55 protein-coding genes and 4 tRNA genes (2 of these 59 running past the window's edge) are annotated in these 55,859 nt (G+C 65.4%); 17 read left to right on the forward strand and 42 right to left on the reverse strand.

Annotated elements, in window-relative coordinates:
- The 7 genes from G467_RS0107405 to rsmD form a co-directional block, all read right to left on the reverse strand.
- Positions 1-280 carry the beginning of an MBL fold metallo-hydrolase gene (locus tag G467_RS0107405; RefSeq protein ID WP_022969102.1) on the reverse strand. It extends 596 nt beyond the left edge of the window, so only the first 280 of its 876 coding nucleotides appear in the window; it begins with the start codon at positions 278-280; the stop codon falls past the left edge of the window.
- A 9-nt stretch (positions 281-289) separates the two neighbouring features.
- Complete coding sequence (locus tag G467_RS0107410) at positions 290-883, reverse strand: hypothetical protein (protein WP_022969103.1); 594 nt, start codon at positions 881-883, stop codon at positions 290-292.
- 51 nt (positions 884-934) lie between these two features.
- Positions 935-2,635: a gamma-glutamyltransferase gene (gene ggt, locus G467_RS0107415; protein WP_022969104.1), complete on the reverse strand. Its 1,701-nt coding sequence runs from the start codon at positions 2,633-2,635 to the stop codon at positions 935-937.
- Entirely contained in the window at positions 2,632-2,886 is a 255-nt protein-coding gene (locus G467_RS0107420) for a YfhL family 4Fe-4S dicluster ferredoxin (protein ID WP_022969105.1), read from the reverse strand. The genes ggt and G467_RS0107420 overlap by 4 nt, the downstream gene beginning before the upstream one ends.
- Before the next feature lie 108 nt (positions 2,887-2,994).
- A complete protein-coding gene (locus tag G467_RS0107425) occupies positions 2,995-3,513 on the reverse strand; it encodes a hypothetical protein (protein WP_022969106.1) in 519 nt (172 codons plus the stop codon).
- 23 nt (positions 3,514-3,536) lie between these two features.
- Entirely contained in the window at positions 3,537-4,034 is a 498-nt protein-coding gene (coaD, locus tag G467_RS0107430) for a pantetheine-phosphate adenylyltransferase (protein WP_022969107.1), read from the reverse strand.
- Between the two features lie 25 nt (positions 4,035-4,059).
- On the reverse strand, positions 4,060-4,647 hold the full coding sequence (rsmD, locus tag G467_RS0107435) for a 16S rRNA (guanine(966)-N(2))-methyltransferase RsmD (protein ID WP_026802466.1): 588 nt from the start codon (positions 4,645-4,647) through the stop codon (positions 4,060-4,062).
- 36 nt (positions 4,648-4,683) lie between these two features.
- Here rsmD and ftsY point away from each other — a divergent pair, with 36 nt between their 5' ends.
- The 6 genes from ftsY (at position 4,684) to G467_RS0107465 (ending at position 9,238) form a co-directional block, all read left to right on the forward strand.
- Complete coding sequence (gene ftsY / locus G467_RS15875; RefSeq protein ID WP_425386824.1) at positions 4,684-5,796, forward strand: signal recognition particle-docking protein FtsY; 1,113 nt, start codon at positions 4,684-4,686, stop codon at positions 5,794-5,796.
- Complete coding sequence (locus G467_RS18310) at positions 5,796-6,938, forward strand: AsmA family protein (protein WP_022969110.1); 1,143 nt, start codon at positions 5,796-5,798, stop codon at positions 6,936-6,938. Before ftsY ends, G467_RS18310 begins: the two co-directional genes overlap by 1 nt.
- A gap of 2 nt (positions 6,939-6,940) precedes the next feature.
- Complete coding sequence (mutY, locus tag G467_RS0107450; protein ID WP_022969111.1) at positions 6,941-7,990, forward strand: A/G-specific adenine glycosylase; 1,050 nt, start codon at positions 6,941-6,943, stop codon at positions 7,988-7,990.
- Positions 7,991-8,012: 22 nt separating this feature from the next.
- Entirely contained in the window at positions 8,013-8,285 is a 273-nt protein-coding gene (locus G467_RS0107455; RefSeq protein ID WP_022969112.1) for an oxidative damage protection protein, read from the forward strand.
- 71 nt (positions 8,286-8,356) lie between these two features.
- Positions 8,357-8,824, forward strand: coding sequence for a hypothetical protein (locus tag G467_RS0107460; RefSeq protein ID WP_022969113.1), 468 nt, complete (start codon positions 8,357-8,359; stop codon positions 8,822-8,824).
- A gap of 33 nt (positions 8,825-8,857) precedes the next feature.
- Positions 8,858-9,238, forward strand: coding sequence for a hypothetical protein (locus tag G467_RS0107465; RefSeq protein ID WP_022969114.1), 381 nt, complete (start codon positions 8,858-8,860; stop codon positions 9,236-9,238).
- 66 nt (positions 9,239-9,304) lie between these two features.
- On the opposite strand, the gene G467_RS0107470 is transcribed toward G467_RS0107465, so the two are convergent.
- The 3 genes from G467_RS0107470 to G467_RS15880 all read right to left on the reverse strand — a co-directional run bounded on the left by G467_RS0107470 (position 9,305) and on the right by G467_RS15880 (position 12,825).
- A tRNA-Phe gene (locus G467_RS0107470) sits at positions 9,305-9,380 on the reverse strand.
- A gap of 209 nt (positions 9,381-9,589) precedes the next feature.
- Positions 9,590-10,423 (reverse strand): ribonuclease H-like domain-containing protein, encoded by an 834-nt coding sequence (locus tag G467_RS0107475; protein WP_022969115.1) that lies wholly within the window; start codon positions 10,421-10,423, stop codon positions 9,590-9,592.
- Positions 10,420-12,825, reverse strand: coding sequence for a DEAD/DEAH box helicase (locus tag G467_RS15880; RefSeq protein WP_022969116.1), 2,406 nt, complete (start codon positions 12,823-12,825; stop codon positions 10,420-10,422). Before G467_RS15880 ends, G467_RS0107475 begins: the two co-directional genes overlap by 4 nt.
- A gap of 135 nt (positions 12,826-12,960) precedes the next feature.
- Here G467_RS15880 and G467_RS0107485 point away from each other — a divergent pair, with 135 nt between their 5' ends.
- On the forward strand, positions 12,961-13,428 hold the full coding sequence (locus G467_RS0107485; RefSeq protein WP_022969117.1) for an LEA type 2 family protein: 468 nt from the start codon (positions 12,961-12,963) through the stop codon (positions 13,426-13,428).
- A gap of 46 nt (positions 13,429-13,474) precedes the next feature.
- Positions 13,475-15,265 (forward strand): acyl-CoA dehydrogenase C-terminal domain-containing protein, encoded by a 1,791-nt coding sequence (locus tag G467_RS0107490; protein WP_022969118.1) that lies wholly within the window; start codon positions 13,475-13,477, stop codon positions 15,263-15,265.
- Between the two features lie 70 nt (positions 15,266-15,335).
- Here the strand turns inward: G467_RS0107490 and G467_RS0107495 are convergent.
- The 12 genes from G467_RS0107495 to uvrB form a co-directional block, all read right to left on the reverse strand.
- A tRNA-Pro gene (locus G467_RS0107495) sits at positions 15,336-15,412 on the reverse strand.
- A 62-nt stretch (positions 15,413-15,474) separates the two neighbouring features.
- Positions 15,475-15,831, reverse strand: a complete 357-nt coding sequence (locus G467_RS0107500; protein ID WP_022969119.1) for a MerR family transcriptional regulator — start codon at positions 15,829-15,831, stop codon at positions 15,475-15,477.
- Complete coding sequence (locus tag G467_RS0107505) at positions 15,812-16,111, reverse strand: integration host factor subunit alpha (RefSeq protein ID WP_022969120.1); 300 nt, start codon at positions 16,109-16,111, stop codon at positions 15,812-15,814. The genes G467_RS0107500 and G467_RS0107505 overlap by 20 nt, the downstream gene beginning before the upstream one ends.
- Positions 16,112-16,144: 33 nt before the next feature.
- A complete protein-coding gene (pheT, locus tag G467_RS0107510) occupies positions 16,145-18,520 on the reverse strand; it encodes a phenylalanine--tRNA ligase subunit beta (RefSeq protein WP_022969121.1) in 2,376 nt (791 codons plus the stop codon).
- A gap of 44 nt (positions 18,521-18,564) precedes the next feature.
- Positions 18,565-19,575: a phenylalanine--tRNA ligase subunit alpha gene (gene pheS, locus G467_RS0107515; protein ID WP_022969122.1), complete on the reverse strand. Its 1,011-nt coding sequence runs from the start codon at positions 19,573-19,575 to the stop codon at positions 18,565-18,567.
- A gap of 149 nt (positions 19,576-19,724) precedes the next feature.
- Complete coding sequence (rplT, locus tag G467_RS0107520) at positions 19,725-20,084, reverse strand: 50S ribosomal protein L20 (RefSeq protein ID WP_022969123.1); 360 nt, start codon at positions 20,082-20,084, stop codon at positions 19,725-19,727.
- Positions 20,085-20,097: 13 nt separating this feature from the next.
- Positions 20,098-20,301: a 50S ribosomal protein L35 gene (rpmI, locus tag G467_RS0107525; protein WP_022969124.1), complete on the reverse strand. Its 204-nt coding sequence runs from the start codon at positions 20,299-20,301 to the stop codon at positions 20,098-20,100.
- Between the two features lie 477 nt (positions 20,302-20,778).
- Positions 20,779-21,306 (reverse strand): translation initiation factor IF-3, encoded by a 528-nt coding sequence (gene infC / locus G467_RS0107530; protein ID WP_081644604.1) that lies wholly within the window; start codon positions 21,304-21,306, stop codon positions 20,779-20,781.
- Between the two features lie 37 nt (positions 21,307-21,343).
- On the reverse strand, positions 21,344-23,251 hold the full coding sequence (thrS, locus tag G467_RS0107535; RefSeq protein WP_022969126.1) for a threonine--tRNA ligase: 1,908 nt from the start codon (positions 23,249-23,251) through the stop codon (positions 21,344-21,346).
- 318 nt (positions 23,252-23,569) lie between these two features.
- Positions 23,570-23,644: transfer RNA gene (locus G467_RS0107540), tRNA-Val, on the reverse strand.
- Positions 23,645-23,713: 69 nt separating this feature from the next.
- Positions 23,714-26,371 carry a serine/threonine-protein kinase gene (locus G467_RS17425; protein ID WP_022969127.1) on the reverse strand — a complete coding sequence of 886 codons (2,658 nt, stop codon included), beginning with the start codon at positions 26,369-26,371 and terminating at the stop codon, positions 23,714-23,716.
- Between the two features lie 78 nt (positions 26,372-26,449).
- On the reverse strand, positions 26,450-28,474 hold the full coding sequence (gene uvrB, locus G467_RS0107550; protein ID WP_022969128.1) for an excinuclease ABC subunit UvrB: 2,025 nt from the start codon (positions 28,472-28,474) through the stop codon (positions 26,450-26,452).
- Positions 28,475-28,615: 141 nt separating this feature from the next.
- Between uvrB and G467_RS0107555 the strand changes: the two genes are divergently transcribed.
- A complete protein-coding gene (locus G467_RS0107555) occupies positions 28,616-29,143 on the forward strand; it encodes a GspH/FimT family pseudopilin (protein WP_022969129.1) in 528 nt (175 codons plus the stop codon).
- A gap of 81 nt (positions 29,144-29,224) precedes the next feature.
- Positions 29,225-29,301 (forward strand) — tRNA-Asn (locus G467_RS0107560).
- Between the two features lie 154 nt (positions 29,302-29,455).
- Here the strand turns inward: G467_RS0107560 and G467_RS0107565 are convergent.
- The 11 genes from G467_RS0107565 to grxD all read right to left on the reverse strand — a co-directional run bounded on the left by G467_RS0107565 (position 29,456) and on the right by grxD (position 43,402).
- A complete protein-coding gene (locus tag G467_RS0107565) occupies positions 29,456-29,887 on the reverse strand; it encodes a type IV pilin protein (protein WP_022969130.1) in 432 nt (143 codons plus the stop codon).
- Positions 29,888-29,942: 55 nt separating this feature from the next.
- Complete coding sequence (locus tag G467_RS15895) at positions 29,943-33,767, reverse strand: pilus assembly protein (protein ID WP_022969131.1); 3,825 nt, start codon at positions 33,765-33,767, stop codon at positions 29,943-29,945.
- A gap of 10 nt (positions 33,768-33,777) precedes the next feature.
- A complete protein-coding gene (locus tag G467_RS17430) occupies positions 33,778-34,251 on the reverse strand; it encodes a pilus assembly PilX family protein (RefSeq protein WP_022969132.1) in 474 nt (157 codons plus the stop codon).
- Positions 34,252-34,285: 34 nt separating this feature from the next.
- On the reverse strand, positions 34,286-35,524 hold the full coding sequence (locus tag G467_RS0107580) for a PilW family protein (RefSeq protein WP_022969133.1): 1,239 nt from the start codon (positions 35,522-35,524) through the stop codon (positions 34,286-34,288).
- A gap of 8 nt (positions 35,525-35,532) precedes the next feature.
- Positions 35,533-36,060 (reverse strand): type IV pilus modification protein PilV, encoded by a 528-nt coding sequence (gene pilV, locus G467_RS17435; RefSeq protein ID WP_022969134.1) that lies wholly within the window; start codon positions 36,058-36,060, stop codon positions 35,533-35,535.
- On the reverse strand, positions 36,057-36,602 hold the full coding sequence (locus tag G467_RS15910; RefSeq protein ID WP_022969135.1) for a GspH/FimT family pseudopilin: 546 nt from the start codon (positions 36,600-36,602) through the stop codon (positions 36,057-36,059). Before G467_RS15910 ends, pilV begins: the two co-directional genes overlap by 4 nt.
- 119 nt (positions 36,603-36,721) lie before the next feature.
- Complete coding sequence (gene ppnN / locus G467_RS0107595) at positions 36,722-38,104, reverse strand: nucleotide 5'-monophosphate nucleosidase PpnN (protein ID WP_026802470.1); 1,383 nt, start codon at positions 38,102-38,104, stop codon at positions 36,722-36,724.
- 163 nt (positions 38,105-38,267) lie between these two features.
- A complete protein-coding gene (locus tag G467_RS0107600) occupies positions 38,268-41,534 on the reverse strand; it encodes a TonB-dependent receptor (RefSeq protein ID WP_022969137.1) in 3,267 nt (1,088 codons plus the stop codon).
- Positions 41,535-41,727: 193 nt separating this feature from the next.
- Entirely contained in the window at positions 41,728-42,330 is a 603-nt protein-coding gene (locus G467_RS0107605) for a YhgN family NAAT transporter (protein WP_026802471.1), read from the reverse strand.
- Positions 42,330-43,076, reverse strand: coding sequence for an SDR family NAD(P)-dependent oxidoreductase (locus tag G467_RS0107610; RefSeq protein WP_022969139.1), 747 nt, complete (start codon positions 43,074-43,076; stop codon positions 42,330-42,332). Before G467_RS0107610 ends, G467_RS0107605 begins: the two co-directional genes overlap by 1 nt.
- Positions 43,073-43,402, reverse strand: coding sequence for a Grx4 family monothiol glutaredoxin (grxD, locus tag G467_RS0107615; RefSeq protein ID WP_022969140.1), 330 nt, complete (start codon positions 43,400-43,402; stop codon positions 43,073-43,075). Before grxD ends, G467_RS0107610 begins: the two co-directional genes overlap by 4 nt.
- 91 nt (positions 43,403-43,493) lie before the next feature.
- Between grxD and G467_RS0107620 the strand changes: the two genes are divergently transcribed.
- A complete protein-coding gene (locus G467_RS0107620) occupies positions 43,494-44,072 on the forward strand; it encodes a superoxide dismutase (protein ID WP_022969141.1) in 579 nt (192 codons plus the stop codon).
- A gap of 73 nt (positions 44,073-44,145) precedes the next feature.
- Here G467_RS0107620 and G467_RS0107625 read toward each other — a convergent pair whose 3' ends face one another.
- Together G467_RS0107625 and purE are read right to left on the reverse strand one after the other, a co-directional pair.
- Positions 44,146-45,288, reverse strand: a complete 1,143-nt coding sequence (locus G467_RS0107625) for a 5-(carboxyamino)imidazole ribonucleotide synthase (protein ID WP_022969142.1) — start codon at positions 45,286-45,288, stop codon at positions 44,146-44,148.
- Complete coding sequence (purE, locus tag G467_RS0107630; RefSeq protein ID WP_022969143.1) at positions 45,285-45,794, reverse strand: 5-(carboxyamino)imidazole ribonucleotide mutase; 510 nt, start codon at positions 45,792-45,794, stop codon at positions 45,285-45,287. The genes G467_RS0107625 and purE overlap by 4 nt, the downstream gene beginning before the upstream one ends.
- A gap of 116 nt (positions 45,795-45,910) precedes the next feature.
- On the opposite strand from purE, the gene G467_RS0107635 reads away from it, so the two are divergent.
- Both G467_RS0107635 and nadC read left to right on the forward strand, forming a co-directional pair.
- Positions 45,911-46,177: a Trm112 family protein gene (locus tag G467_RS0107635; RefSeq protein WP_022969144.1), complete on the forward strand. Its 267-nt coding sequence runs from the start codon at positions 45,911-45,913 to the stop codon at positions 46,175-46,177.
- Positions 46,174-47,034 (forward strand): carboxylating nicotinate-nucleotide diphosphorylase, encoded by an 861-nt coding sequence (gene nadC, locus G467_RS0107640; protein WP_022969145.1) that lies wholly within the window; start codon positions 46,174-46,176, stop codon positions 47,032-47,034. The genes G467_RS0107635 and nadC overlap by 4 nt, the downstream gene beginning before the upstream one ends.
- Positions 47,035-47,100: 66 nt before the next feature.
- Here the strand turns inward: nadC and G467_RS17440 are convergent, their stop codons facing one another.
- Positions 47,101-47,904, reverse strand: a complete 804-nt coding sequence (locus tag G467_RS17440) for an FHA domain-containing protein (protein ID WP_022969146.1) — start codon at positions 47,902-47,904, stop codon at positions 47,101-47,103.
- A gap of 140 nt (positions 47,905-48,044) precedes the next feature.
- Here G467_RS17440 and G467_RS15920 point away from each other — a divergent pair, with 140 nt between their 5' ends.
- Complete coding sequence (locus G467_RS15920) at positions 48,045-48,353, forward strand: DUF3301 domain-containing protein (protein WP_162140744.1); 309 nt, start codon at positions 48,045-48,047, stop codon at positions 48,351-48,353.
- Positions 48,354-48,381: 28 nt separating this feature from the next.
- On the opposite strand, the gene G467_RS0107655 is transcribed toward G467_RS15920, so the two are convergent.
- The 6 genes from G467_RS0107655 to G467_RS0107680 form a co-directional block, all read right to left on the reverse strand.
- Positions 48,382-48,783, reverse strand: coding sequence for a ClpXP protease specificity-enhancing factor (locus G467_RS0107655; RefSeq protein WP_026802473.1), 402 nt, complete (start codon positions 48,781-48,783; stop codon positions 48,382-48,384).
- Positions 48,784-48,797: 14 nt separating this feature from the next.
- On the reverse strand, positions 48,798-49,433 hold the full coding sequence (locus G467_RS0107660) for a glutathione S-transferase N-terminal domain-containing protein (protein ID WP_022969149.1): 636 nt from the start codon (positions 49,431-49,433) through the stop codon (positions 48,798-48,800).
- A 152-nt stretch (positions 49,434-49,585) separates the two neighbouring features.
- On the reverse strand, positions 49,586-50,368 hold the full coding sequence (locus G467_RS0107665; protein ID WP_026802474.1) for a cytochrome c1: 783 nt from the start codon (positions 50,366-50,368) through the stop codon (positions 49,586-49,588).
- Positions 50,361-51,605 carry a cytochrome b gene (locus G467_RS0107670; protein ID WP_022969151.1) on the reverse strand — a complete coding sequence of 415 codons (1,245 nt, stop codon included), beginning with the start codon at positions 51,603-51,605 and terminating at the stop codon, positions 50,361-50,363. The genes G467_RS0107665 and G467_RS0107670 overlap by 8 nt, the downstream gene beginning before the upstream one ends.
- Positions 51,605-52,210: a ubiquinol-cytochrome c reductase iron-sulfur subunit gene (petA, locus tag G467_RS0107675; protein WP_022969152.1), complete on the reverse strand. Its 606-nt coding sequence runs from the start codon at positions 52,208-52,210 to the stop codon at positions 51,605-51,607. Before petA ends, G467_RS0107670 begins: the two co-directional genes overlap by 1 nt.
- Before the next feature lie 107 nt (positions 52,211-52,317).
- Positions 52,318-53,190, reverse strand: a complete 873-nt coding sequence (locus G467_RS0107680) for a transglycosylase SLT domain-containing protein (protein ID WP_022969153.1) — start codon at positions 53,188-53,190, stop codon at positions 52,318-52,320.
- Between the two features lie 119 nt (positions 53,191-53,309).
- Between G467_RS0107680 and miaB the strand changes: the two genes are divergently transcribed.
- The 3 genes in view from miaB to G467_RS0107695 are tightly spaced (at most 28 nt apart) and all read left to right on the forward strand, a layout consistent with a single transcriptional unit that may run on beyond the window.
- A complete protein-coding gene (gene miaB / locus G467_RS0107685; RefSeq protein ID WP_022969154.1) occupies positions 53,310-54,725 on the forward strand; it encodes a tRNA (N6-isopentenyl adenosine(37)-C2)-methylthiotransferase MiaB in 1,416 nt (471 codons plus the stop codon).
- Between the two features lie 28 nt (positions 54,726-54,753).
- A complete protein-coding gene (locus G467_RS0107690) occupies positions 54,754-55,104 on the forward strand; it encodes a hypothetical protein (protein WP_022969155.1) in 351 nt (116 codons plus the stop codon).
- Positions 55,101-55,859 carry the 5' portion of a PhoH family protein gene (locus tag G467_RS0107695; protein ID WP_022969156.1) on the forward strand. Its footprint extends 222 nt past the window's final position, so 759 of the gene's 981 nt are visible here — the first part of the coding sequence; the start codon lies at positions 55,101-55,103; its stop codon lies off the right edge, out of view. The genes G467_RS0107690 and G467_RS0107695 overlap by 4 nt, the downstream gene beginning before the upstream one ends.

Genomic DNA, 55,859 nt, shown 5'->3' on the forward strand with positions numbered 1-55,859 from the left:
GCCGGAAACCGGCCTTCGCCAGACTGTCGAGCAGGACGTGCTCGGCTTCGACGACACCGAAGCGCTCGCGCATTTTCGGATCGAAGAACGCGCCGATGCCGGTTTCGAACAGCACGCGCTTGCCGGCCAGTCCGTCGGCGAGCAGGGCGCGGCAGGCCAGCGGAATGCGGTTCTCGGCATCGGGCTGGATCCATTTTTCCCACATGGCCTTGGGCACGTTGCCGAACATCGCGCCGCCATCGAGTTTCTGGGAATTGCCCAGCAGTGACCAGAGTTTCATGCCGCGATTCTACCTCTGGCCGCCTTCGGCCGGCGTTACGGAGAAGTACAGGACGAAATCCGCGCCGTCGGGCTTGTCGGACTTGACCTCGATCGACAGCGTCGACACGCCCTGCACCAGGCGGCCCTGGCCAATGACATCGGGCACGTCTTCGCCCGGCAGCCAGCCGCGTTTCCAACCACGGATCGCCACGACGACCGGCGCAGTGGCCGGCAATTCGAACTTGCCGGCGGCATGCGCGGCGTCGGCCGGCACGGCGAGATTGTCACCCTCGCGATCGGTCAGCGACTTGAACGGCACCGAGAACAGCGGATCACCGGCGGCATTGACCTCGAACGTCCAGTCCGTGCTGCCCATCGAGCCGTCGTTCTGCGTGCGCACGCGATCGAGGTGCAGCACGACCTGCACGGGCGATTTCGCCACTTCCACCGGCGGTTTGGCCGTGGCGGTGGCGACGCGCACAGGCACCGCCGGCGCTTCCTCGCGATTGCCGTTGCGTACGTTCACGTACACCGTCGTCAGCGCCGCGATCAAGGCCGCGGAGCCGGCGAGAATGCCAGGCACGTGCGACAACGGGGACTTCTTTTCGCCTTCTGCGGACATCGTGCGGTTCCTGTCGACTTTCTCGGTTCGGGTTCGGCTCGTTGCTTGCGGTCAGTGCGAGCGCACGACTTCCGCGGCGCCAACCGGATTGCGTGGATCGGTGCCACCGCGCAGCGTATTCGTGCGACGGTCCCAATCCACGATCTGCATGTTGCCCCAGGTCCGGGTCGCCTGGGTGACGTCATGCCCCATCGACTTCAATGCGGCCACGGTCGCGGGAGACAAGGCATTGGGTTCGGCATAGATCGTGTCGGGCAGATACTGGTGATGGAAACGCGGCAAGGCGGCCGCCTGCTGCGGGTCCAGGCCCTGCTCGATACCGAGCATGCCCAGCAGCACCATGGTGATGATGCGGCTGCCGCCAGGCGTGCCCAGCACGGCCACGCGATCCTTGCCGGTCATGAAGGTCGGCGTCATCGAGCTGAGCATGCGCTTGCCCGGTTTGACCGAGTTCGCGTCGAAACCCATCACGCCGAACGCATTCGGCGTACCGGGCTTGAGCGCGAAATCGTCCATCTCGTCGTTGAGCAGCACGCCGGTGCCCTGCGCGACCATGCCCGAGCCGTACAGCAGATTGACCGTCTGCGTGGCAGCGACGTAGTTGCCGTCGCGATCGATGATCGAAAAATGCGTCGTGTGATCGCCTTCCAGCGGCGTCGGCTGACCGGGCAGCATCGCGCTCGGCGTCGCGCGCTCGGGCAGGATCGCCGCGCGCAGGCCGGCGGCATAGTCGTCGCTGGTGAGTTGTGCGATCGGCATCTTCACGAAATCCGGATCGCCCAGGTAGATCGTGCGGTCGCGGTACGCGCGGCGCATCGCCTCGGTGAGGATATGGATGCGGTGCGGCTCGTCGAGCTTGGCCAGATCCCAGCCTTCGAGCATCTGCAGGATTTCCGCGAGCGCCACGCCGCCCGACGAGGGCGGCGGCGCCGTGACCACGTCCCAGTCGCGATACTTGAAGCGGATCGGCATGCGCTCCTTGACCCGATAGCCGGCCAAATCGCTCGTGGTCCAGTCACCGCCGTACTTGTTGACGTCGGCAACGATGCGCTGCGCCGTCTCGCCACCATAAAAGCCGTCGAAGCCGCGCGCCGCGAGGCGTTCGAGCGTGCGCGCGAGGTCGGGCTGCAGGAGAATCTCTCCCGCTTCCGGCGCATCGCCATCGGCGAGATACACCGCGCGCGTGCCGTCGAATCGTTCCATGACTTCGCGCCGTTCGCCGTAGGCGTCGACCAGGCGCGGATAGACCTCGAACCCATTGCGCGCCAGGCGGATCGCCGGCGCCAGCGAGACCGACAGCGGCAGCCGGCCGTATTTCTGCGCCAGATGCACCAGGCCCGCGGGCAGACCAGGGATACCGGCCGACATCGGACCGTTCTGGGCCTTGTCCTCGTCCAGATCGCCGTTCGCGGCCAGGTATTTCGCCGGCGTCGCCGAAGCCGGCGCGGTTTCGCGCGCATCGACCATCACGTCGCGGCCGGTGCGGGCGTCGTGCAGCAGGAAGAAACCGCCGCCGCCCAGGCCCGAGCTCACCGGCTCGACCACCGACAAGGTCGCGGACACCGCGATCGCCGCATCGAAGGCGTTGCCGCCCTTGGCAAGAATTTCGTGTCCCGCGGCCGTCGCCAGACGATGACCGGACGCGATGGCGGCGCCCGGCGGTTTCTGCGCGGCGGGGGTTTCCTTCGCGGCCAGCGGCAGCAGCCACAAGCACAGCGCCAGGGCGATCCAGGGATTGCGCGCACGCTTCATGCCGTCTCCTGCTTGAGCTTGAGAAGTTTCGCCAGCAACTGCGATTCGGTTTCCGGGTGCGCCGGATCCTTGTCGATGCATTCGACCGGACAGACCACGACGCATTGCGGTTCGTCGAAATGCCCGACGCATTCGGTGCAGCGCGACGGATGAATCACGTAGATGGTCTCGCCCTGCGTGATGGCCTGATTGGGACAGGCCGGCTCGCAGACGTCGCAATTGACGCAGAGCTCGTTGATGCGCAGTGCCATCGGCTTGGGGCAACCAGAACTCAGGTCATGCCGGAAGCGCACGCCGTCCGCCTGCCCTCAGGCAGCACGAACGGCGGGAGCTTGCCGGAATGACGGATTCGACGGGCCTTATTTGGCTTCGACGAAGACGTACTTGCCACCGGCCGCTTCCACAACGGTCTGGACGCGACCGCTGTCGATCGGCTTGCCGATGAACAGGACTTTCGATCCCTTGACCGCATCGGGTTCGGCACCGGTGAACGCAGCGACGATCAGATCGGCCATCTTGGTGCTGTCGGGCGAACCGAACGCGAGCATGTTGCCGGGCGTGACCGTGCGAGCGATCGCCGTCTGCACAAGATCAAACTGGCGGTCGTACTGGCTCTTGTTGTCCGGATCGGCCGGATCGGGCGTGGTGCTGTTGGCCGGCAGGTAATAACCGATGGTGCGATCGGTGACACCTTCCTGGTTCTGGCCCGCGACCTGGCCCAGATACGTCTTCCAGGCATTGTCGTCGGTGCCCGACGGCGCGGTCAGCACGACCGGCGCTTTGGCTTCTTTCTTGGTTTCGTCGGACTGCTCGCCCGAGCAAGCCGACACGAGCAGGGTGAGCGAAAGCAGGAACAGGGCAATCAATGAGCGTGACATGGCGCTACCTCTTCTGTGGACCTTCAAGAATGCTTCCAGCGAGCCGCCAGCGCTGCGGCGACCGCCGGATGCACGAACCCCGAAACATCCCCGCCCAGGCGAGCGATTTCGCGCACCAGGGTCGAGGAAATAAAACTGTGCTGCTCGGCCGGCGTCAGGAACAGGGTCTCGACGTCGGGGATCAGATGGCGATTCATGCTCGCGAGCTGGAATTCGTATTCGAAGTCCGACACAGCGCGCAGCCCACGCATGACCACGCCGGCACCGACCTCGTGCACGAAATCGGCGAGCAGGCCGTGGAAACCGCGCACTTCGACATTCGGCAGATCGGCCAAGGCGATGCGGGCGAGGTGGCAGCGGTCTTCGAGCGGCAGAGCCGGACTTTTGCCCGGGCTCTCGGCGACGCCGATGATGATTTTCTCGAACAGCGTGGACGCACGGCTGGCCAGGTCGACGTGGCCATTGGTGATCGGGTCGAAGGTGCCGGGATATACGGCGATCCTGTAGCGCGACGCTGTCATGCCGGGAAAATCCTGCCCCTGGAGTTCAGGAACCTAGTGTAGCAGCGGCTTGGCGGTTTTCCGTGGCGTACAGCGCATAGTGGACGTCCCGGGTCCGGCCCTCGCGCAGCAGCTGCCAATGGCTCGGCAACTGGACATCGGCCGCCGGCGGTCGCTCGACGTAGACCTGGGCCGATTCGGCCAGCCACGGCGTCAGCGCCCGGGCGGCGGTGTCCCACAGCCCGGCATCGAAGGGCGGATCGAGGAAGACCAGGTCGAAACGCGCGCTCGCCGGCGTCGCCAGCCAGGCCAGGGCGTCGGCCGTTTCGATGCGCAGGTCCTCGCAATGGAGTCGTTTCGCACTCGCACGCAACGCGTCGGCGAGTACGGGATCGCGCTCGACCATCACCACCTCGCCCGCGCCGCGCGAGGCCGCTTCGAAGCCCAGCGCGCCGGTGCCGGCGAACAGGTCGAGCACCCGGCGGCCGGCGATGCGCTGTTGCAGCCAGTTGAACAGGGTTTCGCGCACGCGATCGCCGGTCGGGCGCAGGCCCGGGCGGTCGGGCACGGGCAGTTTCGAGCCGCGCAGCGTGCCGGCAATGATGCGCACCTGGCCGGGAGGGCGCTTGTTCATCGGGAAGCCTCGGGGGCGGGTGATAACATCGGCGCATTGTCCTTCATCCCCCCGACGATGTTCGAATTCCTCAAGAAAAAGACCGCCGCCCCCGATCCGGCTGCCGCCAAACCCGAGGCGCCGGCCCGGTCTGGCTTCAGCCCCGAGGACCTGGCCCGCGCTTTCACCGCGAGCCAGGAAGAGAAAGCCGCGCGCGCCGAAGCCGAAAAGGCCCAGGCCCGCGAGGCGATGAAGGAAACTTTGGCGACGAGCCTGCTCGCGCGCAGCCTCGGCGGACTGTTCTCGCGCCATCCCAAGCTCGACGAAGACCTGCTCGACGACATCGAGACCGCGCTGATCAGCGCCGATGTCGGCGTGCCCGCGACGACCGACCTGCTGGGCAAACTGCGCAAGCGCATGAACGCGCGCGAATTCGCCGATGCGCGCGCCCTGCTCATCGCCCTGCGTATCGAGCTACTGGCGATGCTCGCGCCGGTCGCCAAGCCGCTGGTCATCGACGGCACGCACAAGCCGTTCACCATCCTCACGGTCGGCGTCAACGGCGTGGGCAAGACCACGACGATCGGCAAGCTCGCTCGTCGCTTCCAGGAAGACGGACACAGCCTGATGCTCGCCGCGGGCGACACCTTCCGTGCCGCGGCCGTCGAACAGCTGAAGATCTGGGGCGAACGCAACAACGTCGTGGTCATCGCGCAGGGACAGAACGCCGATGCCGCGTCGGTCGCGTTCGATGCCGTGCAGGCGGCGACCTCGCGCGGCTTCGACATCCTCATCGCCGACACCGCCGGACGCCTGCACACGCAGGCCGGACTGATGGCCGAACTCGGCAAGATCCGCCGCGTCATCGCCAAGGTCGACGAAAGCGCGCCGCATGAAGTGCTCATGGTCATCGATGGCACCACGGGCCAGAACGCGCTCAACCAGTTGCGCGCGTTCCATCAGGCCGTCACGGTCACCGGCCTGGTGGTCACCAAGCTCGACGGCACGGCCAAGGGCGGCGTGGTGTTCGCGCTCGCGCGCGAGTTCGCGATTCCGATCCGCTACATCGGCCTGGGCGAGAAACCCGAGGACCTGCGCATCTTCGACCGCGAGGCCTTCGTCGATGCCTTGCTGCCCGACTCCCTGCTGCCGGAAGCCCGGACCGCCTGATGGCGCTCGGCACGCGCGGCCGCCGCTGGCTGAAAATTCTTGCGGTCTTCGGCCTGGTGCTGGCGATCGGTGCGTGGTGGGTCGACCGCCAGCTGGAACCGCACCGGCTCACCGAACTGGTGCTGCGCAAGGCGGGTGAATCGCTCAAGCTCGAACTGAGCTATTCCGGCGACCCGGACTACGCACTCAAACCCGAGCCGCGCCTGCTGATTCCGAATTTCGTGGTGCGCGATCCGGTCGACGGCAAGGTGCTGCTGACGGCGAAACGTATCGAAGTCTCCCTGCCCTGGGACACGCTGACCGGCGGCGCGCCGGTGATCACCCGCATCGAACTCGACAAACCCGTGCTCGATCTGCCCGGCCTGCTGCGCTGGCAGGCGACACGACCGAAAACGCCGTTCGAATTGCCGACGCTGACCAAGGGCCTGCACGTGCGCGACGGCACGATCCGGCACGACGCGTTCACGCTGACGAAACTCGAACTCGATCTGCCGCATCTGCAAACCGGTGAGGCGGCGGAAGCCTCCGTCGCCGGACATCTGGTCGCGGGTACGACGGCGGTGGACCTGAAACTCTTCCTGACTGCGGCGACGCCGGGCCTGGCTTCGGATTTCACGCTCAGCGGCAGCGGATCGCTGGAACAGCAGCCCAAGCCTTTGCCGTTCAAGCTGCACCTGGCCGGTCACTATCTTTCCGATGACACGGCGTTTTCGGTGACCGCGACGAAGCTCGATTTCGAAGGCGCCTCGCCGCTGCCGAATCTGCAAGGCAAGGCCGATTTCGCTCTCGGCGAGAAGATGAAGTTCAACTTCGACGGCCTGCTGCGCGACTGGCCGGAAGACTGGCCTGCCCTGCCCCAGCCGATCGCAAACGACACGAAAAATCTGCCGCTTCGGCTGTCGTACCTGGGCGATACCGGTCTCGGCGACCCGCTTTCGCTCGATATCGTCCAGGGCGAAACGAAGATGCATGCGAGCCTGCGCATCGAAGAAATGCAGCAATGGGTCGCCAAGCCCGATGGCGCGCTGCTGCCGCCGCTCAATGCGACGATCAGTACGCCCACGCTGGAATTCGACGGCATCGAGCTCGAGGGCGTCGAGATCGAAATCCGCGACAGCGCGCCGCCTGCCGCGCAGCCCTGATCGTGGCCGAAACCGATTCCTTCGCCGAACGACTGCTGCGCTGGTTCGACACCAGTGGCCGGCACGACCTGCCCTGGCAGCATCCGCGTTCGCCGTACAACGTGTGGTTGTCGGAAATCATGCTGCAGCAGACGCAGGTGCAGACGGTCATTCCGTATTTCGAGCGCTTCGTGCGCGAACTGCCGACCTTGCGTGATCTTGCCGCCGCCGATCTCGATCGCGTGCTCGCGCTCTGGGCGGGACTGGGCTACTACGCCCGCGCGCGCAACCTGCACAAGGCCGCGCGTGTCTGCGTGGAGTTGCACGATGGCGAGCTACCCGCGGATTTCGAGGCGCTGTCGGCCCTGCCTGGCATCGGTCGCAGTACGGCCGGCGCGATCCTGGCGCAGGCGCACGGCCTGCGTTACGCGATTCTCGATGGCAACGTGAAGCGCAGTCTGTGCCGCTTCCATGGCGTCGATGGCTGGCCGGGTTCGTCGGCGGTCGAGAAAAAACTGTGGGAGCTTGCGGAAGAACATCTGCCGCAGACACGGCTGGCCGACTACTCGCAGGCGATCATGGATTTCGGTGCGACCCTGTGCACGCGCAGCGACCCCTCCTGCATGTTCTGCCCCCTGCAGGCCGATTGCGTGGCGCTGCGCGAAGGCCGCGTCGAACAACTGCCGGAATCCAAGCCGGGCAAACCGCTGCCGGAACGGCGCACCGTAATGCTGGTGCTGCGCGATGCCCACGGCCGCGTGCTGCTCGCGCGCCGACCGCCGAGCGGCGTGTGGTCGGGCATGTGGTCGCTGCCGGAAGTCGCCGATCACGACGAGGCGCGTCTGTTTGTCGAGGCCCATGCCCGCGCGGATTTTGACGCGAACACGCCGATGGCGCTGATCGAGCACACCTTCAGCCACTATCGACTGCACATCGCGCCACTGCTGTGGCACGGCGCCGCCGCGACCGTGCAGATCAGCGACAATGACCAGTACCGTTGGCAGGCGCTGGCGACCCTGGACGAGGTTGGTCTGCCGGCGCCGGTCAAAAAACTGCTCGCGACCCTGCCCTGAATTCCCGCGCATCGAGAAGCCCATGTCCCGCACCGTGTTCTGCCAGAAGCATCAGATCGACACCGAAGGCCTCGCCTTCATTCCCTGGCCCGGCGCCATGGGCAAGCGCGTGTTCGAAAACATCGGCAAGGCGGCCTGGGCCGAATGGCTGGCGCACCAGACGATGTTGATCAACGAAAACCGCCTGTCCCCGCTCGATCCCAAACATCGCGCCTATCTCGAAACCGAAATGGAAAAATTCCTGTTCGGCGACGGCGCGGAAGCCCCCGCCGGCTACGTCCCGCCGAGCCCCTGAGCATGTAGGAGCGGACCTGGCCGCGACTCTGTAACCCCGCGCGTCATAACCATTGCCGGAGGAAACACCCCATGGCCCTGGAACCCGATCATGCAATCCGACGCGCCGCCAACGCGCTGATCGCTTCGAAACGTCTCGCGCTGATCGCCTGCTTGCTGTTAGCGAGCCAAGCCGTCGCCGCACCCGATACCTTGCCCGGTGCGCAGGCCCCCGCAGACTTCGCGTCACTGACCGACCTGCGGACTTGGGTCGAGGCCAACAAGGGTTTCGGCCATCCGCAAAGCATCGCGACCGATCTCGTCGGTCTGCAGGTGATCGTGGTCTGGAACACGCCTTTCTCCGGCCGCAATGGCACCTATGTGCATACGTATCGCCTGGACGCGACGCGACGCTGGCATCGCGTCGACACGTCCTTCTTCGAGCGGCCCGAGCCCATGTCCTATGCCTATGTCGACGGCAACAGCGCCGACGTGGTCTATGTCGGCCCCAGCGGCCGCACGCTGAAAAAACTTCCGCTGGCCGCCCTGCGTTTCAAATAACCGCGCCCTCTCACTCTCACGAAGGACAGGTCCATGCGCTATCTCATCTCGGTCACGCTGATCCTCGCCGGACTCATCCACCTCCTGCCGGTCTCCGGCATGATCGGACCGGAGCGACTGAGCGCGCTCTATGGCATCGGCTTCGAAGAACCAAATCTCGCCATCCTCATGCGCCATCGCGCGGTGCTGCTCGGCCTGCTCGGCGCTTTCCTCGTCGCCGCTGCCTTTCTGCCCGCGCTGCAACCCAGTGCATTCGCGCTCGGCTTCGCGAGCGTGCTCTCCTTCCTGTTCCTCGCGTGGAGTACCGGCAACTACAACCCGAACGTCGCAAAGGTGGTGGCGGCGGATGTAGTGGCGGCCGTGTTGCTGGTGATCGGACTGGTCGCCTACGTTCTGGTGCAGCGGCGTAGTTGAACGATGCGTTTTACACGCGCAAACAAAAGCCGCAACGCGTGCGGCTTTCGTAAGTCATTGAAATAGTGGTGGCCAGGGAGGGAATCGAACCCCCGACACGGGGATTTTCAATCCCCTGCTCTACCAACTGAGCTACCTAGCCAGAATTTGTCGCGTCGGCACCCGGCGGTGCGGGTGAGCGGGGAATGATAGTTGCGGAGGCGATTTATGGCAAGCCATGCCGTGTGCTTGCCGACGGCGACGGGGCCCTGCAGACGTTGCAGGCACTGCCTCAGCAAGGCCAGAAAATCGAATATTTACAGCCACTTACGGTGCTGCCCGATTTTCTGCCGATCAGCCCATCTTGTCCGCTTAGGACGCGCTCAACTTCAGCAACAGCGCGGCAAGACTGCCCAGGTCCTGATGATTATGTGCGGCGACGCGACGCAGATCGCGCGCCGACCCACCGCGGAGGTAGTCGAGCCAGGCGCGCGGTGCTTCCGATCCGGGCAGGTCGTCCTCGCGCACGACGCCGAGCAATTGCCTTTCGACCGTCGCGAGCCGGCAATTGGCCCACTGCCCGCGATAGCGTCGACGCACCGGGTGCAGCAGGTCGACGTGCGCGCGGCCCAACACCGGATCGGGCAGGCGTGCCAAGCGGTAGCGCGTGCTCAGCAAGGGTCGGTCGTAGGATTTCCCGTTGTAGGAAACCAGCACCGAGCGCGGATGCAGCCACGCGGCGAACTCGCGCAACATCGCCGACTCGGCCGCCATCGAACTCAGGTACAGCTGTCGCGTGCGCAGGCCGCCATCGCGCCAGTCGGCCGCACCGATCATGAAGGCGCGCGTGCCGGTGCCGCCGGCGAGGCCGGTGGTTTCGGTATCGAAGGCGAGCAGATCGTGGCGAGCAATCACATCCCCACCGAGGCCCTGCAAGTCGATTTGTTCGGGTGCGGACGGCCAGGGCGACCACTGCTCGACGTAGCGCAGTCCCGGCGCGATCTCGTCGCCGATCAGGACGCGATCAAGTTCTCGCGACAGCAGCGGCGCGGGCGCGATCTCCGCTCTCGCGCGGACGCCGAGCAATTTGCGCAGTTGTTCCGGCACCGGCGAACGCGCCCCCAGCAGCGTCGTTGATGGCATCGGTGACACGCCCACGCCCGCCTGTCGGCGCAGGTCCGCGAGCTTGCCGGCGAGCGCACTCATGCGGCCGCCAACAAAGCGAGCACACGCACGGCAAGCGACTTCGGCGTGTCCGCCGCCAGTTCTTCCGCGGCGAGGATCGGCCCGACGCAGGCCGGGCATCCGGCGCCGCAGTCGCATTCGGTCACCAGGGCCTGCGCGCGCGCGAGTAGTTCGTCGCGGCGCTCAAACAGGGGCGCACTCAGGCCGATGCCACCCGGATAGTTGTCGTAGAGATAGAGCGTCGGCGTAAAGCTGCGCAACTGCGAGGGATCTTCCGATTCGCCGTTCGCGCCGCGCAGTTGTCCGCGCCCGTGGGTGTCCGCGCTGGCGAACCAGGCACCATCGCCACTGCCGACGGCTTTCTGCAAATCACGTCCTTCGGCCATCACCGCGACCTGCGCGACCAGATGCAGGACATGCGACGCGCCGAGAAAGCCATCGAGTGCTTCATGTCGCGTCGCGAATGCGCCTTCCAGCACCGCCTGCGGCAACTGCCACCACAAGGACGTCGTGTGCAGTTCCTGGTCGGGCAGCGTGACCGGCCCGTAGCCGATGTTCTCGTGCGTATGAAAACGGATTTTCTTGTAGCCCGACACGCGCCGCACGACATGCACTTCGCCGTGATGAGCACTGCCCTGCCCCGCGCTGGCGGTTTCGGCCTGGTCGAGGATCTTGAGCTTGCTGTAATCGATCGCGTCCGTGTAGTAGTCGACACGCGTGCGCGTCACGTAGGCCTTGCGCCCTTCCCAGTCCAGGCGTTCGACCTGGAAGGGTTCGGACTGGATCATGTGGATCGCGCCTTCGTACAAGGTCAGTGCGGCGGCGGAATAGTCGACTTCGGCGATGATCTTCTGGCGCCCGTCGGTGCGATCGACGACGACGAAATTGCCGTCAGCGACCGAACGCAGGTTCACCGCCTGTGCTGGATAGCTGTCGGCGATCCATTCCCAGCGACCGCCCTCGTGATGCAGCACGTCGGTTTCGGCGAGCACCTGCAGCCAGGGCGCCGGATCGATCGGCCCGAAGCGGTCGCCGTCGGCGAACGGCAATTCGAAGGCGGCGCAACGGATGTGGTCCATGAGGATGAGCAACTGGTCGGGCGCGATGCGCGCATGCTCGGGCGAGGCGTTCGCGAAATATTCCGGGTGACGGATCACGTATTGATCCAGCGGCTGGCTGCTGGCGATCAATACACCGAGCGACGGTTTCTGGCGACGGCCCGCGCGGCCGAAGCGCTGCCAGGTCGCCGCGATGGAATCGGGATAGCCGTTGAGCACGACGACGTCGAGGCTGCCGATATCGACGCCCAGTTCCAGCGCCGATGTACTGACGATGCCGTCGATGCTGCCGGCGCGCATCGCCCGCTCGGCCTCGCGACGCTCGCTCGGCAGGTAGCCGCCACGATAGGAACGAATACGCGCGGGCTTGCGTGGGTCGTGATCGAAGGTTTCCTTCAGGTATTTGGTCACGACTTCGACCATCGTCCGGCTCTGGCAGAACACCAGGGTTTTCAGGCCCGCCTTGATCGCGTGGCGCGCGATACGCGTGGCCTGCGAGCGTGCCGATGCACGCAGACCCAAGTCGGGATTGACCACCGGCGGATTCCACAGCAGCACGTGCTTGTCGCCGCTGGGCGCGCCGCTGTCGGTGATCGCGCGGACCTCGTCTTCGATCAGGGCACGCGCATGCTCGAGCGGATTGCCGATCGTCGCCGAGCACAGGATGAACTGCGGGCGCACGCCGTAGAACGCGCAGATTCGCTTGAGGCGCCGGATCACGTTCGCCAGATGGGAGCCGAATACGCCACGGTAACTGTGGATCTCGTCGATGACCACATAGCGCAGGTTCTCGAAGAACTGCGCCCATTTGGTGTGATGGGGCAGGATCGCCTGGTGCAGCATGTCCGGATTGCTGACGACGATGTCGCCGTTGAGACGGATCGCCTGGCGGGCATCGCCGGGCGTGTCGCCGTCGAAGGTCGCTGCACGCAGGCCCAGATCGCCGGCGCGATTGAGATCGAGCAGTTCCGCGACCTGGTCCTGGGCCAGGGCCTTGGTCGGAAACAGGTACAGGGCCTTGCTGCCGGCCGTCATCGCCGCCGCGACCACGGGCAAGGTGAAACACAGGGATTTGCCCGAGGCGGTGGGCGTGGCCACCACGATATGTTCGCGGGCCTGCGTCGCGTCCCAGGCCTCGGCCTGGTGGCTGTAGAGCTGACCGATGCCGCGTGCGCGCAGGGCCCGGGTCAGGGCTTCGGGCAATTCGGCGGGCAGCGGCCGGTAGCGGCCGTCCTTGCCCGGCACGACGAAACTGCCAGTGATGCGTTCGGCGTATTTGCCTTGCAGGCGCTGCGCCAGGGCACGGCCGGTCGTGACTGGAGGCGCAGCGTCTTGCTCGGTCGGCGCACGGAGGATGGCGTTCATGGGCGGCCTGCAGATCGGGGCCTCCTATGTAGCGGTCCGGCGTCTCGTGGGATGAGATTGGCGTCGCCGGCGCGCGCCAAGGAAAACGGCGGCCTGTTATGCTCACCACATTCATCACCGTATGGATTTTCCCGCATGCGCCTCGTCTCCCGCCTGTGTTTCGCCCTGGTTCTGGTCACCCTGCTCGCCGGTTGTTTCGGGGGCGTGCGCAAGCAGATCAATCCGCCGCGCGCGAGCATCCAGGAGCTGGCCGCGCAAGCAAACGGACAGTGGCGGATCACGATCCGTCTGCAGAATTTCAGCAACATCCCGACCAATTTCGACACGGTGACGGCGCGCCTGAACATTGCCGGTCAGGACGCGGGCGCGATCGTGTTCAGTCCGGCGCTGAACATTGGTCCGGAGTCGGCGGATGTCTTCACCACCACGATCGCCCCGCCGCTGGCGGCGAAGGCGACGGTCGCCTCGGCGCTCGCGTCGCGCCAGGCCGTGCGTTACACCCTGAGCGGCAAGATCGCCACGCATGATCCGCGCCGCGAAGACAGTTTCAGTTACGAGAGCGTGCTCAACCCCGCTCCCGGCCTCAATGGCGTGCTGCGCTGAGTCCAGCGCCGCGCCTTCGTTCCCGAATTCGACAGGAAAGACCGACATGACCGCCTATACCGCCCCCGTGCGCGACATCAAGTTCGCGCTGTTCGACGTGATCGAAGCCGAAAAACTCTACAAGCACCTGGGCATCGCCAGCGCCGACCGCGAGCTCATGGATGCCGTGCTGGAAGAAGCCGCGAAGTTCACGCAATCGGTGCTCGCGCCGCTCAATGCCATCGGCGATGACCATGGCTGCGTGCTCGACAAGAACACCGGCGCCGTGACCACGCCGCCCGGCTTCAAGGAGGCCTACCAGCAGTTCGTCGAAGGCGGCTGGACCGGCCTGACCGCGCCCGAGGCGATGGGCGGCCAGGCCTTGCCGGAGAGCTTCGGTGCGGCGGCGAAGGAAATGATCGACGCGGCCAATCTTTCCTGGGGCAACTATCCGTTGCTCTCGCATGGTGCGACGGAAGCGCTCAAGCATCACGGCGAAGACTGGCAGAAGGAAGTCTTCCTCAAGCCGATCATCGCCGGCCGCTGGACCGGCACGATGTGCCTGACCGAATCGCATTGCGGCTCGGATCTGGGCTTGCTCAAGACGCGCGCCGAGCTGAAGGCCGACGGCAGTTACGCGATCACCGGCACGAAGATCTTCATCACCGGCGGCGAGCACGATTTCACCGACAACATCATCCATCTCGTGCTTGCGCGCCTGCCCGACGCGCCGGCAGGCGTGAAAGGCATTTCGCTGTTCATCGTGCCCAAGATCAAGGTCTCGCGCGAAGGCGTGGTCGGGGATCGCAATGCCGTGCGCTGCGGTTCGATCGAACACAAGATGGGCATCCACGGGTCGGTGACCTGCGTGATGAATTTCGACGGCGCCGAAGGCTATCTGATCGGCCAGCCGAACAAGGGCCTCAATGCGATGTTCACCATGATGAACACCGCGCGCCTCGCCGTCGGCCTGCAGGGCCTGGGCCTCATCGACCGTTCGTATCAGGGCGCGCTGCAGTACGCGCGCGACCGTCTGCAGATGCGGTCGCTGTCGGGCGCGAAATTCCCGGACAAGCCGGCCGATCCGCTGATCGTGCATCCCGACATCCGCCGCATGCTGCTGACCTGCAAATCGCTCGCCGAGGGCAGCCGCATGCTCGCCCTGCATGCGACGACCCTGGTCGACGTGCTCGAGCGCAGCGGCGATGACGAAGAACGCAAGGCCGCCGACGAACTGCTGGGCTTCCTCACGCCGATCACCAAGGCCTTGCTCACCGAATGGGCGAACGAGTGCACGTACCACGCGCTGCAGGTCTTCGGCGGCCACGGCTACATCGCCGAAACCGGCATGGAGCAATTCGCGCGCGACGCCCGCATCACCACGATCTACGAAGGCACGACGCAGATCCAGGCGCTCGACCTGCTCGGCCGCAAGATCATGCAGCTGCAGGGTGCCGGCATGCGCCGCTTCCTGGCGATGATCCAGGCGTTCTGCGAAGCGAACGCGACCAAACCCGAGCTCACCGAATTCATCCTGCCGCTGGCCGAAGTCACGCGCCAGTGGGGCGAGCTGACGATGGAAGTCGGCAAGAAAGCGATGTCGAATGCCGACGAAGTCGGTGCGGCCTCGGTCGACTACCTGTTCTATTCGGGCTACGTCTCGCTGGCCTACTGGTGGGCACGCGCCGTCGCGACCGCAAACGCGGGCGACTACCCGGAAGACTTCAAGACGATGAAGCGCGAAACCGCCCGTTTCTACTTCGCGCGCATCCTGCCCCGCATCCACTCCCATGCCGCCGCGATGCGCAGCGGCACGGCGCCGTTGATGGCGTTGGATGCGGCGTTGTTCGATAGCTGATCGCGCTTCATGATGCGAAAAGAAAAAACCCGCCGAAAGGCGGGTTCTTGATGTTGCGTGCTTTGATACTTGGTCGGGACGGCGGGATTTGAACCCACGACCCTCTGCCCCCCAGGCAGATGCGCTACCAGGCTGCGCTACGCCCCGACAGGCTGGCGATTATACGTGATTTGCTGCGGAAGGAGCGGCGCGCGCCGCTCCCGGAGACGTCAGCGCTTGAGCAGCGCGAGGACTTCCTCGAGCTCCATGCGCACCTGCTTGACGATCTGCGCCGACATGCTGGTCTCGACGCGGCCGGTTTCACCCTCCAGACGCTGGCGGGCGCCGCTGATGGTGTAGCCCTGCTCGTACAGCAGGCCGCGGATCTGGCGGATCATCAGCACATCGTGGCGCTGGTAATAGCGGCGATTGCCGCGGCGCTTGACCGGGCTGAGGCTCTCGAATTCGGTTTCCCAATAACGCAGCACATGCGGCTTGACGTCGCACAGCTCGCTGACTTCACCGATGGTGAAGTAGCGCTTCGCCGGGATGGGCGGGAGTTCGCGGTTACTGCCCGGATCCAGCATAAGCCTCCACGCGCTCCTTCAGCTTCTGTCCCGGACGGAAGGTGACGACGGTGCGCGCCGAAATCGGGATTTCCTCGCCGGTCTTCGGATTGCGGCCGGGCCGCTGGTTCTTCTGACGCAAATCGAAATTGCCGAAGCCGGACAGCTTGATGCCCTGCCCCCGCTCCAGCGACTCGCGCAGCGCATCGAAAAACGCGTCCACGAATTCCTTGGCCTCTCGCTTGTTCAGTCCCACTTCCTCGAACAAGCGCTCAGCCATTTCGGCCTTGGTCAGTGCCATGTCATCCCCTGCTGACTGCCGTTGCCGACAGCGTCAAACCCGTATCGTGGCGCCGCAGTCGGAAGCCAGCGCCGCGAGGGCGTCGGAGACCGCCTGGTCGGCGTCTAGGTCGGTCAGAGTGCGGGAAACGTCCTGCAATATCAAGCCCATAGCGAGGCTCTTTGTACCGGTTTCGAGACCTGGACCACGGTATTGATCGAACAGCACGACCTCGCGCAAACGGCCGCCGAGGACGGTTTTCAGACTCGTCTCCAGGGCGGCCCAGGGCGTCGACTCCGGGACGACGAGCGCGAGGTCCCGGCGGACGAACGGGAAGCGGGAAACCTCGCCAGCCCGGGGAACCGCGCGATCGCTGACGGCGTCCAGGTCGAGCTCGAAGCCGACAACCTCGCCTTCCAGGTCCAGGGCCTTGGCCAGGCGCGGGTGGATATGGCCGATCCAGCCCACCCGGTGGCCATTCCGCCAGATCGCCGCGCTGCGGCCGGGGTGGCCGTAGGGCTCGATCGCCGGATGGAATTCCGCCGGCCCGCCGCTCAGGGCGAGCAGGCGTTCGACATCGGCCTTGAGATCGTGAAAGTCGACCTCGCGCGCCTGCGCCGACCAGCGCTCGGCATCGGCCCGGCCGGTGGCGACCGCGGCAATGCGCCGGGTTTCGCGCGGGGCTTGCCCGGCCGCCAGATGGAAGACACGGCCCAGCTCGAACAGGCGGATGCGCCCCTGCTGACGCGCCCGATTTCGGCGCAGGGCCTCAACCAGGCCGGGCAACAGGGAGGTGCGCATGACGCCCAGCTCGGAGGTCAGCGGATTGGCCAGGGCGACGGCTCCGTCCGCGAGCTGCCAGGTGTTGAGCGTCTGCGCGTCGATGAAGGCGTAGTTGATCGTGTCGAGATAGTCGTTGGCGGCGAGCTGGCGGCGCAGCTCGCCCTCGGCAACCCGGGTCTCGCTCGGTGCCGCGAGACGGATCTGGCCGGTGGGCGTACGCACGGGAATCGCGTCGTAGCCATGGATGCGCGCGATTTCCTCGATGAGGTCTTCCTCGATCGCGATGTCGAAGCGGCGCGTCGGCGGCACGACCTGCCAACCGTCGGCGACGGTGGCGACCTGCATGCCCAGCGCACGCAGGATGCGTTCGACCTCGGCATCGGGCACGGCGATGCCGAGCACGCGCTGGAGGCGGTCGCGCCGCAGCGACACCGCCGCCGGCGTCGCGAGATGTTCGGCCAGCACGGTTTCGGTGATCGGGCCGGCCGAGCCGCCCAGGATCTGCAGCGCTAGCGCGGTCGCACGCTCCACCGCGAAGCGCGGCAGCTGCGGATCGACGCCACGCTCGAAGCGATGACCGGCATCGGTATGCATACCGAGCTTGCGCGCGCGACCGATGATCGCGCTGGGCACCCAATGCGCGGCCTCGAAGAACACCCGCGTGGTGGACTCGGTGACCCGCGTCGCCCAACCGCCCATCACGCCGCCGAGCGCGACCGCACGGTCGGCATCGGTGACGAGCAGGAAGCCGGGATCGAGCGTGACTTCGCGCTCGTCGAGCAAGGTCAGGGTTTCGCCAGCGCGCGCGTGGCGCACGATCAGCGGGCCGGTGAGCGTGTCGGCGTCGAACGCATGCAGCGGCTGGCCGAGTTCGAGCATCACGTAGTTGGTGATGTCCACCAGCGGACTGATCGGACGCAGGCCGGCGCGCTTGAGCCGCTCGCTCATCCACAGCGGGGTGCGCGCGTTAGCATCCAGGCCTTCGACGATGCGGCCGCAGAAGCGCGGGCAGTCGGCGCCGGCTTGCAGCTGCACGGAAATGGCGGCCTGCGTGGTGACCGCGGCCTCGGGAATCTGCATCGCATTGACCTGGGTGCCGAGCGCGGCGGCGACATCGAAGGCCACGCCGCGCACGCTGAAGCAGTCGGCGCGATTGGGCGTGAGCTTGAGTTCGAAACTCGCATCGGGCAGACCGAGGTAGCCCGCCAGCGGCGAGCCGACCGGCGCATCGGCGGGCAGCTCGAGCAGGCCGGAGGCATCGGGATCGATCGCCAGTTCCTTGGCCGAGCACAACATGCCGAAACTCTCGACGCCGCGCAGTTTCGCGGCCTTGATCGCCAATCCGCCGGGCAGATTCGCGCCGACCGTGGCGAGCGGCGCCTTCAGGCCCGCGCGCGCATTCGGCGCGCCGCAAACGATTTGCACCGTTTCGCCGGTACCGATCGCGACCTGGCAAACCTGCAGACGATCGGCTTCGGGATGTTTCTCCGCCGACAGGATTTCGGCGACGACGACGCCCTCGAGCGTGGCACCGATGTCCTCGACGCCCTCCACTTCCAGGCCGATCGCGGTCAGGCGCGCGGCGAGTTCGTCGCGCGATGCGCCGACGGTGACGTGTTCGCGGAGCCAGCTTTCGGGGAATTTCATGATGTGTTTTCCGGAATTGCTTGGTGTTCGTCAGGCGAGTCGTTTCAGGCGAACTGCTTCAGGAAGCGGGCGTCGTTCTCGAAGAAACTGCGCAGGTCGTTGACGCCGTAACGCAGCATCGCGAAACGCTCCACGCCCAGGCCGAACGCGAATCCGCTGTAGCGTTCGGGATCGATGCCAACGGCGCGCAGCACGTTCGGATGCACCATGCCGCAGCCGAGCACTTCCAGCCAGCGCGTACTGCCGTCGGGCTGCTGCCAGGCGATGTCGACTTCCGCCGAGGGCTCGGTGAACGGGAAGTAGCTCGGACGGAAACGCATCTCGAAATCGCGCTCGAAGAACGCACGCACGAATTCCGACAGCGTGCCCTTGAGGTCGGCGAAACTCGAGGTCTCGTCGATGAGCAGGCCTTCGACCTGGTGGAACATCGGCGTGTGCGTCTGGTCCGAATCGGAGCGATAGACCTTGCCGGCGGCGATCATGCGGAGCGGCGGTCCGCTCTTGTTGGCGACCGCGTCGGTCATGAAACGCACCTGCACACCCGAGGTGTGCGTGCGCAGCAGGCGGCCGTCGGGGAAATAGAAGGTGTCGTGCATCGCGCGCGCCGGGTGGTGCGGCGGGAAATTCAGAGCTTCGAAGTTGTGCCAGTCGTCCTCGATCTCGGGACCGTCGGACAGCTGGTAGCCGAGGCGCGCGAAGATGTCGGTGATGCGCTCGAGCGTGCGCGAGACCGGATGCAGATTACCGATGCCATTGCCGCGGCCCGGCAGGGTCACGTCGATGCTCTCGGTCGCCAGGCGTTCGGCGAACGCGGCGTCCTCGAGCACGAGCTTGCGCGCGGCGAGTGCGTCCGCGACGGTGTCTTTGGCGCGGTTGATGTGTTCGCCCACCGTCTTGCGCTGGTCCGGCGGCAAGGCGCCGAGCTGCTTGAGCTGGCCGGTGATGCTGCCGGACTTGCCGAGCAGGGCCACGCGCAGGGCATCGAGTGCCTCAAGGCTGGCGGCGACCTGGATCTGCGCCAGGGCGGAATGGGTGAGTTGTTCGATATCGCTCATGCGTTACTCGCGCTATCCGTGGCTTCGTCATCGCGACCGAGGTCGCCATGACCGACAGGAAGAAACCCCAAAAACAAAATGGGGAAGGACTCTCGCCCTTCCCCATTTCTTCGTTTCAGGCGCGATGCACAGCGCCGAATCGATGTGCCTTACGCCGCGAGAGCGCGCTTGGCCTGCTCGGCGATCTTGCCAAACGCGGGCAGATCGTGGATGGCGAGGTCAGCGAGCGCCTTGCGGTCGAGCTGGATGTTCGCCTTCAGCAGACCGTTCATGAAACGGCTGTAGCTCAGGCCGTACATGCGGGCCGCGGCGTTGATACGCACGATCCACAGGCTGCGGAACTGGCGCTTGCGCTGCTTGCGACCGATATACGCGTACTGCGCAGCCTTGGTGACGGCCTGCTTGGCGACGCGGAAGACCTTGCGGCGGGCGTTGTAGTAGCCCTTCGCAAGCTTGATGATTTTCTTGTGCCGGCGGCGTGCCGTTACACCACGTTTGACTCGTGCCATGGTTCAGTCCTCCTCAGAGATAGGGCAGCTGGCGATCAAGACGGCCGGAATCCTCGGCGCGGACGTGGTTCGTCTGGCGGAGGTTGCGCTTACGCTTGGTCGATTTCTTGGTGAGGATGTGGCTACGGTTTGCGTGGCCTGCCTTGTACTTGCCGGAAGCGGTCTTCCGGAAGCGCTTGGCTGCCGCACGATTGGTCTTGATCTTGATCTTGGCCATGTGGGTGTCCTTTCGGTTTTATTTGACTGACCTGGGCGCCTGGCTGTCATGCGTCATCGCGAGTTCGTCGCGAAGACCCATGGAGCCCGGTCTTTCCGTCCTGCCCGTGTCGGCTTGTAAGTTCTTGATTCGAAAAGAATCTAAAACAGGTCCAAAGCGGTTTCGCCCGATGAACCGGGCCCGGATTCCGCGCCGGGGCCTTGGCCGAAGCCAAGAACCGGAGATTATGCAGGAAAGTCAGGGGCTTAGGCAAGGTCCATCGTAGTAGGAGCTGCCCTCACCCCGGCCCTCTCCCCGAGGGGAGAGGGAGTCGGCTATTCCCGCCCTTCTCCCACCGGGAGAAGGTGCCCGAAAGGCGGATGAGGGTCGGCGACCTGGCCTGGAAAAGAGAAACGCGCCTGGCGGCGCGTTTTGCCCTCACCCTTTGCCCTCTCCCGGGGGGAGAGGGGAACGGCAGGTGTCCGGCCTGCGGCCGGATTACTTTCTCTTGGGGGCGATCATCATGATCATCTGGCGGCCCTCGAGGCGGGGGCGCTGCTCGATGACCACTTCGTCGGCCAGGTCCGTCTCGATGCGACGGGCCATTTCCATGCCCAACTCCTGGTGCGCCATTTCGCGACCCTTGAAGCGGATGTTGACCTTGACCTTGTCGCCCTCTTCGAGGAACCGACGCAGGTTGCGCAGCTTGATGTTGTAATCGCCATCGTCGGTGGTCGGACGGAACTTGAGTTCCTTGATCTCGACGATCTTCTGCTTCTTCTTGGCCGCGTTGGCCTTCTTCTGCAGTTCGAACTTGAACTTGCCGTAATCCATGATGCGGCAGACCGGCGGATCCGCCGTCGGCTGGATTTCGACCAGGTCGAGACCCGACTCTTCCGCCAGCGCCAGCGCTTCGTCGCGCGACAGCACGCCAACCATTTCGCCGTCCGCACCGATCACGCGCACGCGCGGGACGCGGATCTCATTGTTCTTGCGATTACCTTTTTCTGTGGCTGGCGTATTGATGCGTGAATCCTCGTTCGTTGATCGGTTTCCGGACGCCTCAGGCGGCCGGGGTTGATTCGTTCCGCAGCTTCTCGGCGAACGCCTCGACGCTCATTGTGCCCAAATCTTCGCCGCTGCGGGTGCGCACGGCCACCAGGCCCAGTTCCTTCTCGCGGTCGCCGACCACCAGCAGGTAGGGGACTTTCTGCAGCGTGTGCTCGCGGATTTTATAGCCGATTTTCTCGTTCCGCAAATCGCTGGCGACCCGGAAGCCTTGATTTGCAAGGGTTTTCTGGACCCCGGCGACATAGTCGCCCTGGGCGTCGGTAATGTTGAGGACTACCGCCTGCACCGGCGCCAGCCACGACGGCAGGGCGCCGGCATGGTTTTCGATGAGGATGCCCAGGAAACGCTCCATCGAGCCGACGATGGCCCGGTGCAGCATGACCGGGTGCTGGCGGGCCGAATGCTCGTCCACGTACTCGGCGCCCAGGCGCTCGGGCATCATGAAATCGACCTGCATCGTGCCGACCTGCCAGCCGCGGCCGATCGAATCGCGCATGTGGTACTCGATCTTCGGACCGTAGAACGCGCCCTCGCCCGGCAGCTCCTGCCATTCGACGCCGCAGGCGGCGAGCGCCGCGCGCAACGCGCCTTCGGCCTTGTCCCAGGTCTCGTCCGTGCCGAGCCGCTTTTCCGGCCGCAGGGCGATCTTGAGCGAGATGTCCGAGAAGCCGAACTGCGTGTAGACCGCCATCGCCTGGCGATGGAAGGCGGTGACTTCCGATTCGATCTGCTCGGGCGTGCAGAAGATGTGGCCGTCGTCCTGAGTAAACGAACGCACGCGCATGATGCCGTGCAGCGCACCCGACGGTTCGTTGCGGTGGCAGGAACCGAACTCGCCGTAACGGATCGGCAGATCGCGATAGCTGTGCAGGCCGTGGTTGTACACCTGCACGTGGCCCGGGCAGTTCATCGGCTTGATCGCGTAGGTGCGCTTTTCCGATTCGGTGAAGAACATGTTCTCGGCGTAGTTGTCCCAGTGGCCGGACTTCTTCCATAGCGAGACATCGAGAATCTGCGGGCAGCGCACTTCCTGATAGCCCGACTGCAGGTAGACCTTGCGCATGTACTGCTCGACGACCTGCCACAGCGCCCAGCCTTTCGGATGCCAGAACACCATGCCCGGCGCTTCTTCCTGCTGGTGGAACAGGTCGAGGGCCTTGCCGATCTTGCGGTGATCGCGCTTCTCGGCTTCTTCGAGCTGCAGCAGATACGCCTTGAGGTCCTTGTCGTTCAACCAGGCCGTGCCGTAGATGCGGCTGAGCATCTGGTTGTTGGAATCGCCGCGCCAATAGGCGCCGGCCACCTTCATGAGCTTGAACGCGCGCAGCTTGTCGGTCGCGGGCACATGCGGGCCGCGGCACAGGTCGATGAAGTCGCCCTGGGCGTACAACGACAGATCCTCGGTCGCCGGAATGGACTCGATGATCTCGGCCTTGAAGTTCTCGCCCATGTTCTTGAAGAACGCGACGGCGTCGTCGCGCGATTTCACCGAACGCGTGACCGGCAGCGCTTCCTTGACGATCTTGAGCATCTCTTCTTCGATCTTCGGAAGGTCGTCCGGGGTGAACGGACGCTCGTAGGCGAAGTCGTAGTAGAAGCCGTTGTCGATGACCGGGCCGATGGTCACCTGCGCGCCCGGAAACAGGCGCTGCACGGCCTGGGCCAGCAGATGGGCCGTCGAGTGGCGCAGCACGTCGAGCGCATCGGGATGCTTCTCGGTGACGATCTCCAGCGAGGCGTCGTGATCGATGCGGAAACTGGTGTCGACCAGCTTGCCGTCGACCTTGCCCGCGAGAGCGGCCTTGGCCAGACCGGCGCCGATGGACGCGGCGACTTCGGCGACGGATACGGGCTGTTCGAACAGGCGCTGGCTGCCGTCGGGGAGAGTGATGTTGATCATGGCGGGAATCTTCGATGTCTTCGTGTAGGAGCCAGCTTGCTGGCGACCGACCGACGTGGTCGCCAGCAAGCTGGCTCCTACGATCGGCAGGCGGAAAAATAAAAAAGGACGCCAGGCGTCCTTCGTGCGCGACGAGAACCTGGCGGACCTATCGGTGGCGGCTGGTAGTGCTCATGTCGCACGCTCGACGGCGGTTTCCCGACGTCACCTGGATGGGCTGTGTAGACGGAATTTAGTGCCCCGGGCCGCCCGATGTCAAAAACGAAAACGGCCCGGCAGAGCCGGGCCGCGGAATTCGGGGGTCACGCCGGGAAGGCGTGGTGGGCGATACAGGGTTCGAACCTGTGACCCCTACCATGTCAAGGTAGTGCTCTACCGCTGAGCTAATCGCCCGAATAAGGCGCGCATTCTAATGCAGCGGGGGCGCTTCAGGCAAATTGTCGGCCGATCCGGGGACACGCGTCACGGACTGGCTGGCGTGGCCGCCGCCGGGCCCGAGGGCAGCGGGCTTTCGCGCCGGCACGCCTGATCCCGTTCCCGGGCCTGGGAAAGTTGCGGTCGGTCGGTCGGTGCGAGTTTTCCCGCTTTTTCGATCTGCTGCCAGAGTCCGAGGCTTTCCGCGATCCAGGCGCAGCGCTGGCCCGACGTCGCTGGCGCAAGCACGCGGTCCTCCAGCGCGACGGCGAGATCGCGGCGCGCCGACACCGTGCCCGGCGAGGCCTGCCAGCGCTGGCGCGCCGTGTCGATGGCGGCGTCCAGATAGGGCACGGCGCTGTCGCCCTGGCCGTTCTCCAGCAGAGCCACGCCGAGACGCTTGTTGGTCGCGGCGAAATCGCGCTGATGCTCGGTCTGCGTGGGATCGCCGTCGCGCAGGCGGCGATATCCTTCGAGGCCCGCCCGGTAGTCGGCGATCGCTTCGTTGCGTCGCTCGAGCGACAGCAAGGCATCGCCGCGCTTGTTGTGCATCAGGGCGAGATCGCGCGCAGCGCGCAGGTCGTTGGGATCGGCTTGCGTCACGCGCTCGGCGATCGCCAGGCCGCGTGCATAGGCAGCGAGCGCGGCCTGGTCCTTGTGCGACCACAGCAGGATTTCGCCCTGTTTCATCAACGACACCTGATACGCATGCGCGAGATAGACATCGTCGGGATGCGCCGCGCTTTGCGCCGCCCAGATCGTCAATGCCTCCGCGATCTCGCGCTCGGCTTCGTCGTATCGCTCCAGCCAGGCCAGGGCATCGGCGCGGCGCGTGTGACAGATCGCCGCCGTGTCGCGCATGCTGTCGTCGGAGCGGGCGGCCGCGACGATGTCCGGACAGACGCAATCGTAGGTGGCGAGGGATTTCTCCAGCTCGCTGTTCCAGAACTGCACGTCGCCCAATCCGATGACTGCCGTGGCGTATTCGCGTTGAATCGCCGCGGTACGTTGGTGCGCGCGTGCACGGTCGAGTATCGGCAGCGCGGCGCGATAGGCCTTTTCGGACGCCGGAAGATCGTTGTCCCAGAAAGCGAAGGCGCCGCGTGCGGCCAAGGCGCGCGCCAGCTCCAACTGCAGGCGATCATCCTTGGGTCGCAGGGCGAGCGCGCGCCGGATGAGGTCTTCCGCGCGCTGGAAATGCAGACGCGCCGACACCGTATCGCCGATGTTGGGCTGGAGGGGGTTGCCAGAAATGTCACCGAGGCGCCGTTCGACGATCGCCAGATCGGCGAGCAGGTCGGGATCGTCCTGGGCATCGCTCGCCAGCTGCTGCAGGTAAGTCTTGGTGCGATCGACCAGTTGCCGGCGCGCGTCGATGGTTCCGGGCACGTTGGCCAGGCGGTCCTGAAAATCGAACAGCACATCCTTGACCAATCCGCGCGACAAATCGAATCGCCGCTGCGCCAGCGCCCGCTGTTTTTCTGCCTCCTGCGCCTGCCAGTGGGTCGAGAGCAGGCCGCCGCCCAGCGCCAGCATCACCGCCGCCGCTGCGCCTACCGCCAGCCAATGCCGGCGTAGCCAGCGCGCCGTCCGATAGCCCACGCTGCCGCGACGCGCGAGCACCGGCTCGTGCGCCTGATAACGACGAAGATCTTCGGCCAGCTCGCGCGCCGAACCGTATCGCAGGTTCGGTTCCCGACGCAGGCACTTGAGCACGATGTCGTCGAGATCGCCGTGCAGGCGCCGCGACAATCGCTTGCGTTCGGACTCCGCCAGGCGTGTCGATGCCAGCGCCGCGCGGCTCGGGCGTTCCGGGCCGGTTTTTTCGATCGCCTGCAGCTGCGCGAGGGCGCTGGTGCTTTGCGCATGCGGTAACTGGCCGCTCAGGAGCCGATACAACAAAGCACCGAGCGAGTAGATATCGCTGGCGACCGTGATCGGACGTCCGTCCATCTGCTCCGGACTGGCGTAATGCAGAGTGAAAGCCTGCGTCTTCGTGCGGCCGTCGTCGCCTTGATCGCCGGTCTCCATTTCCTTGGCGATGCCGAAGTCGAGCAGTTTCGTCTCGCCCTCCCCGGCCACCAATACATTCGCCGGCTTGATGTCGCGATGCACGATCAGCGCGCGATGCGCATGTTCGACAGCCGCACAAACCTGCAGGAACAATTCCAATATGCGCTCGACCGGCAGGCCGTCGGCATACAGATCGAGCGGCACGCCGTCGACATATTCCATGACGAGGAACGGCCGACCATCCGGCGTCTCGCCGCCATCGAGCAGACGTGCGATATGCGGGTGCTCTAGACGCGCCAGCGCCTGGCGTTCGCGACGGAACCACGCGATCGCTTCGCGATTGCCGAGAAAGGTGCCGATGAATTTGATCGCGACTTGCTTTGAGAATGCTTCGTCGGCGCGCTCGGCGAGCCACACCTCGCCCATGCCGCCCTGGCCCAGACGTCGCAGGAGGCGATAGGGGCCGATGCGCCCGCCTTCGCTCGGACCGAGCGTGCCCCCCGGTGGAAGCGCGCCGTCGCCGAGCACCTGGGTCGCGGCCGGCGCGTCGTGATGGAGCAGATGCCGCAGCGTCGCGGCTTCGTCGGGCGAACGCGTCGCCAGCTCGCGCAGCCAGCGTTCGCGAGCTTCACCGGCATGCGTCATGGCCTCGCGCAACAAGGCCCCGATGTCCGTTTTCCCGCTGTCGGTCATGGCCCCTCCCCGACCCGATTCTGCGGGCCGGCACCGGCAGGGGCAAGCGCCCGACGCCGAGAGTCCGGGGCGCCGCCGCTAAACCGGCGACTGCAGCGACGCGGCCTTCAGGCGCTGGATCTCGTCGCGGATCTTGCCGGCCTGCTCGAACTCCAGGTCGCGTGCATGCTGGTACATCTGCGATTCGAGCTGCTTGAGCTTCGCGGCGAGCTTGGTCGGATCGAGGATGGGGTAGTCGCCGCCGCCCTCGGCGACCCGGCGTGCCTTGTCGCGGCCGCGCGGCGATTCGTTGTCGCTCGAACGCGCACCCTCCATCACGTCGAGAATCTCGCGCTTCACCGAGGTCGGCACGATGCCGTGATCGAGGTTGTACTGCACCTGCTTGGCGCGGCGGCGATCGGTTTCATCGATCGCGATCTTCATCGAGTTGGTGACCCGGTCGGCATAGAGGATCGCCTTGCCGCGCAGGTTGCGCGCAGCGCGCCCGATCGTCTGGATCAGCGAGCCGGCCGAACGCAGGAAACCTTCCTTGTCAGCGTCGAGAATCGCGACGAGCGATACCTCGGGCATGTCCAGGCCCTCGCGCAACAGATTGATGCCGACCAGTACGTCGAAGACGCCCAGGCGCAAGTCGCGGATGATTTCGACACGCTCCACGGTCTCGATGTCAGAATGCAGGTAGCGCACGCGCACGTTGTGCTCGGCCAGGTAGTCGGTGAGGTTTTCGGCCATGCGCTTGGTCAGCGTCGTCACCAGCACGCGGTCGCCCATCTTGGTGCGCAGGTTGATTTCCGACAGCAGGTCGTCGACCTGGGTGGCGACCGGGCGGATCTCGATTTCCGGATCGATCAGGCCGGTGGGGCGCACCAGCAGCTCGACGACATGATCGCCGGAGTGCTCGAATTCGTACTTGCCCGGCGTCGCCGACACGAAGATCGCGCGCGGCGAACGCCGCTGCCATTCCTCGAACTTCAGGGGGCGGTTGTCCAGGGCCGACGGCAGGCGGAAGCCGAAATTCACCAGCGTTTCCTTGCGCGACCGGTCGCCCTTGTACATGGCGCCGAGCTGCGGAATGGTCACGTGCGATTCGTCGACGACCAGCAAGGCATCCGGCGGCAGATAGTCGTACAGACAGGGCGGCGGCTCCCCGGGCATGCGTCCGGTCAGATGGCGCGAGTAGTTCTCGATGCCGGTGCAGAAACCCACCTCGGCCATCATCTCGATGTCGAACTGGGTCCGCTGCTGCAGCCGCTGGGCTTCGACCAGCTTGTTCTCGCGATAGAAATACTCGAGCCGTTCCTTCATCTCCGGCTTGATCGTCTCGATCGCGTCGAGCACCGTGCGGCGCGTGGTGACGTAGTGCGACTTCGGGTACAGCGTGAAGCGCGGCAACTTGCGGTAGACCTCGCCGGTCAGCGGATCGAACAGGGCGATGTTCTCGATCTCGCCGTCGAACAACTCGACGCGCAGGGCCTCGACCTCGCTTTCGGCCGGATGGATGTCGATGACCTCGCCGCGCACGCGATAGGTCGCGCGACGCAGTTCGGTGTCGTTGCGCGCGTACTGCATCTCGGTCAGGCGGCGGATCAGCTCGCGCTGGTCGATGCGCTCACCGCGCACGAGATGCAGGACCATGCGGAAATATTCGTTCGGATCGCCGAGGCCGTAGATCGACGAAACGGTGGCGACGATCAGCGCGTCGCGACGCTCGAGCAGGGCCTTGGTCGCCGACAGGCGCATCTGCTCGATGTGCTCGTTGATCGACGAGTCCTTCTCGATGAAGGTATCGCTGGCCGGAACATAGGCTTCGGGCTGGTAGTAGTCGTAATAACTGACGAAATATTCGACCGCGTTGTGCGGAAAGAAGCTCTTGAATTCGCCGTACAGCTGCGCGGCAAGCGTCTTGTTCGGCGCCAGCACCAGGGTGGGTTTCTGGATCGCCTGCACGACGTTCGCGATCGTGAACGTCTTGCCCGAGCCGGTGACGCCGAGCAGGGTCTGGTGCGCGAGGCCCGATTCGAAGCCCGCGATCAGCTGGCGGATCGCCTCCGGCTGGTCGCCGGCGGGCTCGAAGGGCGAAACGATTTCGAAGCGGTCGGACATGGGCGGCTCATCCGTGCAATCGCTCAGTATAGTCCGAGCGATTTTCCGTCGGAGGACTCCTACCCTTCCGGCGTGAATCGACCGATGGCTGCGGGGTCCGGGCGGACCGAAGCTCGCTCCCTGACCTGCAGGGAGCCGTCGATGCGCCGTCGCCGTGGTTACAGCCTCGTGGAACTGGTCTTCACGCTCGCCCTCGTCGCCTTGCTCAGCCTGCTGGCCCTGCCCGGCCTGGCGCAACTGGTGGTCCACGACCGGGTCGCGTCCGCGACCAATCGCCTGCAGGCGGAAATGAACCGCGCGCGCTACGACGCGATCATGCGCAGCCGCTACGTCAGTCTGTGCGGGTCGTCGGACAGCGAGCACTGCCATGGTTCGCCGGACTGGTCGCAGGGCACGATCACCTTCGTCGATCGCGACAGCGATGGCGACCGCGACGCCGACGAATTGCTGATCAGCGTGTTGCAATCCACCGACCTGCACGGCCTGCATGTGGCCAGCAGCGTCGGACGGCCGGTGCTGAGTTTTCGGCCGGACGGACGCACGGCAGGAACCAATCTGAGCTTGCAGGTATGCAATCGTGAGCACCAGACCCTGCGCCGGATCATCGTCAACATCTCCGGCCGCAACCGCACCGAGCCGGTCCAGACCGCGACGATCTGCCCGTTTTGATGCGGTTTCGAGGCCTGGAGTGGCTATTTCGCGCTCGTCCGCCTTGACCATCCGGCCAGTCAAGGTAAAATGCGCCTCCCCGCCCGAATAGCTCAGCCGGTTAGAGCACTTGACTGTTAATCAGGGGGTCGTTGGTTCGAGTCCAACTTCGGGCGCCATGGAATTCAAGGGCTTGCGATCGCATCGCAGGCCCTTTTTCTTTGCCGGAAAATCAACGGGCATAGCGGCAGTCCAGCCCTTTCGCCGCCGCCAGAAACAGAAAGGCCTGCATCTCTGCAGGCCTTTCGGGTCGAACCTTTCAGCGATCCGCGATCAGCGGGTGCCCCAGCATTCGCCGACCGTACCTTCCGTGACCGACTTCAGGCCGGTCTGGGTGATCGCCAGGCCATCGCAGATGTCATTGACCTGATCCACTTGCGCGGTCGCGGTCAGCGTGTAGGTCGTCTGCGTGATGTTGGACGCGGCAATCGTATAGAACGGCACCGTGGCTTCATTGGGCGACTGCTTGCGCGACGCCGGCACCAGGGTGGCATTGGTCCAGTAGCCGACGTAGGTGTTGTTCGCGGTGTAGAAGCGCTCGAAGTCGTTGGTCAGCGCGATCATGTCGGCCACGCCACGTGCCCGGCGCGTCTTTCGCACGCTGTCGCGATAACTGTTGATCGCCAGCGCCGCGAGGATCGCGATGATCGCAACGACGATCAGCAGTTCGATCAGGGTGAAACCGAATTGCTTGTTGGTCTTCATGCACGGGTGTCCTTAAGCAGGGCCCGCGCCGGGGTCGGCGCGGGCGGGTTTCGTATTACCTCAGCTGACGCCAAGACTGTCGACCGGTCGGACGGCACTTCTGCATGTCCAGACCCTGCACCTTGATGGTGATGGGCGAGAAGCCGAACGGGCAGGTATTGCCGCCGCCCGGAGGCGCCGGAGGATCGGATCCCGGCGCGATGCAGCCGGGCGGCTGCGCCGCGGGCGGATCCGGGCAGTATTCGGGCAAGGGCGTGGAGCAGCCCGGCGTACCCGGCTGGCACACCGGCTTGGGCACGGCGATCGTTGCATTGATCACCGGGGCGCCGCCGCCGATACCGATCGCACCGCAACCACCGCTCGCGCAGGGCGAGCTGCCGTTGGGCAGGCCGATCTTCACATCACCCAGGCGGCTGATGCCGCTCAGCGTGCTCAAACCGTAGAACCAGTTCTTGCCGCCCGGGCTGCACTCGTCGCCAACCGGCTCGAACGTGGCCATGTAGACCGTGCCCGAATCGATGATCGGACGACCGATGAACATTTCGCCCTTGCCGTTGGTGTCGGTGCTGACCTTCAGATCCATGTACCAGCCGCGTTTGACCGCGTAGTCCACGGGATTGCCGCTGGTCGCACGCACCTGGTAACTCACGGGCGGCGTGCCCACGGTCACAGTGGTCTGGGTGAGGATCGTCTGGGCCTGCAGGTTCGCACGCACACCGCCCGAACCGGTATCGACGACCGCGTAGATGGTCTGGATCTGCGGCGTGGCCGTCGGCGAGGCGTCGGCGGCGACCAGGTAACGGCCCGTTCCGAACACGATCATGCGGTTGCCGTTCGGGCCGGTGGTGACTTCGAGGCCGCCGGTGATCGGCTGCACGGCATTGGCCGCATCGCGCGCAGTGAACACGGGCACGCCGGCGTAGGCCGCGCTCCAGCTGGTCGCGTTGATGTTGGAAATGTCGAACTTCCACAGGTTGCCCTGCAGGTCGCCACCGTAAACGGTGTCGGCGTTGCCGTCCTTGTCCAGGTCGACCACGGCGATCTGGCCCAGGCCGTTATCACCCGCGGCACCGACCGGAATCTTCTTGATGATCTGACCGGTGAACACGTCGATCGCCAGCAGGATCGCTTGCTCGCTCGTGCTGTTGTAGCCGTTCGGCACCAGCGCGATCCAGCGCGGCGCGCCCGCCGTGCGGACCGGCACGATGACCGGCTTGGCATAGATCAGGCCGATGTCGGAATCGATCGAGGAATTGAGTTCCCATTTGATGTCCGACGCGGCGAAGGCGGTGCCACCGACACGGCTGACGTCAAGACCGTAGATCGAACGACCACCCGCACCGGCAGTGCCGATCAGGTAGGTCTTCCAGGCGGTGCCGTTGTACACGTCGGCGACGTTGATCTGGCCGTCGACGTAATACGTATGGTCATAGCGCTTGTTCGCCAACTGACCCATCTTGCCGATCACGGCCTGCGGGATGTAGCCGAACAGTTCGACACCGGTATCGCCGCGGAAGGCATGCAGCATGCCGTCATTGGCACCGACGTAGACCACCGGAATCGGCATCGCCGCCGGCTTGGTCGTGTTGAAGTAGGTCGTGTAGGTCGTGCCCGGCGCGCCCGACAAGGTCTGGTAGCCGAAGTTGTCGTACTTCGACGCAATCGCCGGAATGGAGTTGACGATGTCGCCGATGCGCGTCGTGCGATTGCGGAAGGGGCCGCCGTTGCGCTTCTCCATCGTCGTGTCGCCGCGCAGATACGTGACGATCTGGGCCGCGGTCGTGCCGGTCGGGAACAGCGCGGCCGTACCGGCGCCGATGTCGGCCGGGTTGATGCCGAGCGTGGCCAGCTTCGCCGTTTCCGTGCCGCCGAGGTTGGTATCGACGAACGTGGCGTTGGCGATCACCGTGCTGATGCCCGGCGTACGCGTGGTGAGAATATTGCGCGAACCGGCCGCCGGCACGAGTCCGGACGCCTGCCACAACACTGCGCCGTCGCTGCCGTTGTCGTTCAGGGCCGTCGCAGTCAGTTCACCCGACCAGTCGACGCCATTCTCGCGGACCTTGAAGCTGGGTTCGACGATGAACGACGTACCCAGGCCGATGCGCGCACCGGTCAGGGACTGCGTGCCCGCGTCCTGCGCCGAATCGAGCACCGAGTTGAGCACCGCCGCCATCGCATCGCTCACGGCCTGCGGTGTGCTGGCGTTGATGAACTTGCCGCGGGTATTCACCGTCGCGTGCCAGATGTCGTCGACCGTGCTGGGGTTGTCGTTCTGCATCGACGGCCAGGCAGGAACCGTCGTGTACGGATCGGCGGTGGCCGCCGCATTGACGCCGTAGGTGTAACCCTTGGCGCCCAGCGTCACGCCATAGAAGTTCATGTGCAGATTGGTCTGGCAGTCGAGCTTTTTGTCCAGCGGCACCACATTGCAGTTTGGCGAAACCGCGACCTGGCCCGCCGCCTTCGTGGGGGCCGCAATGAGCGGCGACGTGCCGCCCGCGCCGATGGAGCCGTCGGTATTGAGGTAGTACTTGGTCGCGATGTCAGCCATCGTGCCCGAGTTGCCGTCCGCGAACGGCGAGCCCATGCCGCCGTCGTTGTTCGTGGCGATCGGCGAGTCCTGGTTGCTGTAACCGTCGGTGAAGAGCATGCCGGCGTTGACCTGGCAGGCCAACTTGACCGGTGCCGCAGCATCCGTGCGCTGGAACTGCTGGCCGATGTAGTCCACCGCCTGGCGATTGGGCGTGCTGCCGCTCGGACGCAGGTTCGTGCTCATGAAGGTGTACAGGGACGCGCGCTGGCTGGCCGCGCTCACCTTGTCCATGTCCCACATCGTCACGGGATTGCGATCGTTGATGGTCAGCATGCCGATGCGCATGAACTGCACGTCGGCGAGCGAACGCGTCAACGCGGCATTGATCGAGCGCATGCGGTCGCCGTAGTACGAGAACCAGTTGGCGAAGTTCTGCTGCGCGTTGGTGTAGTCGGCCGCGACGGCATAGTTCGCCGGCTTGATCTCATATCGGTACATGTCCACGCCGATACCGCCGGCGTTCGGCGCCAGGACGCGGTTGGCGACGGTAAAGCCCGCAGGCGCCGGCGTCGTCGTCTTGAGATAGAACACCGCCGGGTAGTACTGGAAGCCGACTTCGCACGAGGCGGTCACCGTCGTGGCGGCCGCCAGGGTCACCCACGTATTGCGCTGGGCCGCAGTGGCACCCAGGCCGCCGCAAGCAGCGGTGCCGGCGAGATAGTACTTCGAGCCGTTCGGCATGATCATGCCGTTCTGGAAGACGAACATCTCTTCGGCGACCGGAATCGTGTCGGCATCGTCAGCGCGGTCGGTGACGACCGAGAACAGATTGATCGTCGGCACGGCATCGCGCGGGTCGACGCGGGTCGCAGTCACCGAGGCGTTGGCGAAATCCAGGCCGGTGGAATCCTTCCAGGGACCATAGGTCACGGCCGGATTGAAGTAGGCCGGATTGTATTCGGGCGAACGCGAGAAACCGTAATTGTCCAACGGCGGGATCGCGCGACGGTTCGTGGCGATGCGGTGTCCCGGCGTCGGGATCACGTGGTGGTACTGGCTGACGTCGCCGGCGGTGTTCAGCGTCGAACCCGCCGAGAAGAAGCCGTTGGTCGCGCGGTTGGCGTTCAACCAGAAGGCCTGGCCGTCGGCGCCCGGGAACAGGGTCTCGAAGGTCATGGAGCCCGAGTCATCGACCGCGATGATGAAGGCGGGCTTGATGCGTCCGTTGAGGAACAGCGGCGACTCGGAAATATCGAGCGGCGTCGCGGACGCCGTTCCCGATTGCCCTGCGAGCAGGGTCCCGATGAGAGCGAATACGATCGCGCGGGTCTTGCTGGAAGTCATGACGGGATCCTCAGAAGCGGAACACGGTTTCTACAACGGCAACCGAGGACGACTCGGCGGCGGTGGCGCGGTCGCGCCCTTGCGATGTGATCAGGTAAGCCCTGGCTGCAGCGGAGGAGCCAGGCGGTTCGATGCCCATGCTGCCGCCGCTGGTGCCGCCGGCGATGTCGATCGTCTTCACGCAGACGGTGGGCGTGACTGACGGGTCGGCAGCGGCGGCGAACACGGCGCTTTCGGTCGCGCAGAATGCGGGCACTGCGCCGCGCGCGATCTGGATCTCGACTTCGCGCGCATTGCTCTCGGCCGCCTGCAGCGCCAGGTTGCTGGTGCGGTAGCTGCCGGCCATGCGGTCCTGCAAGGTGGCAACCTGCATCGCCGCCAATCCCAGCAAGGTCAGCACCAGCAACAGGACCAGCGCGAAAAACAGCGCCACGCCGCGCTGGCGCGACAGGTTCGGTGCTCGGAAGGATCGGTACGGGTTCATGGCGAAATCCGGGGAGTCGATGGGTTTGGCGAAATCAATTGCCGATCAGGCGGTTGCGGAACGCGATGACGTTGTCGTAGGGCACGCGCAGGAAACCGTCGTTGGCGGACACCGTGACGAGGTAACCGCCCGAGGCGGCACCACCGGCAATCGGAATGTTGCGCGTGGCGCCGGCGGTCGAGTCGGTGTACGAACCGGCGCGATCCGGGCTGCGCAGCAGCAGGCCGAGGCGCACCGTGCCGACCGCGCGCCAGACCGCTGCGTCCACCGGCGTCGCCGAGGAAACGACGGATGCCGCGGCGTAGGTATCGACGCTGCCGTTGACCAGGGCGACGTCCTGTCCGTAGGTCATCTGGATCATGTCGACGCCTTCGACGAGTTCTTCGTTCGTCCAGGCACCGTTCCAGTGCGCGCGATACAAGGACGGCGGCGTGGTCGGGGTCGCGTTGCGGAAACCGACGAAATAAACATAGACGTCGGCGTGATACAGATTGGAACCGGTGTTGGCGTAGAACTCCTGACCATTGGTCGTGAAGCCCGTGGCATTGCCCGCGAGCGTGAAGCTCGTGCCGGTCGTGTTGCTGGAACGGAACACCGAACTGGCGACGCAGTTGGCCACCGCGAACGTGTTGCCCGGGGTGCCGGCGAGCGCGGCGGAGGTGGTGATCGGGCCGGCGGTCGGCGCGGTCAGCACCGGCGCGCTTTCGCCGCTGTACACACGCAAGATGACCACGTCGCTGCCCGTGCGCGGACGCACGCCGTTGGTCGTCATGCCGGCGTAGATGCCGGTCGGAATCGTCGGCGACCAGCTGCCGGCGCCCGGCACCGCGCTCGCGGGCGTCGTCATCGCGGACAGCACGATGGTCGAACCCGGCGTGGTCGCGCCCGGAACCGTGGCTTCGAAGCCCTGCATCGGCACGTCGAAGCGCAGATGCGCGGTAGCAGCATTCGTGTCGGGCACGACGCCGCCGGAGGTGCCGGCGAGATGGTTGTAGAACTCGGCGTCGCCCACGACCTGCGCGTTCACGAAGTGTGCGCGGTCGTTCGTGCAGCCGCTATGGCCGACCAGACGGAAATCGCGCTGCAGGAAATCCATCGCGAAGCGACCGCCCTCCTGCGTACGCGATACACCCATCGAGCTCTGGTAGGCCGTGCGCGAGGCGGAGAACACCTGCACCAGGCCGAGCACCAGGAAGGAGGTCAGCACCAGGGCGACCATGAGTTCGACCAGCGAGAAGCCGGCGTTCGCCCTGAACTTGAAAGTCTTGTTCATGCCGGGCCTCAGAGACGGGTGGTGACTTGGAAATCGGCCGCGGCGTTCTGCTGTTGCGCCGCCGTGGTCGCCGATTGGTCATTGCGGTTGTCGGCCCAGCGCAGTTGCACGCGCACGCAGCCCTCGGTGCAGCCCGGCGTCGCCGACGGCGGCAGGATTTCCACATTGCCCTGGCCATTGGGCAGGGCCGTCTGCACGGAACAGATCCAGGAAGCGCGATCGACCTGCCACTGCGCAGCACCGGTCGCAGCCGGGCAGTTCGCGGCGAAATTGCCGTAGCGGATCAGGTTGTAGTTCTGCAGTTCGGCGCGGTTGGCCCGCATCATGTCCATGATCTGGTAGGACAGCATCGTGGCCTGGGTGCGGTAGTTGGCACCCTGCCCCGAGCGCAGCGAGATCGACTGCAGCAAGGCCATGCCGAGCAGGCCGAAGCTGAGGATCACCACGGCGATGAGGACTTCGAGCAAGCTGAAGCCGCGGGGACGCGTGAAACGCGAGCGATGTTTCATGACCGGACGGGAGTTGCCAGTGTTCATGGGCAGGGAGCCTCGGCGACGCGCACCAGGCCGACCACGCCGATGCTGATGTTACGAAGATTGTTGCTGCCGGGTTTGCAGGTCGCGGGCTGCATCAGCATCGTGGCGTTCGCAGGCATACCGACCGGCAGACCGCGTCCATCGAAGGTGAGACGGCTGATCGTCGACACCGGCGAGGTGATGTTGATGTTGCCCAGGCGCTCCTGCGTACGCAGGATGACTTCGGCATTGTTGACCGTGCCGCTCTGGTCGACATCGGCCCAGATGATCCAGCCGTCGCCCCAGAGCGCGGGGTTGTTGTTGCAGGTGGCGCCGTCGGTGCTGGCGCAGATCGACGCGCCGGCGTTGGTCTTGATCGCCTCCATGCGCGCGAGATTAATGCCGGCCATGAGGCTGTTCGCACCCGAGGCCAGGCGGTTGCGATTCATGAGGTCGGTGAAGCTGGGGAGCGCGATCAGGGTCAGCAGCGTGACCACGGCGATCGCGATCATCAGCTCCAGCAAGGTGAAACCCGTTTGGGCCCGGTGGGTGGAGACTCGCATGGAAATACCTTCCCCTTTTGCACGCGATGGACAGTAACAAGGCGACCCAGCGCTGTCGCGGCCCAACCGACAGTCGGTAGGGCGTCGCGGATGAGCGTAGCCCAAGCCCGGCAACCGGGCTAGGCAAGCACCCGGTAGCAGGGTCGGTATTCCCCGGCGATCTTCATGCGCCGCTGGTCGACGAAGGCCCGCAGGAGGGCGTCCAGCGCCTTCATGATCTCGGGGTCGCCGTGGATTTCGAAGGGGCCGTGGCGCTCGATCTCGCGCATGCCCTCCTCCTTGACGTTGCCGGCCACGATCCCAGAAAAGGCCCGGCGCAGGTCGGCAGCCAGCAGGTGGACCGGCTGGTCGCGGCGCAGGTTCAGACCGGACATCGCGGCATGGGTCGGCAGGAAGGGACGCTGGAATTCATCGGACAGCTTCAGGGACCAGTTGAAGAAGAACGCATCCTGTCCGGACAAGCGGTCCTCGCGGACCTGCTTGATGCCCTGACGCATCGCCCGCGCGACCTCGGCGGCATCGTCAACGATGATGCGGTAGCGGCTGGTCGCGGCCTCGCCCAGGCTCAGGCGCAGGAACTGGTCGATCTGTTCGAAATACGCCGCGGACTGCTTGGGCCCGGTCAGCACGAGCGGGAACGGCAGGTCGGCATTGTCGGGGTGCAGCAGCAGTCCGAGCAGGTAGAGGATTTCCTCGGCCGTGCCGACGCCGCCAGGAAAAACGATGATGCCGTGGCCCAGACGGACGAAGGCCTCAAGGCGCTTCTCGATGTCGGGCATGATCACCAGGTGGTTGACGATCGGGTTGGGCGATTCCGCGGCGATGATGCCCGGCTCGGTGATGCCGATGTAGCGCGCCCTGCCCTGCCGCTGCTTGGCGTGGGCGATGGTGGCGCCTTTCATCGGCCCCTTCATCGCGCCCGGCCCGCAGCCGGTGCAGATGTCGAGGCCGCGCAGGCCAAGCTCGTAGCCGACCTTCTTGGTGTAGTCGTATTCGTCGCGGCCGATCGAGTGGCCGCCCCAGCACACGACCAGGTTGGGATCCTGGTACGAGCGCATGACGCGCGCGTTGCGCAGCATCTCGAACACCGCGCTGGTGATACCCGCGCCGGTGCCGAGGTCGAACTTGCCGCTGCTGCTGATCTCGTTGGCGTTGTAGGCGATGTCGCGGACGACAGCGAACAGGTTTTCCGCGATGCCGCGGATGATGTCGCCGTCGACAAAGGCCGAGGCCGGCGCCGCATGCAGAACGATCTTGATGCCGCGGTCCTGCTGCAGGACCTGGATGTCGAAATCGGGGTAGCGCAACTGGGCCGCGCGCGGATCGTCGGAATCGCTGCCGGTGGTCAGCACGGCCAGGGCGCAGCGGCGCAGCAGTTCGTGCATGCCGCCGGCGGAGGCATCTCGCAGGCGCGCGATCTCGTCGCGGGAAAGGATGTCCAGGCCACCGCGCGGGGAAATGCGCGCGTTGACGGTGCTGAGATTGCTCGTGGTTTCGCTCATCTTGGGATTGCTCATCTTGGGCTTGCTCTTCTCTGTCTTCGTCGTTTTAGCTCCGAACTCTACCACCGTCGATGCGTTCCGTAGGAGCCGGCTTGCCGGCGACCGCGAATAAAAAAAACGGCCGGTGTCGCCACCGGCCGTTTCGTTCAACAGGCGTTTCCGATCAGAAGTTGATGCGGAAGCCGATCTGCGCGGACCAGCGCGACTGGCCGGCGACGTCCTGCAGCTGCAGGGTCGGAGCCGTGATGGCGCCGGTCGACTCGTTGTAGAAGCGCGACACGTCGTACACGTACTGGCCGCTGGCGTTGACGCCGGCGAAGTTCGCGACCTGCACGTTCGACGGGAACGCCGCCTGTTCGATCAGGCCCCAGTCCTTGTTGAGCAGGTTGCCGAAGTTCTGGATGTCCAGGAACAGTTCGGAATCCATGCCCGCGAAGAGCGGGAACTTCTGGCTGATGCGCACGTCGATCTGGTTCACGAACGGAGCGCGGTCACCGTTGCGGCCGGCCACCTCGCCCTTGTGGCGGCTGAGGTATTCGTTGCTGTCGATGTAGGCATTGAACGCCGCGATGTCCTGCGCGCTCGAGCCGGCCGAGTAAGCCACGTTGCCGTTCGGGATGTAGAACAGGTCGTTGCGCTGACCGCTGTTGCCGTTGCCGTCGCCGTTGGCGTCGTTGCCGAACACGTAGGAGAACGGACGACCGTTGCGGCCTTCGTAGAAGAACGACACCTGCGTCGGCGCGTTCTCGAAGAAGTTCCAGCGGTAGCTGAAGGACGCCGTGATGCGGTTGCGGATCTCGTAGTTCGAGGTACCGGACACGTCTTCGTTCGGGTTGTAGACGATGCGGGTCTGCCAGTTCGACAGCGCGACGCTCGACGTGGCCGGGCTCACTTCATCGGTGTTGCCGTAGGTGTAGGCCAGCTTCGCCGTCCAGTTGTTCTTCCACGGACGCTCGAGGTAGGTGGTGAAGTTGCGCGAGAAACCCTTGTCGGTGTTCTGCAGGACGATCGCAGCGGTGTACAGGCAGGGGTTGGTCGTGGCGTTGAACGGCAGCGCCTGGTTCACGCGGATGCAGTTGACGGTGCTGCGCGTGGTCGGCGAGGTGCTGTTGGTGAAACCACCGACCGCCGTGCTCTGCCAGAACGACTGGCGACCGTCCGGCAGCGTGCCGGCGGGAGCGCCGAGCTGCAGGTTGTTGAACAGCACGCCGTCCTTGGTCATCGCGACGAGCATTTCGGCGCCGAACACCAGGTCATGGAACGGCAGTTCCTGTTCGAACGCCAGGTTGGCCTTCCACACGGTCGGCTGCTTGAAGTCGGGCGACAGCGCGTTGACCAGCTGCGAAGCCGAACCCGGGCCGCCCGGAACGATCGGGGCGTCGGGGTTGCCGGTGAAGCCGGTACCGTTGTTGATGTTGTAGGCGTTGGTCAGCACACCCGGGTTCGAGAAGCTGTTGGAGATCCACACGCCCGGCGCGGAACCCGCGAACAGGCCGATACCGCCGCGCACCTGGCGCTTGAGTTCGCTGTCAAAGGTGTAGTTGAAGCCGAAGCGCGGCTCGAAGGTCGTGGCGCCGTCGATCGTGTTGCGGTTGTCGATGCCGAAGTTGTTGCGGAAACCTGTGTTTTCAGCCGGCGTGCCGCTGGTCAGGTTGCGATCCATGCGGAAGCCGTAGTTGATCGTCAGGTTGTTGGTGACGATCCAGGTGTCCTGCAGGAACAGGCCGGCGGTGCCGACCGAGAAGTGCGCCGCGGCGTCGTCGATCTTGCCCGAACGCGAGGTCTGCACCTGGTAGTTGGCGTAGGGCATGGTCGCATTCGGGGTCGCGCCGGTGAAGTTCGCAAACGTCACGCGGTAGTTGCCGAAGATGTTCTGCAGGAACAGGTTGTAGACGTTGTTGCGTTCGATGTCGAAGCCGGCGCGGATGGTGTGGTCGCCGAGGAAGTAATCGCCAGCGACGTAGCCGGTGATCGTGTCGACCTTCAGCTGGTTGGCCTGACGGGAGTTGTCGGTGCCGAACAGCAGTGTGGCGGTGCTGCTCGGGAAGTTCGTGATCGACACGGTCGGCAGACGCGAGCCGAGCACCGGCAGCGAGCTGTATTCCGAATAGGACACGTTGGCTTCAGTGGAGAAGTTCTCGGACCAGTCGCTGTACAGGTTCAGCGCGTAGTTCTCGAAAACGATGTTGTCCTGATAGCGGTTGCTGTCGAGCTGCAAGGTCGTGGCGGAGGTGTTGAAGCGGGTGATGCTGCCGTCGGTCTTGTTGTAGCGGAACGACAGACGCTGGTCGTCCGTGATGTTCCAGTCGAGCTTGGCGAACCACTTGGTGTCGGTGTTGCTGGCCGTCGCCGAGGAATCGGGCGAGCCGATGTTGGCGATGCCGCGGGTGATGGCGGCCGCGCGCACGGCGTCCAGCTGCGCCTGGGTGATGTTGACGATGTTCGAGGAACCCGAACCGACCACGCCCTTGTCCGGACCCGGGCCCGAACGCTCGTACTTCTCGTAACCGGCGAAGAAGAACAGGCGATCCTTGAGGATCGGGCCGCCGACGAACACGCCCGCCGTCCAGTCGGTATCGAAACCGACGAAGCGGGTGCCGTTCTCGTTGTCGCGGATCATCTTGTTGTCGCGGTACACGCCGTACACCGAGCCCTTGAACTCGTTGGTGCCCGACTTGGTCACGGCATTGATGTTCGCGCCGACGAAGTCGGACTGGGTGACGTCGTAGTTGGAGATACCGACGTTGAATTCCTGGATCCAGTCGATCGAGATCGGCTGGTTCAGCGCCGGCAGGCCGGAGTCGTTCAGGCCGAACTGGTCGTTGGTCGGAACGCCGTCGATCTTGATGTTGTTGTAGCGGTTGTTCTGGCCGCCGGCGGAAATGCCGCCGCGTTCCTTGTCGATCTGCACGATGCGCGGGTCGAGACGGACGTAATCCTCGATCGAGCGCTTGATCGACGGCAGGGCCTCGATCTGCTGCTGATTGACCAGGGTGCCGGAGCCCATGTTGGTCGGGCTGAACACGTCGGAGCCGATCGCCGAACCGGTCACGGTGACCGCGCCGATATCGGTGGCAGCCGCGCCGCCGACCGTCGCGTCAACATTGGTGACTTCGGAAAGCGTCAGGTAGACGTTCTCGCGGGTGCTGGTCTTGCCGTCCTTGGTGACGACGATGGTGTACGGACCGCCAACGCGCAGGCCGCGGGCCGAGTAGCGGCCGTCGGCACCGGTGGTCACGTGGCTGACCGTACCTGTCTGCACGTGGGTGATGGTCACATCAGCGCCGGTGAGCGCGGTGCCGTCAGCGGCCTGGATGCGGCCAGCGACAGCGGCGGACGTGTTCTGCGCGAAGGCCGGCGCGGAAGCCGCGAGCGCGAGAGCCAGGCCAAGGGAAAGCTTCGAGAGCCGGACCCGATTGCGATTGGTCATGGTGTTAACCCTGAGTTTGATTAGTGGAATTACTGGCGTCCTGCCGCAGACAGCCGGGCCGGTTTGGGTGGCCCGACATACGTCCCCGCATGCTCAGGACATCCCCCCGGGGACCCTGAACAATAACAAGAGCTTAACATGGTACTTCGGAGCGATGACACAAAAGTGACCGTCCGGAGACGCCGTTCGCGTATCAGCCGCCCGGCGGTCCGCTGCGCAGGTAGGTCGCCACGCCGTCGAGCAGCATCTGGACCGAAATCGCCACCAGCAGCATGCCCATGAGCCGCTCGATCGCGACCAGCACGCGGGGGCCCAGCATCTTGTACAGATAGGTGGCCGACACCAGGATCAGGGCCGTGCCGAACCAGGCGATGGCCAGGGCCAGGCTCCAGTCGCCCATGCGGTCCGGCTCCTGGCTGCCCAGCAGCATGACCGAGGCCATGCCGGACGGACCGGCGACCAGGGGAATGGCCATGGGCACGATGAAGGGCTCGCCCTCCAGGGACTCGCCGAACATGCCTTCCGGGCTCGGGAAGATCATCTTCAGGCCGATCAGGAACAGCACGATGCCGCCGGCGATCGACACCGACTCCTGGCGCAGGTGCATGAGCTCGAGCACATAACGCCCGCCCCAGAGGAAAGCGAACAGCACGCCGAGCGCGATCAGCAGCTCGCGCACCAGCACGATCCGGCGACGCGGCGCCGGCAGGGGCTTGAGCAGGCTCAGGAACACCGGGATGTTGCCCAGTGGATCCAGGATCAGGAACAACAGCAGGGCGGCGGACGCAGTCGTCATCATGGCGCCGGCCTCGGTGCGAACACCTGACCCCGCTGATCCCGGCCTTCCGTCGACAACAGGTACACGCAGGCCGGCGCATAGATCGCCGGCGACGGGCATCGGGTCGCGGCCTCTTCGACATAGGCCCGGTTACGCACGCCGCTGCGCATCGGTCCGGGCTCCAGGGCGCTCACGCGCACCGGGCCAGTCTCGGTTTCGTCATGCAATAGTCGCATCAGGCCGGCCAGGCCAGCCTTGGCGACGCCATACCCACCCCAGTAGGCGCGATTGACGCGGGCCAGCTCGTCGCCGACGAAGACCACCGCACTGTCCTCGGCCTTGCGCAGCCAAGGCAGGCAGGCCTGGGTCAGCAGCCAGGGCGCGGTCAGGTTGACGTGCATCTGCCGGACGAAGTCCGCCGGCGGCGTCGCTTCCAGCGGGCGCAGCCCCGGAAATTCGGCGGCGCAATGCAGGACCCCGTGCAGACCGCCGAGCTCGGCACCGATCTTGTCGGCCATGGCCTCGAAATCGGCGGGGTCGGCGCCGGCCAGATCCATCGGATACAGCGCCGGTTCCGGGCCGAGGGCTTTGACCGCGTCGTAGACGCGACTGAGCTTGGGCACTTTCCGGCCGAGCAGGACCACGGTCGCCCCGGCCTGCGCGCAGGCCTTGGCGGCGGCCTCGCCCAGGCCACCGTAGGCACCGGTGACAAGAACATTGCGCCCGGCCAGGGCCTGAGCCCCCGGGACCGGGATCAGGCTCATGCCGGCTTCTGCGCCTCGGTCACCATGCGCGCGAGCTCGCCGCTCTCGAACAACTCGACGGTGATGTCGCAACCGCCGATCAGTTCGCCATTGATGAACAACTGCGGAAACGTCGGCCAGTCCGAATAGCGCGGCAGATTGGCGCGGATCTCCGGGTCTTCGAGCACGTTGACCGAGTGGATCTGCGCGCCCGCGGCCTTGAGCGCCTGGCTGGCGCGACTGGAAAAGCCGCACATCGGAAACTGCACGGTGCCCTTCATGAAGAGGACGACGGGGTGGCCTTCGACCTCGGCCTTGATGCGGTCCATGACCGGATTACTTGCCATTGCTTGCTCCATTCACGGCGCGGGGACAGTCTGCCCGCGCATTCAAGCTAGAATTATAGCTTCCCCGCCACGCCACTGCCGGAGTTAGCCCATGGCCATCGAACTTCCCCCGCTTCCCTACGACCGCACCGCCCTGGAACCGCATATCTCCGGCGAAACGATCGATTTCCACTACGGCAAGCACCACCAGACCTACGTCACCAACCTCAACAACATGATCAAGGGCACGGAGTTCGAGGACGCCGAGCTCGAAACCATCGTGCGCAAGTCCCAGGGCGGCATGTTCAACAACGCCGCGCAGATCTGGAACCACACCTTCTATTGGAACTGCCTCAAGCCCAACGGCGGCGGCGAGCCGACCGGCAAGCTGGCGGACGCGATCAACGCGGCCTTCGGCTCGTTCGCGGCGTTCAAGGAAGAGTTCACCAAGACGTCGGTCGGCACCTTCGGCTCCGGCTGGGGCTGGCTGGTGCAGCGTCCCGACGGCTCGCTCGCCCTGGTCAGCACCCCGAACGCGGCCACCCCGCTCACCGGCGCCGACAAGGCCCTGCTGACCTGCGACGTCTGGGAACACGCGTACTACATCGACTACCGCAACGCCCGTCCGAAATACGTCGAGGCGTTCTGGAATCTGGTCAACTGGGATTTCGTCGCGTCGCAGATGGCGTAAGTCGTTCGCGGTTCGTCATGCGAAACAAAAAACGGCCGGGGAAACCCGGCCGTTTTTGTTTGCGTGCGTTCGGTCAGCCGCGCAGGCGATCGATGACCGGCGCGACCTGCAACTCGCGATCGAGCTCGCGGCCGACGGTCTGCAAGGCCGCGGAAAGTTCGGCGGGCGTGTCGGCGCGGAAAGTCGCATGCCCGACCTTGCGTCCGTCGCGCGAGGACTTGCCGTAGTCGTGCCAGTGACCGCTCGCCTGGGCGAGCACCGGCGTCGCGTCGGGCATCGCACCGATCCAGTTGAGCATGCAGGCCTGACCGAGCATGCGCGTGCTGCCCAGCGGCAGGCCGAGTACGGCGCGCAGATGATTCTGGAACTGCGAGGTTTCCGCACCCTCGATCGTCCAGTGTCCGGAGTTGTGCACGCGCGGCGCCATCTCGTTGGCGAGGAACTCGCCGTCCTTGAGAAACAGCTCGAGCGCGAACACGCCGACGTAGTCCAGCGCTTCGGCGACGCGACGCGCGTAGGCCACCGCTTTCTCCGCGAGCGCCACCTCCAGGCTGGCCGGCGCGAGACTGGCCGAAAGCACGCCGCTCTCGTGCCAGTTTTCGGTCAGCGGCCAGGTGCGGAATTCGCCGTCGCGCCCACGCGCGGCAACCACCGAAATCTCGCGCTGGAACGGCACGAATCCTTCCAGGATCAGTCCCACCGTCGTCGCTTGTGCGCCCAGGGCCGCCCAAGCGGCGTCGACATCGGCCGCGGAGCGAAGTCGGAACTGGCCCTTGCCGTCGTAACCCAGACGCCGTGTTTTCAGGATCGCGGGCAGGCCGATCGCTGTCGCCGCGGCATCCAGATCGGCGCGCGTGGCGATGTCGGCGAACGTCGGCACCGGAATGCCGAGTTCCCGGAACAGGGTTTTTTCCGCGAGCCGATCCTGCGCCACCGACAACGCGCGCGGATTGGGAAACACCGGAATGCGCTCGGCCAGCCACTGCGCCGATTCAGCCGGCACGTTCTCGAAATCGAAGGTCGCCACATCGACGCGACGGGCGAAATCCGCGAGCGCCGCTTCGTCGCGATAGTCCGCCTCCAGCAGCGGTGCAAATTGCGCCGCGCAGGCATCGGGCGTTGAATCGAGCACGAGAAAACGCAGTCCCAGCGGCGCGCCGGAAAGCGCGAGCATGCGGGCCAGTTGCCCGCCGCCGAGAATGCCGACGGTGGTCACGCCGGCCTCGGGTCGAGCTGGTCGAGAACGTCCTGGGTCTGCTTGGCGCGGAAGGCTTCAAGCGCGGCGCGAATCGCCGGATGCTCGGGCGCGAGCAAGGCGGCGGCGAACAGGCCCGCATTGGCCGCACCGGCCTGGCCGATCGCGAACGTCGCCACCGGAATGCCCGCCGGCATCTGCACGATCGACAGCAGCGAATCCAGACCGTTGAGCGCCTTGCTTTGCACCGGCACGCCGAGCACGGGCACGACGGTTTTCGCCGCGATCATGCCGGGAAGATGGGCGGCACCGCCGGCACCGGCGATGATCGCGCGCAGTCCGCGCGCCGCTGCCGTTTCGGCGTACTGAAAAAGAAGGTCCGGCGTCCGATGCGCCGAGACGACCTGCACTTCGTGCGGGACGCCGAGCTGCTCGAGCCGGGCCACCGCATGTTGCATCGTGTCCCAGTCGTTCCGGGACCCCATCACGACACCCACCAGGGGTGCAGGCGCAGCACTTTTGCTCATGGGCATCGGCTTCGTGCAAACGAACGGAAGAGATGGACTACGAAGCCAGCCCACCGGGCGAGCAACACAGTGCGAGGAGAGGCTATTCTAGACGTATCTCCCGGCCGGTACGACCCATGGACCGCAAGCTTCTCGACATCCTGTGCTGCCCGACCAGCAAACACCCCCTGGCCCTGCTGGGCAGCAGCGAGCTCGACCGGGTCAACCGGGCGATCATCGCCGGCGGCGTGGTGCGTGCCGACGGCAGCCCGCAGGCCGACACGATCAAGGAAGGCCTGATCACACGCGATCACAAGCTGCTGTATCGCGTCGACGACGGCATCCCGGTGCTGCTCGCCGACGAGGCGATCGCCACTACCCAGATCGCCGATTTCGCCCGTTGAACACGAGCCTGCCCTCGCCTCCCGAGTCGGTCGTCGAGGCCGATGTCGCGCGCGCGCTTGCCGAAGACCTCGGCAGCGGCGATGTCACCGCGTCGCTGTTGCCCGATGTCGCCGAACACGGCTATATCCTCGCCAAGGAAGACGGCGTCATCGCCGGCCGTCCCTGGTTCGACGCCTGTTTCCGCGCGCTCGATCCCTATGTGCGCATCGACTGGCGCATTCACGAAGGCGATCGCGTGGCGCCTGGCGACGTGGTCTGCACGTTCAGCGGACGCTCGCGTTCGCTGGTCAGCGCCGAACGCTGCGCACTGAATTTTCTGCAGACCCTGTCGGGCACGGCGACGCGCACGGCCGAATTTGTCGCGGTGCTCGCCGGCACCCGCACGCGCGTGCTCGATACCCGCAAGACACTGCCCGGCCTGCGCCTGGCGCAGAAATACGCGGTGCGGGTTGGCGGCGGGCTCAACCATCGCATCGGCCTGTTCGATGCGGTGATGCTCAAGGAAAACCACATCCACGCCGCCGGTTCGATCGCCGCCGCCGCCGCCCAGGCACGGGCAATGCACCCGGAACTGCCGCTGATCATCGAAGTGGAAAACCTGGACGAACTGCGCCAGGCGCTGGCCACCGACTGCACGCGCGTACTCATCGACGATTTCAGCGTCGCCGACATGCATGCGGCGGTGAAGATCGCCGACGGAAAAACCCCGCTGGAAGTGTCCGGCAGCGTCGACCTGCCGCGCCTGCGCGAAATCGCGGAAACCGGCGTGGATTTCGTCTCGGTCGGCGCACTGACCAAGCACGTACGCGCGATCGATCTGTCGATGCGCCTGGGCGATCCGCCCGACAAACGCTGAGGGCGGCTTTCGCCGCCCTCGGGGACTCATCACCACCGCGACCGAGGTCGCGGCCACTGCGTCGACTCAATGGTTCTTGATCATCACCACGATCATGACCAGGGCCGCCATCGCGAACAGGATCGCCGCCCACATCTGCAGCTTGCTGTTGGGATTGCTCGTGCGACCCACGACGGTCGGCGCCGCCTGCTTGTGGTTGTTGTTGGACTGCGCGGCCATTTCCATGCCGGGCGCGACCAGGATGAAGCGCACGGCATCCAGACGCAGCTCGTCGCCGGGATTGAGGAAGCCATGCTGCACGCGGCGATTGTTGATGTAGGTGCCGTTCGACGAGCCCAGGTCCTCGACCGACACGCCGTCCGGCGTGGGCTTGACCAGGGCATGGCGACGGGAGATCTCGTCGGCCGGGACGGAGATGTCGCACTCGGCGGCACGACCGATCACGACCGGGCCAGTTACCGGGAACACCTTGCTGAACACCGCGCCGGACACGCCGCGCAGCACGTACTTGGGCACGGCCATGCGCACGCGCGTGGCACCGGAATCGTCATCGGGCGACGACGAGGACGAGGGCGCGCTGCGGGCCGCCTCGACGATCGCGTACTTGGCCACGACCGGGCCGATGCCGATCGTGTCGCCGGCACGCAGGGACATCAGGTCGGCCACGGCCTTGCCGTTCACCGTCACCGACGTCGTGCCGGCCGGGACCTGCAGGTTGGCGCCGGTGCTGGTGATGTGGATCTCGCAATGGACCGGCAGGATTTCGGGCAGGGTAAGAACGACTGCACCTTCCGGGTCGGAACCGATGCGGTTGACCCCCGGATTCAGCAAAACCTGACTGTGCTCGCCATTCGGAAAAACCAGTTTCATCTTCGCCCTCCTGCGAAAACCAGGCCGCCCTATCGGCGGCCCTGAGGCTATTTAGCCACGAAGTCCGACAATTAGGCAGTGGGGGGACACAACTTGTCCGGTCTGCGCCCCGCCCCCACACTGTTTGGATGACCTGGTTGATGATTCTTCTGATGCTCGCGGCCCCGGCGATCGCCTATTGGTCGGCCGGCCGCGCGGCCGCCGAACTCGCTGTCCACCATGGCCGCCGCGCCTGCTACCACGCCGGTGTGCAGTGGCTGGACCAGAGCGTGCATCTGGTGAAAGTGCGCCTGCGTCGGTCCGAATCGGGCTGGCTGGGCTGGGAACGCCATTTCCGCTTCGAATACTCCAGCGGCGGCGAAGACCGGCGCGCCGGCCTGGTGATCATGCATGGCCGGGCGCTCGCCGGGCTGGTCGGCCCGATGCCGGAAGAAGCCAGCGTGCACTGAACGCGCGACGGCTCATGCCGTCTGCGACTTATTTCACCACGCGCAAATGACCGCCGCGTTTCGGACCGTCACCCGTGGGTTCGGGGCCCTCGTCGTCCGGGCCATCGGGCGGCAGCATGCCGCCGTCCTCGGGCAGCATCATGCCCTGCCCGGTTTCCTGCGCGTAGATCGCCAGCACGGCCGACACCGGCACGATGACCGACTGGCTGACGCCGCCGAAACGCGCCATGAAACGGATCTCGCGATTGCCCAGATCGAGCTGGGCCACGGCGCGCGCGGCGATATTGAGCACCACGCGACCGTCCTTGATCGTCGAATGCGGCACCTGCACCCCGTCCCGGCTGGCGTCGACCAGCAGGTAGGGCGTCATGTCGTTTTCGCCGATCCATTCGTACAACGCCCGCAACAGATACGGGCGGTTGGAACTCATCTGGGGCGTTTCGCTCACGCAGGCAACTCGCGCAACTGCTTTTCCTCGGCGGTCATGCTGCGCACGAAACCGGGATTGCGGAAAATCCGCTGGCCGTAGTCCTCGATCAGCTTGGCTTCCTTGGGCAGGATCACGCCCAGGGCCGGCAGACGCCAGATGATCGGCGCGACCGCGCAATCGGCCAGGCTCATCTCGGCATTGAGGAAGAACTTCGAGGCCTTGAACAAGGGCAAGGCGCCCAGCAGCACTTCCTTGAGGCGCTTGCGGCCGGCTTCGGCCTGGACCTTGTTGCCGTTCTGGATCGCCTGCACATGCGGCACCCATTCCAGCTCCAGGCGCAGCATCGCCAGGCGCAGACGCGCGCGCGAGAGCGGATCGACCGGCATCAGCGGCGGATGCGGGTAGCGTTCGTCGAGGTATTCGCTGACCACCGACGCGGCGTACAGCACCAGATCGCGATCGACCAGGGTCGGCACGGAATGATAGGGATTGAGGTCCAGCAGGTCCTCGGGGGGATTGTTGGGGTCGACCGACACCAGTTCATAGCTCACGCCCTTGGCGGCGAGGACGAGCCGGACCCGATGGCAAACCACGCAATCGGGCGACGAGAACAGGGTCAGGGCATTGCGGATACGCGGGCTTGCAGCCATCGACGACACCTCGGGAGGACGCCTCCAGCCCCCTGCCGACGGTCGTCCGAACCCTAACCCTGCACGAAATGGCGTCTTTATGGCAAGCCCCGCCACCACGAAAAAGGCTGCCCGGAGGCAGCCTTTTCGACGATCCGGGACGCGCTTGGCGTTTAGTGCACGTCGCGCCAGTACTCGCTCTTGAGCAGATAGGCGAGGAAGGTGAACAGCGCCAGGAACAGCACCACCCAGGCACCGATCGACTCGCGCTGGATCGCGGCCGGTTCGCCGACATAGGCCAGGAAGGCGCTGATGTCGCGGGCGGCATGGTCGTATTCCTCTTCGGTCATCCGGCCCTTCTGGGCTTCCGGAATCTCGAAACCGACGATGCAGGCGCCCTGGTATTCGCCCTTGTGGCAGGGCTCGGCTTCGCCCTTGGCGTTCTTGTGCTTGGGCTCGGTGACCGCATGCTGCACGCCCTGCAGTTCCCAGAGCACATGCGGCATGGACGCGCCCGGGAACACCGAGTTGTTCCAGCCCATCGGACGGGCCTCGTCCACATAGAAGGACTTGAGGTAGTTGTAGATCCAGTCCGCACCCTGCGCCTTGGCGCGGGCTTCGACGCTCAGGTCCGGCGGTGCCTTGCCGAACCAGGCCAGGCCGTCGCCAGCGTCGAGGCTGGAGCGGATGGTCTCGCCGAACTTCGCGTCGGAGTAGATGAGGTTCTGCTCGACCTGCTCCTGCGTCAGGCCCAGGTCCTCGGCCATGCGCGAGTAGCGCTGGTAACCGAGCGAATGGCAGCCCGAGCAGTAGCTCATGTACAGGCCGGCACCACGCTGCAGCGAGGCCTTGTCGCCCAGGTCGATGTGGGCCGACTCCATCTCGGCACCTTCCGAGGCCCACGCGAACGCGGGCGCCAGCAGCAGGGCGAGGACGAACAAACGGAACTTAGTCATGCATGGTCACCCGCTCAGGGACCGACTTGAACGAGCCCATACGGCTCCAGATCGGCATGGTGATGAAGAAACCGAAGTAGAACAGCGTCAGCGCGCGCGCCAGCCAGGTCTGCGCCGTGCTGCCCGACTGCATGCCGAGGTAGGCCAGGGTCACGAAGGACGCGGCGAACAGCATCATCAGCACCTTGTGCAGCATCGGGCGGTAGCGGATCGACTTGACCGGGCTGCGATCGAACCACGGCAGGCCGAACAGGATGATGTTCGCGCCACCCATGACCATCACGCCCAGCAGCTTGTCCGGCACGGCGCGCAACATCGCGTAGAACGGCGTGAAGTACCAGACCGGCTTGATGTGCTCGGGCGTAACCAGCGGGTTGGCCGGCACGAAGTTATCGTGCTCGAGGAACAGGCCTCCGAAGGTCGGCACGAAGAACAGGATGAAGGCCGCGATCATCAGGAAGAAGCCGGCGCCGAACAGGTCCTTGACCGTGTAGTACGGATGGAACGCGATGCCGTCCAGCGGGATCTTGGTGACCGGATCCTTCGCCTTCTTGATGTCGACGCCCTCGGGATTGTTCGAGCCCACTTCGTGCAGCGCGCCCAGGTGCAGCACGACCAGCAGCAGGATCACCAGCGGCAGCGCGATCACGTGCAGGGCGAAGAAGCGGTTGAGGGTGGCGTCGGAGACCAGGTAGTCGCCGCGGATCCACTCGGTCAGCTCGCCGCCGACCATCGGAATCGCGCCGAACAGGTTGATGATCACCTGCGCGCCCCAGTAGCTCATCTGGCCCCACGGCAGCACGTAGCCCATGAAGGCTTCGGCCATCAGCGTGAGGAAGATCAGCATGCCCAGGACCCAGACCAGCTCGCGCGGTTTCTGCGAGGAGCCGTAGATCAGGCCGCGGAACATGTGCGCGTAGACGACCACGAAGAACAGCGAGGCGCCGGTCGAGTGCATGTAGCGGATCAGATAGCCGCCGGTCACGTCGCGCATGATGTATTCGACCGATGCGAAGGCTTCTTCCGCGCTCGGCTTGTAGTTCATCGTCAGGAAAATGCCGGTGACGATCTGGTTGACCAGCACCAGCATCGCGAGCGAGCCGAAGTAGTACCAGAGGTTGAAGTTCTTCGGAGCGTAGTACTCCGACATGTGCTTCTTGTAGAACGGCATGAACGCCGGAGCGCGCTCCGTGAACCAGGTCGTGGCGCCGGCAATGGCGCGGTCGATGAAGTTCATCAGGCAGCTCCCTGCGGCGCGACGCCCACGATCAGATGCGTGTCGTCAACGAAATGATAGGGCGGGACTTCCAGGTTCGCCGGCGCTGGCACGCCCTGGAAGACGCGACCGGCGAGATCGAAGCGCGACTGGTGGCAGGGGCAATAGAAGCCGCCCTTCCATTCCGGGTCGTAAGCCTGCGGCACCATTTCCGGCACATAGCCCGGCGAGCAGCCCAGGTGGGTGCAGATGCCGACGATGACCGCCAGCTCGGGCTTGATCGCGCGGGCCTCGTTCTTGGCGAAGGCCGGCGTCTGGTCGGCGTTGTCGGACTTGGGGTCCTTCAGGCGGCCATCCAGGGTCGGCAGGACCTTGAGCTGCTCGGCATTGCGCTTGAAGATCCAGACCGGCTTGCCGCGCCACTGCACGATCATGCGCATGCCCGGCTCGTTGTCGATCTTGCTGATGTCCACTTCGACCGGTGCACCGGCCACCTGGGCGCGGGCACTGGGTTTCCATGACGAAATGAACGGTACGGCCGCGAGACCCACGCCCACGGCACCCACAACCGCGGTGGTCGCGGTCAGGAAGCGGCGGCGGCCCAGGTTGGCTTCATCGTTAGCCATTCGGCTCTCCGAGATTTAGCTGAAAGAGGGTGGACGGAGCAAAGCCCCGACCAAAGACGCGCAATTGTAGCGATGCCCGTCGCGGGCGACAACGGAGCCTTAACAGCTCACGGGGATGCGAGGGCGGTGCGGTAGCGCTCGGCGAGCTGGCCCACACGCTGTACATAGCGCTGGGTTTCGGCATAGGGAGGCACGCCGCCGTTGCGGTCGACCGCGCCTTCCCCAGCGTTGTAGGCGGCCGCGACCAGGGTCAGGTCGGACCGGTAGCGCTTCATCAGCCAGGACAGGTACTGCACGCCGCCACTGATGTTCTGGGCCGGATCGTAGGCGTCGGTGACGCCGAACCGGGCCGCGGTGGCCGGAATCAGCTGCATCAGACCCTGGGCGTTCTTGTTCGAGCGCGCGTTGGCGCGGTAGGCCGATTCGGCGTGGATGATCGCGCGCACGACCGCTTCCTCGACGCCGTACTGCGAGGCCGCCGCCTGGATTTCGGCACGATAGGCATCGGTATTGAGGCGCACGCTGCCGAAATTCACGCCCGGCGCCGCACCGCAGGCGTAGCAGGTGTCCATGGCGAAGATCGGGAACTCGACGCGGGTGACCTTGACGTTGGCGACGCCGGCCGGCCGGCGGTTGCTGAAATTGCGCACGCCGTTCTCGTCGAGGTACGAGTAGGTCGTCGACGAGCCCATGCCGAGGAAGCGCGGGGCCTTGCGTGCGGTGGCCGTCGCCGCGACCGGTGCCGCGGGCCCGCCGCCACCGCCCGAGGTGGGCACGGCGACTGGCGTGGAGGAACGGTGCGTCGCTGCCGGCGCCGGCGGGGTGTAGGCCGGCGCAACGACCTTGCAGACCGCGCCCGTCATGCGTTTGCTGGTGTAGTTGGGCACGCCGTCGGCGCCCACGCAGCGATAAAGATCGCCCGCCATCGCCGGCGCGGCGAAGCCCAGACTGAGCATCAAGATCAGGTGACGGGTCCCCATGACGGCCGAGTTTCCCCCCTTCTTTCTGAAATTCCAAGTACTTAGGACCGCCGCCGGTGGCTCGGCCCCGGCGGGCCGCCTACAATGACGCCCCTTTCCTCCCGACCGGATTAACCGCCATGACCGGGAACACCGCCAGTCCGCATCCCCCCGCCCTGTCCCGCCAGCCCGGCGACGTCGCCAGCCCGCCGGCGGGCAAGCTGTTCATCAAGACCCACGGTTGCCAGATGAACGAGTACGACTCGGCCAAGATGGCCGACGTGCTCGCCGCCGAACACGGCCTGGAGCTGACCCAGGACGAGGCCGAGGCCGACGTCATCCTGATCAATACCTGCTCGATTCGCGAAAAGGCGCAGGAGAAGGTGTTCTCCCAGCTCGGCAAGTGGAAGCAGCTCAAGAAGGACAAGCCGCACCTGGTCATCGGCGTCGGCGGCTGCGTCGCCTCGCAGGAGGGCGCGGCGATCATCAAGCGCGCGCCGCAGGTCGACCTGGTGTTCGGCCCGCAGACCCTGCACCGCCTGCCCGACATGATCGACGCACGCCGCGACACCGGCCGGCCGCAGGTCGATATCAGTTTTCCCGAGGTCGAAAAATTCGACCGCCTGCCCGAGCCGCGCGCCGAAGGCCCGACTGCCTTCGTCTCGATCATGGAAGGCTGCTCGAAGTACTGCAGCTTCTGCGTCGTGCCGTACACGCGCGGCGAGGAAATTTCGCGGCCGTTCGATGACGTCATCGTGGAGGTGGCACAGCTCGCCGCCCAGGGCGTGCGCGAGGTGAACCTGCTCGGCCAGAACGTCAACGCGTACCGCGGCGCAATGCACGACAGCGACGAACTCGCCGACCTCGCCTTGCTCATCCGCACGATCGCGCGGATCGACGGCATCGGCCGCATCCGCTACACGACCTCGCATCCGTTGGAATTCTCCGATTCGCTGATCGAGGCGCACCGCGACGTACCCGAACTCGCGTCCTACCTGCACCTGCCGGTGCAATCGGGATCGGACCGCATCCTGACGGCGATGAAGCGCAATCACACCGCGCTCGAATACAAGGCCAAACTGCGCAAGCTGCGCGAAGCCAAGCCCGACATCACGATCAGCTCGGATTTCATCGTCGGCTTTCCCGGCGAAACCGAACGCGACTTCGAGGCCACGCTCAAACTCGTGCGCGATGTCGGCTTCGACCAGAGCTTCAGCTTCGTCTACTCCAAGCGCCCGGGCACGCCGGCCGCGAACCTGCCCGACGAGACGTCCGAACAGGAGAAGCACGCGCGTCTGCAGCGTCTGCAAGCCCTGCTCAATGACAATGCCCGCGCGATCGCCCAGGCCATGGTCGGCAGCGTGCAGCGCGTGCTGGTGGAAAAGACCAGCACCCGCGACGCGAACGAACTCAGCGGCCGAACCGAGAACATGCGCTACGTGAATTTCCCCGGCCCGCCGAGCCTGATCGGACAGTTCGTCGACGTCCTGGTGACCGAGGTCATGGCCAACTCCTTGCGCGGCCGCCTGCACGTGACCCAAGCTGACCTCGCCTGATGTCGTAGGCGGACCCCGGAGCCTGGCAATGAGTTCATCCTCGTTCGATTTCTATTCGCTGATCATGCAGCTCACCCGCCTGCCGGTGTTCGTGCTGCTGATCGTCGGCCTGGTGCTGGCCATTTCCCGGCAGGCGCGGCATCCGCGGGCCTCGATGCTCGCCGCCGGCGCGATGGTCGCCGGGCTGGTGCAGATGATCGTCGGCTTCGGCTTCCAGATGTGGATGACGCAGCGCGCGGCGGGCGGCGGCTACGACGAGGTCAAGATGTTCTACGCCGGCTTCAACGTGCTGAACATGGTCCTTGAACTCGCGGCCTGGGGCCTGGCCCTCGCGGCGATCTTCGCCGGACGCGCGCCGGCTGCCGCAGCGCGCCCATGAGCCAATCGCCTTACCGCGAGTTCGCCCTGGAACCCGACGACAGCGTCCGCCTGGCCAACCTCGCCGGTCCGTTCGACGAGCATCTGCGCCAGATCGAATTGCGCCTGGGTGTGGAGATTGCCAATCGTGCCGGCGTGTTCCGCGTCACCGGTGCACCGGACGCGATCAAGGCCACCGAACGCCTGCTGCTGAGCCTTTACGAGGACACGGCGCGCGAGGCCTTGGACCCGCACAAGATCCACGTACGCATGAACGCCGCGAACGTCGATCGTCTCAACGCCTCGGGCGACCACGAGCCGCAGGAAGTGCTGATCAAGGTCAAACGCGGCTTCGTCAAAGGCCGCGGCGCGAACCAGGCGAAATACCTGCATGCGATCGCGACCCACGACATCAATTTCGGCATCGGCCCGGCCGGCACCGGCAAAACCTTCCTTGCCGTCGCGAGCGCAGTCGAAGCCTTGAACGAATCGCGCGTGCAGCGCCTGCTGCTGGTGCGCCCGGCGGTCGAGGCCGGCGAGAAGCTCGGCTTTCTTCCCGGCGATCTCTCACAGAAGGTCGACCCCTACCTGCGACCGCTGTACGACGCGCTGTACGAAATGCTCGGCGTGGAAAAAGTCGCCAAGCTCATCGAGAGAAATGTCATCGAGATCGCGCCGCTGGCCTACATGCGCGGCCGCACGCTCAACGATGCCTACGTGATCCTCGACGAGGCGCAGAACACCACGATCGAGCAGATGAAGATGTTCCTGACCCGC

The sequence above is a fragment of the Arenimonas oryziterrae DSM 21050 = YC6267 genome (assembly GCF_000420545.1).
GTDB classification, from domain to species: Bacteria; Pseudomonadota; Gammaproteobacteria; order Xanthomonadales; family Xanthomonadaceae; genus Arenimonas; species Arenimonas oryziterrae.

Bases quoted from the DNA above. Each gene is read 5' to 3' on its own strand.
- G467_RS0107410 (WP_022969103.1), bottom strand. From the start codon at position 883: ATGTCCGCAGAAGGCGAAAAGAAGTCCCCGTTGTCGCACGTGCCTGGC.
- ggt (WP_022969104.1), bottom strand. From the start codon at position 2,635: ATGAAGCGTGCGCGCAATCCCTGGATCGCCCTGGCGCTGTGCTTGTGG.
- G467_RS0107420 (WP_022969105.1), bottom strand. From the start codon at position 2,886: ATGGCACTGCGCATCAACGAGCTCTGCGTCAATTGCGACGTCTGCGAG.
- G467_RS0107425 (WP_022969106.1), bottom strand. From the start codon at position 3,513: ATGTCACGCTCATTGATTGCCCTGTTCCTGCTTTCGCTCACCCTGCTC.
- coaD (WP_022969107.1), bottom strand. From the start codon at position 4,034: ATGACAGCGTCGCGCTACAGGATCGCCGTATATCCCGGCACCTTCGAC.
- rsmD (WP_026802466.1), bottom strand. From the start codon at position 4,647: ATGAACAAGCGCCCTCCCGGCCAGGTGCGCATCATTGCCGGCACGCTG.
- G467_RS18310 (WP_022969110.1), top strand. From the start codon at position 5,796: ATGGCGCTCGGCACGCGCGGCCGCCGCTGGCTGAAAATTCTTGCGGTC.
- G467_RS0107455 (WP_022969112.1), top strand. From the start codon at position 8,013: ATGTCCCGCACCGTGTTCTGCCAGAAGCATCAGATCGACACCGAAGGC.
- G467_RS0107460 (WP_022969113.1), top strand. From the start codon at position 8,357: ATGGCCCTGGAACCCGATCATGCAATCCGACGCGCCGCCAACGCGCTG.
- G467_RS0107465 (WP_022969114.1), top strand. From the start codon at position 8,858: ATGCGCTATCTCATCTCGGTCACGCTGATCCTCGCCGGACTCATCCAC.
- G467_RS0107475 (WP_022969115.1), bottom strand. From the start codon at position 10,423: ATGAGTGCGCTCGCCGGCAAGCTCGCGGACCTGCGCCGACAGGCGGGC.
- G467_RS15880 (WP_022969116.1), bottom strand. From the start codon at position 12,825: ATGAACGCCATCCTCCGTGCGCCGACCGAGCAAGACGCTGCGCCTCCA.
- G467_RS0107485 (WP_022969117.1), top strand. From the start codon at position 12,961: ATGCGCCTCGTCTCCCGCCTGTGTTTCGCCCTGGTTCTGGTCACCCTG.
- G467_RS0107490 (WP_022969118.1), top strand. From the start codon at position 13,475: ATGACCGCCTATACCGCCCCCGTGCGCGACATCAAGTTCGCGCTGTTC.
- G467_RS0107500 (WP_022969119.1), bottom strand. From the start codon at position 15,831: ATGCTGGATCCGGGCAGTAACCGCGAACTCCCGCCCATCCCGGCGAAG.
- G467_RS0107505 (WP_022969120.1), bottom strand. From the start codon at position 16,111: ATGGCACTGACCAAGGCCGAAATGGCTGAGCGCTTGTTCGAGGAAGTG.
- pheT (WP_022969121.1), bottom strand. From the start codon at position 18,520: ATGAAATTCCCCGAAAGCTGGCTCCGCGAACACGTCACCGTCGGCGCA.
- pheS (WP_022969122.1), bottom strand. From the start codon at position 19,575: ATGAGCGATATCGAACAACTCACCCATTCCGCCCTGGCGCAGATCCAG.
- rplT (WP_022969123.1), bottom strand. From the start codon at position 20,084: ATGGCACGAGTCAAACGTGGTGTAACGGCACGCCGCCGGCACAAGAAA.
- rpmI (WP_022969124.1), bottom strand. From the start codon at position 20,301: ATGGCCAAGATCAAGATCAAGACCAATCGTGCGGCAGCCAAGCGCTTC.
- thrS (WP_022969126.1), bottom strand. From the start codon at position 23,251: ATGATCAACATCACTCTCCCCGACGGCAGCCAGCGCCTGTTCGAACAG.
- G467_RS17425 (WP_022969127.1), bottom strand. From the start codon at position 26,371: ATGACCGACAGCGGGAAAACGGACATCGGGGCCTTGTTGCGCGAGGCC.
- uvrB (WP_022969128.1), bottom strand. From the start codon at position 28,474: ATGTCCGACCGCTTCGAAATCGTTTCGCCCTTCGAGCCCGCCGGCGAC.
- G467_RS0107555 (WP_022969129.1), top strand. From the start codon at position 28,616: ATGCGCCGTCGCCGTGGTTACAGCCTCGTGGAACTGGTCTTCACGCTC.
- G467_RS0107565 (WP_022969130.1), bottom strand. From the start codon at position 29,887: ATGAAGACCAACAAGCAATTCGGTTTCACCCTGATCGAACTGCTGATC.
- G467_RS15895 (WP_022969131.1), bottom strand. From the start codon at position 33,767: ATGACTTCCAGCAAGACCCGCGCGATCGTATTCGCTCTCATCGGGACC.
- G467_RS17430 (WP_022969132.1), bottom strand. From the start codon at position 34,251: ATGAACCCGTACCGATCCTTCCGAGCACCGAACCTGTCGCGCCAGCGC.
- G467_RS0107580 (WP_022969133.1), bottom strand. From the start codon at position 35,524: ATGAACAAGACTTTCAAGTTCAGGGCGAACGCCGGCTTCTCGCTGGTC.
- pilV (WP_022969134.1), bottom strand. From the start codon at position 36,060: ATGAACACTGGCAACTCCCGTCCGGTCATGAAACATCGCTCGCGTTTC.
- G467_RS15910 (WP_022969135.1), bottom strand. From the start codon at position 36,602: ATGCGAGTCTCCACCCACCGGGCCCAAACGGGTTTCACCTTGCTGGAG.
- ppnN (WP_026802470.1), bottom strand. From the start codon at position 38,104: ATGAGCGAAACCACGAGCAATCTCAGCACCGTCAACGCGCGCATTTCC.
- G467_RS0107600 (WP_022969137.1), bottom strand. From the start codon at position 41,534: ATGACCAATCGCAATCGGGTCCGGCTCTCGAAGCTTTCCCTTGGCCTG.
- G467_RS0107605 (WP_026802471.1), bottom strand. From the start codon at position 42,330: ATGACGACTGCGTCCGCCGCCCTGCTGTTGTTCCTGATCCTGGATCCA.
- G467_RS0107610 (WP_022969139.1), bottom strand. From the start codon at position 43,076: ATGAGCCTGATCCCGGTCCCGGGGGCTCAGGCCCTGGCCGGGCGCAAT.
- grxD (WP_022969140.1), bottom strand. From the start codon at position 43,402: ATGGCAAGTAATCCGGTCATGGACCGCATCAAGGCCGAGGTCGAAGGC.
- G467_RS0107620 (WP_022969141.1), top strand. From the start codon at position 43,494: ATGGCCATCGAACTTCCCCCGCTTCCCTACGACCGCACCGCCCTGGAA.
- purE (WP_022969143.1), bottom strand. From the start codon at position 45,794: ATGAGCAAAAGTGCTGCGCCTGCACCCCTGGTGGGTGTCGTGATGGGG.
- G467_RS0107635 (WP_022969144.1), top strand. From the start codon at position 45,911: ATGGACCGCAAGCTTCTCGACATCCTGTGCTGCCCGACCAGCAAACAC.
- G467_RS17440 (WP_022969146.1), bottom strand. From the start codon at position 47,904: ATGAAACTGGTTTTTCCGAATGGCGAGCACAGTCAGGTTTTGCTGAAT.
- G467_RS15920 (WP_162140744.1), top strand. From the start codon at position 48,045: ATGATTCTTCTGATGCTCGCGGCCCCGGCGATCGCCTATTGGTCGGCC.
- G467_RS0107655 (WP_026802473.1), bottom strand. From the start codon at position 48,783: ATGAGTTCCAACCGCCCGTATCTGTTGCGGGCGTTGTACGAATGGATC.
- G467_RS0107660 (WP_022969149.1), bottom strand. From the start codon at position 49,433: ATGGCTGCAAGCCCGCGTATCCGCAATGCCCTGACCCTGTTCTCGTCG.
- G467_RS0107665 (WP_026802474.1), bottom strand. From the start codon at position 50,368: ATGACTAAGTTCCGTTTGTTCGTCCTCGCCCTGCTGCTGGCGCCCGCG.
- G467_RS0107670 (WP_022969151.1), bottom strand. From the start codon at position 51,605: ATGAACTTCATCGACCGCGCCATTGCCGGCGCCACGACCTGGTTCACG.
- petA (WP_022969152.1), bottom strand. From the start codon at position 52,210: ATGGCTAACGATGAAGCCAACCTGGGCCGCCGCCGCTTCCTGACCGCG.
- G467_RS0107680 (WP_022969153.1), bottom strand. From the start codon at position 53,190: ATGGGGACCCGTCACCTGATCTTGATGCTCAGTCTGGGCTTCGCCGCG.
- miaB (WP_022969154.1), top strand. From the start codon at position 53,310: ATGACCGGGAACACCGCCAGTCCGCATCCCCCCGCCCTGTCCCGCCAG.
- G467_RS0107690 (WP_022969155.1), top strand. From the start codon at position 54,754: ATGAGTTCATCCTCGTTCGATTTCTATTCGCTGATCATGCAGCTCACC.